At 70.6% G+C, this 55369-nt stretch carries 58 protein-coding genes (1 of these 58 cut by a window edge); 27 read left to right on the forward strand and 31 right to left on the reverse strand.

Features of this window, described 5'->3' with window-relative positions:
• Positions 1-134 precede the first annotated feature (134 nt).
• The 3 genes from AB0B96_RS08105 to AB0B96_RS08115 all read left to right on the forward strand — a co-directional run bounded on the left by AB0B96_RS08105 (position 135) and on the right by AB0B96_RS08115 (position 2970).
• Positions 135-1913 carry a DNRLRE domain-containing protein gene (locus tag AB0B96_RS08105; RefSeq protein ID WP_362897165.1) on the forward strand — a complete coding sequence of 593 codons (1779 nt, stop codon included), beginning with the start codon at positions 135-137 and terminating at the stop codon, positions 1911-1913.
• A 158-nt stretch (positions 1914-2071) separates the two neighbouring features.
• Entirely contained in the window at positions 2072-2350 is a 279-nt protein-coding gene (locus AB0B96_RS08110; RefSeq protein WP_362897166.1) for a hypothetical protein, read from the forward strand.
• Positions 2351-2445: 95 nt separating this feature from the next.
• Positions 2446-2970 carry a hypothetical protein gene (locus AB0B96_RS08115; RefSeq protein ID WP_362897167.1) on the forward strand — a complete coding sequence of 175 codons (525 nt, stop codon included), beginning with the start codon at positions 2446-2448 and terminating at the stop codon, positions 2968-2970.
• A 16-nt stretch (positions 2971-2986) separates the two neighbouring features.
• Here the strand turns inward: AB0B96_RS08115 and AB0B96_RS08120 are convergent, their stop codons facing one another.
• From AB0B96_RS08120 to AB0B96_RS08190, 15 genes are all read right to left on the reverse strand, one after another.
• Positions 2987-3424 (reverse strand): DUF1540 domain-containing protein, encoded by a 438-nt coding sequence (locus AB0B96_RS08120; RefSeq protein ID WP_362897168.1) that lies wholly within the window; start codon positions 3422-3424, stop codon positions 2987-2989.
• Positions 3425-3639: 215 nt separating this feature from the next.
• Positions 3640-4440, reverse strand: coding sequence for a TetR/AcrR family transcriptional regulator (locus AB0B96_RS08125; protein ID WP_362897169.1), 801 nt, complete (start codon positions 4438-4440; stop codon positions 3640-3642).
• A gap of 12 nt (positions 4441-4452) precedes the next feature.
• Positions 4453-5883, reverse strand: coding sequence for an MmgE/PrpD family protein (locus tag AB0B96_RS08130; protein ID WP_362897170.1), 1431 nt, complete (start codon positions 5881-5883; stop codon positions 4453-4455).
• Complete coding sequence (locus AB0B96_RS08135) at positions 5880-6920, reverse strand: LLM class flavin-dependent oxidoreductase (RefSeq protein ID WP_362897171.1); 1041 nt, start codon at positions 6918-6920, stop codon at positions 5880-5882. Before AB0B96_RS08135 ends, AB0B96_RS08130 begins: the two co-directional genes overlap by 4 nt.
• On the reverse strand, positions 6917-7780 hold the full coding sequence (locus tag AB0B96_RS08140; protein WP_362897172.1) for an alpha/beta fold hydrolase: 864 nt from the start codon (positions 7778-7780) through the stop codon (positions 6917-6919). Before AB0B96_RS08140 ends, AB0B96_RS08135 begins: the two co-directional genes overlap by 4 nt.
• Positions 7781-7856: 76 nt before the next feature.
• Entirely contained in the window at positions 7857-8798 is a 942-nt protein-coding gene (amrB, locus tag AB0B96_RS08145; RefSeq protein WP_362897173.1) for an AmmeMemoRadiSam system protein B, read from the reverse strand.
• Positions 8795-10153 carry a hypothetical protein gene (locus AB0B96_RS08150; RefSeq protein WP_362897174.1) on the reverse strand — a complete coding sequence of 453 codons (1359 nt, stop codon included), beginning with the start codon at positions 10151-10153 and terminating at the stop codon, positions 8795-8797. Before AB0B96_RS08150 ends, amrB begins: the two co-directional genes overlap by 4 nt.
• Before the next feature lie 79 nt (positions 10154-10232).
• Entirely contained in the window at positions 10233-13658 is a 3426-nt protein-coding gene (locus AB0B96_RS08155; RefSeq protein WP_362897176.1) for a molybdopterin cofactor-binding domain-containing protein, read from the reverse strand.
• Positions 13655-14185: a (2Fe-2S)-binding protein gene (locus AB0B96_RS08160; RefSeq protein ID WP_362897177.1), complete on the reverse strand. Its 531-nt coding sequence runs from the start codon at positions 14183-14185 to the stop codon at positions 13655-13657. Before AB0B96_RS08160 ends, AB0B96_RS08155 begins: the two co-directional genes overlap by 4 nt.
• Before the next feature lie 63 nt (positions 14186-14248).
• Positions 14249-15223 carry a substrate-binding domain-containing protein gene (locus AB0B96_RS08165; protein WP_362897178.1) on the reverse strand — a complete coding sequence of 325 codons (975 nt, stop codon included), beginning with the start codon at positions 15221-15223 and terminating at the stop codon, positions 14249-14251.
• A gap of 110 nt (positions 15224-15333) precedes the next feature.
• Positions 15334-16383: an ABC transporter permease gene (locus AB0B96_RS08170; protein ID WP_362897179.1), complete on the reverse strand. Its 1050-nt coding sequence runs from the start codon at positions 16381-16383 to the stop codon at positions 15334-15336.
• Positions 16380-17900, reverse strand: coding sequence for a sugar ABC transporter ATP-binding protein (locus AB0B96_RS08175; RefSeq protein WP_362897180.1), 1521 nt, complete (start codon positions 17898-17900; stop codon positions 16380-16382). The genes AB0B96_RS08170 and AB0B96_RS08175 overlap by 4 nt, the downstream gene beginning before the upstream one ends.
• A gap of 43 nt (positions 17901-17943) precedes the next feature.
• A complete protein-coding gene (locus AB0B96_RS08180) occupies positions 17944-18075 on the reverse strand; it encodes a hypothetical protein (protein WP_362897181.1) in 132 nt (43 codons plus the stop codon).
• A complete protein-coding gene (locus AB0B96_RS08185; protein ID WP_362897182.1) occupies positions 18076-19050 on the reverse strand; it encodes an alpha/beta hydrolase in 975 nt (324 codons plus the stop codon).
• A gap of 229 nt (positions 19051-19279) precedes the next feature.
• Positions 19280-20236: a PDR/VanB family oxidoreductase gene (locus tag AB0B96_RS08190; protein WP_362897183.1), complete on the reverse strand. Its 957-nt coding sequence runs from the start codon at positions 20234-20236 to the stop codon at positions 19280-19282.
• Positions 20237-20427: 191 nt separating this feature from the next.
• On the opposite strand from AB0B96_RS08190, the gene AB0B96_RS08195 reads away from it, so the two are divergent.
• Both AB0B96_RS08195 and AB0B96_RS08200 read left to right on the forward strand, forming a co-directional pair.
• Positions 20428-21600: a Rieske 2Fe-2S domain-containing protein gene (locus tag AB0B96_RS08195; protein ID WP_362897184.1), complete on the forward strand. Its 1173-nt coding sequence runs from the start codon at positions 20428-20430 to the stop codon at positions 21598-21600.
• A 74-nt stretch (positions 21601-21674) separates the two neighbouring features.
• Entirely contained in the window at positions 21675-22370 is a 696-nt protein-coding gene (locus AB0B96_RS08200; RefSeq protein ID WP_362897185.1) for a TetR/AcrR family transcriptional regulator C-terminal domain-containing protein, read from the forward strand.
• A gap of 104 nt (positions 22371-22474) precedes the next feature.
• Here AB0B96_RS08200 and AB0B96_RS08205 read toward each other — a convergent pair whose 3' ends face one another.
• Positions 22475-24193: a right-handed parallel beta-helix repeat-containing protein gene (locus tag AB0B96_RS08205; protein ID WP_362897186.1), complete on the reverse strand. Its 1719-nt coding sequence runs from the start codon at positions 24191-24193 to the stop codon at positions 22475-22477.
• An 85-nt stretch (positions 24194-24278) separates the two neighbouring features.
• Here AB0B96_RS08205 and AB0B96_RS08210 point away from each other — a divergent pair, with 85 nt between their 5' ends.
• Positions 24279-25274, forward strand: a complete 996-nt coding sequence (locus tag AB0B96_RS08210; protein ID WP_362897187.1) for a TetR/AcrR family transcriptional regulator — start codon at positions 24279-24281, stop codon at positions 25272-25274.
• A 203-nt stretch (positions 25275-25477) separates the two neighbouring features.
• Here AB0B96_RS08210 and AB0B96_RS08215 read toward each other — a convergent pair whose 3' ends face one another.
• The 4 genes from AB0B96_RS08215 to AB0B96_RS08230 form a co-directional block, all read right to left on the reverse strand.
• Positions 25478-26587 carry an LLM class flavin-dependent oxidoreductase gene (locus tag AB0B96_RS08215; protein ID WP_362897188.1) on the reverse strand — a complete coding sequence of 370 codons (1110 nt, stop codon included), beginning with the start codon at positions 26585-26587 and terminating at the stop codon, positions 25478-25480.
• A gap of 28 nt (positions 26588-26615) precedes the next feature.
• Positions 26616-27614, reverse strand: a complete 999-nt coding sequence (locus AB0B96_RS08220; RefSeq protein ID WP_362897189.1) for an ABC transporter substrate-binding protein — start codon at positions 27612-27614, stop codon at positions 26616-26618.
• Complete coding sequence (locus tag AB0B96_RS08225; protein ID WP_362897190.1) at positions 27611-28309, reverse strand: ABC transporter ATP-binding protein; 699 nt, start codon at positions 28307-28309, stop codon at positions 27611-27613. Before AB0B96_RS08225 ends, AB0B96_RS08220 begins: the two co-directional genes overlap by 4 nt.
• Before the next feature lie 131 nt (positions 28310-28440).
• The gene (locus AB0B96_RS08230) at positions 28441-29229 is read right to left on the reverse strand and encodes an ABC transporter permease subunit (RefSeq protein WP_350948387.1); all 789 of its coding nucleotides are present in this window, start codon (positions 29227-29229) and stop codon (positions 28441-28443) included.
• Positions 29230-29464: 235 nt separating this feature from the next.
• Between AB0B96_RS08230 and AB0B96_RS08235 the strand changes: the two genes are divergently transcribed.
• Together AB0B96_RS08235 and AB0B96_RS08240 are read left to right on the forward strand one after the other, a co-directional pair.
• A complete protein-coding gene (locus AB0B96_RS08235) occupies positions 29465-29947 on the forward strand; it encodes a cation:proton antiporter regulatory subunit (RefSeq protein ID WP_350948386.1) in 483 nt (160 codons plus the stop codon).
• A gap of 8 nt (positions 29948-29955) precedes the next feature.
• Positions 29956-31113, forward strand: a complete 1158-nt coding sequence (locus AB0B96_RS08240) for a cation:proton antiporter (RefSeq protein ID WP_350948385.1) — start codon at positions 29956-29958, stop codon at positions 31111-31113.
• A 145-nt stretch (positions 31114-31258) separates the two neighbouring features.
• Here the strand turns inward: AB0B96_RS08240 and AB0B96_RS08245 are convergent, their stop codons facing one another.
• From AB0B96_RS08245 to AB0B96_RS08260, 4 genes are read right to left on the reverse strand one after another with little or no spacing between them, the layout of a single operon-like run.
• Positions 31259-32407, reverse strand: a complete 1149-nt coding sequence (locus AB0B96_RS08245) for an LLM class flavin-dependent oxidoreductase (RefSeq protein WP_362897191.1) — start codon at positions 32405-32407, stop codon at positions 31259-31261.
• Positions 32404-33555 (reverse strand): LLM class flavin-dependent oxidoreductase, encoded by a 1152-nt coding sequence (locus AB0B96_RS08250; RefSeq protein WP_362897192.1) that lies wholly within the window; start codon positions 33553-33555, stop codon positions 32404-32406. Before AB0B96_RS08250 ends, AB0B96_RS08245 begins: the two co-directional genes overlap by 4 nt.
• The gene (locus AB0B96_RS08255; protein WP_362897193.1) at positions 33552-34877 is read right to left on the reverse strand and encodes an NtaA/DmoA family FMN-dependent monooxygenase; all 1326 of its coding nucleotides are present in this window, start codon (positions 34875-34877) and stop codon (positions 33552-33554) included. Before AB0B96_RS08255 ends, AB0B96_RS08250 begins: the two co-directional genes overlap by 4 nt.
• Positions 34874-36082 (reverse strand): LLM class flavin-dependent oxidoreductase, encoded by a 1209-nt coding sequence (locus AB0B96_RS08260; RefSeq protein ID WP_362897194.1) that lies wholly within the window; start codon positions 36080-36082, stop codon positions 34874-34876. Before AB0B96_RS08260 ends, AB0B96_RS08255 begins: the two co-directional genes overlap by 4 nt.
• A gap of 120 nt (positions 36083-36202) precedes the next feature.
• On the opposite strand from AB0B96_RS08260, the gene AB0B96_RS08265 reads away from it, so the two are divergent.
• A complete protein-coding gene (locus AB0B96_RS08265; RefSeq protein WP_362897195.1) occupies positions 36203-37132 on the forward strand; it encodes a hypothetical protein in 930 nt (309 codons plus the stop codon).
• On the opposite strand, the gene AB0B96_RS08270 is transcribed toward AB0B96_RS08265, so the two are convergent.
• Positions 37116-37478: an MmcQ/YjbR family DNA-binding protein gene (locus tag AB0B96_RS08270; protein ID WP_362897196.1), complete on the reverse strand. Its 363-nt coding sequence runs from the start codon at positions 37476-37478 to the stop codon at positions 37116-37118. The two genes, AB0B96_RS08265 and AB0B96_RS08270, sit on opposite strands and share 17 nt — an antisense overlap.
• Positions 37475-37906 (reverse strand): MarR family transcriptional regulator, encoded by a 432-nt coding sequence (locus tag AB0B96_RS08275; protein ID WP_350948378.1) that lies wholly within the window; start codon positions 37904-37906, stop codon positions 37475-37477. Before AB0B96_RS08275 ends, AB0B96_RS08270 begins: the two co-directional genes overlap by 4 nt.
• Before the next feature lie 78 nt (positions 37907-37984).
• On the opposite strand from AB0B96_RS08275, the gene AB0B96_RS08280 reads away from it, so the two are divergent.
• Complete coding sequence (locus AB0B96_RS08280; RefSeq protein WP_350948377.1) at positions 37985-38395, forward strand: organic hydroperoxide resistance protein; 411 nt, start codon at positions 37985-37987, stop codon at positions 38393-38395.
• 29 nt (positions 38396-38424) lie between these two features.
• Here AB0B96_RS08280 and AB0B96_RS08285 read toward each other — a convergent pair whose 3' ends face one another.
• Positions 38425-38787, reverse strand: coding sequence for a DUF2203 domain-containing protein (locus tag AB0B96_RS08285; protein ID WP_350948376.1), 363 nt, complete (start codon positions 38785-38787; stop codon positions 38425-38427).
• A gap of 99 nt (positions 38788-38886) precedes the next feature.
• Here AB0B96_RS08285 and AB0B96_RS08290 point away from each other — a divergent pair, with 99 nt between their 5' ends.
• The gene (locus tag AB0B96_RS08290; RefSeq protein ID WP_350948375.1) at positions 38887-39114 is read left to right on the forward strand and encodes a helix-turn-helix domain-containing protein; all 228 of its coding nucleotides are present in this window, start codon (positions 38887-38889) and stop codon (positions 39112-39114) included.
• A 2-nt stretch (positions 39115-39116) separates the two neighbouring features.
• The gene (locus AB0B96_RS08295; RefSeq protein ID WP_362897197.1) at positions 39117-39668 is read left to right on the forward strand and encodes a Clp protease N-terminal domain-containing protein; all 552 of its coding nucleotides are present in this window, start codon (positions 39117-39119) and stop codon (positions 39666-39668) included.
• Between the two features lie 121 nt (positions 39669-39789).
• Here the strand turns inward: AB0B96_RS08295 and AB0B96_RS08300 are convergent, their stop codons facing one another.
• Positions 39790-40632: an amidohydrolase family protein gene (locus AB0B96_RS08300; protein WP_362897198.1), complete on the reverse strand. Its 843-nt coding sequence runs from the start codon at positions 40630-40632 to the stop codon at positions 39790-39792.
• A gap of 221 nt (positions 40633-40853) precedes the next feature.
• Positions 40854-42218 (reverse strand): cation:dicarboxylase symporter family transporter, encoded by a 1365-nt coding sequence (locus AB0B96_RS08305; RefSeq protein ID WP_362897199.1) that lies wholly within the window; start codon positions 42216-42218, stop codon positions 40854-40856.
• An 88-nt stretch (positions 42219-42306) separates the two neighbouring features.
• Between AB0B96_RS08305 and AB0B96_RS08310 the strand changes: the two genes are divergently transcribed.
• Together AB0B96_RS08310 and AB0B96_RS08315 are read left to right on the forward strand one after the other, a co-directional pair.
• Positions 42307-43980, forward strand: coding sequence for a sensor histidine kinase (locus AB0B96_RS08310; protein ID WP_362897200.1), 1674 nt, complete (start codon positions 42307-42309; stop codon positions 43978-43980).
• Positions 43977-44648, forward strand: coding sequence for a response regulator (locus AB0B96_RS08315; protein WP_350948370.1), 672 nt, complete (start codon positions 43977-43979; stop codon positions 44646-44648). Before AB0B96_RS08310 ends, AB0B96_RS08315 begins: the two co-directional genes overlap by 4 nt.
• 37 nt (positions 44649-44685) lie before the next feature.
• Here AB0B96_RS08315 and AB0B96_RS08320 read toward each other — a convergent pair whose 3' ends face one another.
• Entirely contained in the window at positions 44686-44913 is a 228-nt protein-coding gene (locus AB0B96_RS08320; RefSeq protein ID WP_362897201.1) for an HGxxPAAW family protein, read from the reverse strand.
• The gene (locus tag AB0B96_RS08325) at positions 44868-45389 is read right to left on the reverse strand and encodes a MarR family winged helix-turn-helix transcriptional regulator (RefSeq protein ID WP_350948458.1); all 522 of its coding nucleotides are present in this window, start codon (positions 45387-45389) and stop codon (positions 44868-44870) included. The genes AB0B96_RS08320 and AB0B96_RS08325 overlap by 46 nt, the downstream gene beginning before the upstream one ends.
• A gap of 88 nt (positions 45390-45477) precedes the next feature.
• Here AB0B96_RS08325 and AB0B96_RS08330 point away from each other — a divergent pair, with 88 nt between their 5' ends.
• From AB0B96_RS08330 to AB0B96_RS08390, 13 genes are all read left to right on the forward strand, one after another.
• Complete coding sequence (locus tag AB0B96_RS08330; protein WP_350948368.1) at positions 45478-45660, forward strand: hypothetical protein; 183 nt, start codon at positions 45478-45480, stop codon at positions 45658-45660.
• 142 nt (positions 45661-45802) lie between these two features.
• Positions 45803-46006: a DUF5302 domain-containing protein gene (locus AB0B96_RS08335; protein WP_350967627.1), complete on the forward strand. Its 204-nt coding sequence runs from the start codon at positions 45803-45805 to the stop codon at positions 46004-46006.
• A 151-nt stretch (positions 46007-46157) separates the two neighbouring features.
• Complete coding sequence (locus AB0B96_RS08340; RefSeq protein WP_350948366.1) at positions 46158-46598, forward strand: type II toxin-antitoxin system PemK/MazF family toxin; 441 nt, start codon at positions 46158-46160, stop codon at positions 46596-46598.
• Positions 46599-46626: 28 nt separating this feature from the next.
• On the forward strand, positions 46627-47169 hold the full coding sequence (locus AB0B96_RS08345; RefSeq protein ID WP_362897202.1) for an RNA 2'-phosphotransferase: 543 nt from the start codon (positions 46627-46629) through the stop codon (positions 47167-47169).
• Positions 47170-47575: 406 nt separating this feature from the next.
• Positions 47576-48337 (forward strand): DeoR/GlpR family DNA-binding transcription regulator, encoded by a 762-nt coding sequence (locus AB0B96_RS08350; protein ID WP_350948364.1) that lies wholly within the window; start codon positions 47576-47578, stop codon positions 48335-48337.
• A 97-nt stretch (positions 48338-48434) separates the two neighbouring features.
• On the forward strand, positions 48435-49376 hold the full coding sequence (gene pfkB, locus AB0B96_RS08355) for a 1-phosphofructokinase (RefSeq protein ID WP_350948363.1): 942 nt from the start codon (positions 48435-48437) through the stop codon (positions 49374-49376).
• 65 nt (positions 49377-49441) lie between these two features.
• Positions 49442-50554 carry a PTS mannitol transporter subunit IICB gene (locus AB0B96_RS08360; protein WP_362897203.1) on the forward strand — a complete coding sequence of 371 codons (1113 nt, stop codon included), beginning with the start codon at positions 49442-49444 and terminating at the stop codon, positions 50552-50554.
• 3 nt (positions 50555-50557) lie between these two features.
• On the forward strand, positions 50558-50866 hold the full coding sequence (locus AB0B96_RS08365; RefSeq protein WP_350948361.1) for a PTS lactose transporter subunit IIB: 309 nt from the start codon (positions 50558-50560) through the stop codon (positions 50864-50866).
• A complete protein-coding gene (locus AB0B96_RS08370; protein WP_362897204.1) occupies positions 50859-51317 on the forward strand; it encodes a PTS sugar transporter subunit IIA in 459 nt (152 codons plus the stop codon). Before AB0B96_RS08365 ends, AB0B96_RS08370 begins: the two co-directional genes overlap by 8 nt.
• Positions 51314-52345: a zinc-dependent dehydrogenase gene (locus AB0B96_RS08375; protein ID WP_350948359.1), complete on the forward strand. Its 1032-nt coding sequence runs from the start codon at positions 51314-51316 to the stop codon at positions 52343-52345. Before AB0B96_RS08370 ends, AB0B96_RS08375 begins: the two co-directional genes overlap by 4 nt.
• A 126-nt stretch (positions 52346-52471) precedes the next feature.
• On the forward strand, positions 52472-52756 hold the full coding sequence (locus AB0B96_RS08380; protein WP_350948358.1) for an HPr family phosphocarrier protein: 285 nt from the start codon (positions 52472-52474) through the stop codon (positions 52754-52756).
• Positions 52749-54431: a phosphoenolpyruvate--protein phosphotransferase gene (ptsP, locus tag AB0B96_RS08385; RefSeq protein WP_362897205.1), complete on the forward strand. Its 1683-nt coding sequence runs from the start codon at positions 52749-52751 to the stop codon at positions 54429-54431. Before AB0B96_RS08380 ends, ptsP begins: the two co-directional genes overlap by 8 nt.
• A 259-nt stretch (positions 54432-54690) precedes the next feature.
• A protein-coding gene (locus AB0B96_RS08390) for a DUF3152 domain-containing protein (protein ID WP_362897206.1) crosses the window boundary here: on the forward strand, positions 54691-55369 show its 5' portion. The gene runs 89 nt beyond the window's last position; only the first 679 of its 768 coding nucleotides appear in the window; the start codon lies at positions 54691-54693; its stop codon lies beyond the right edge, outside the window.

Consider the following 55369-nt stretch of genomic DNA (forward strand, 5'->3'; position numbering starts at 1 on the left):
CCACCACCCCCCGCACACCATCGCTGGAACACGCCGCGCAATGGTCCATCTGGCGACGCCGTCATCAAGCCCGCGCCCGATGGTTCCACCGCCGTGCCCGACTGGCCACCGAATACACCCAGCTCAACTAACGAATGGCGGCTGCCGTACTAGGAGCGGGCACACACTCGGACGGCAGTAAGGCCCGCGCCTACCTGAAGTTTGACATGTCGTCCCTGGTTGGGCAGCAGATCAGCAACGTGACCCTGTCCCTGCTCAACATCGACGGCCCCAGCTGTGGCACCACGGTGGGCGACGGGATCCAGGTACGCCGAGTCACCAGCGCATGGAGCCCTTCTACCGTCACCTGGTCCATGCAGCCGACCAACACCACCGAAAACGCCGTCACCAACACCAGCAGCATCCGCTCGGGATCTTGTAATCCCGCTCCGATGAACTGGGATATCACCGCCATGGCTCGCCAATGGGCTGGCGACGTCGGGAACTACGGCCTGGTCCTCATGTCCCCAACCGAGCGCGCAAGCAACAACTACCGAGTCTTCCCCGCGTCCGAAGACACCGACTTCAACAACCCTCCCAAGATCACCGCGATATTCGACCCCATCGGCGGACCAACCGTCCTGTACCCGGCCGGCCCGGACGGCGTGGAGGTCATCCAGACCCCCGCGAACTGGCGCAGCGACGCCCTGCAGATGGCTGAACCTCTCGCGCATGCGCTGAGCGGAGCGCATGATCGCGTTGAAGCCAATTCCGGCGCACTCGCCACCCCGTACGCCGACATGGTAACCGGCCAGGTCATCGTGCCCGCAGCCACCACCGACGGCCGAGCCATCGGCTCCGCCGCTCTCACCGGTACTGCCTACCTCGACCTCAGGGGTACGGACTGGACCGTCCCCGGCACATACGAGGGGGATGACACCAACGAGGACAGCGAAGTCCCAGTGGGCGAGGCCGAGGACTACACCTTCGCCCCGCAAGTCCCTGATGTCACCAGGAGTTCGGCCCAACTGTCGACGATCGTAAGCGAAATATTGGAGGCGGATACCAGCCAGGTGCCCGGCGCAGACCGCATCGTGTCCGCCAGTGTCTGGCCTGAGCACAACCAGGTTCTCCTCACCGCCAACACTGTATCGACCGAGATGCGACTGGCTCTCGCCCAACGTTATGGCACCAACACCGTCGTGATCCGGCTCGATCCCAACGCTGTCCACGCACAACGTCAAGACAGTCGGCTAAACGACAACGACGGGTACATCAATGGCGCGGGAGCGTATCTCACCGATCAGAGCAGACCCTGCACCATGGGCTTCGCATGGTCGCTTCCCGCTGGCAAGCGGCTGATAACCGCCGGGCACTGCCTGGACAATTACACTGCGGGCATATTTTCCTATGGGCGCCGTGTACTGGGCACACATCTCTATGGCGAGGGTACCGTGCCCATACCGGGCCAGAGCGCGCTTCTCGGCGACAGCGCACTCATAGAGGTAACGAAGCCAGGCATCCAGCCGACAGCCTCCATCTTCGTCGGAAGTGTCAACTCCACGAGCAAGCGTTCCGTCAAGGGCAGTTTCCATCGCCGCTCCGGGCTGGGCGACCTGTACTGTGTCGGAGGCATGAAGACCGGACAAACTTGCAACTGGAAGGTTACCGACCCCAACACCGGCATTCGTGTCAACGACGGCAGGATCGAGAATGTTATAAAGGGTACGCATCCTTCAGCCTGCACTGACAGCGGCGACTCTGGAGGGGCTGTCTACATCATCGACCGGACCAGCGGCTATGTGGTAGCGAAGGGAATCCACTCCTCAGCCAACACGCCTCTCATCGGTGACTGCGACGAGTTCTTCACTGACATCAACTCCGTCCGCCAGGCGTATGGTGGCGATGTGATGAAGCGTAAACTGCCGTCGTAAGAGCAACAGAGAGACCTGACCCATAAACCATGCCTCTTCCGCGATTCCGTACCTTCTCCAGGGCACTTGTCATCGCCTCCGCGATACCGATCTTGGCGGCATGCACACCCAAATGGGAGCAGGTTCACCTCGCATCCTTGTCCACGGACGAGCGAACCTTGACCGTCAACCTGACCTTCCGCCCACCCGACGCGGAAGGCGAATTCTGCCAGCAGGTGAAGGACACGGAAGTATCCGAGACTCCGTCCCAAGTGATCCTCGGTATTCAAGTGGATGACAACTGCGGGTCATGGCCCTGGGAGAATGGATACCACCCGGACATTGGATACCGGTACCCCGTGGAGCTGAAGCTGAGAGCTCCGCTGGCTGGACGGGCTGTGATCGACAAAGAAACCCGTCAACGGGTCGACATCATTCCTTCGGAGGATAAGCCTTGACCAGCCAGCTCCCCTTCTAGCGGTCGTCGCAACACCCAAGCTCGGGGAGCGCGATGGACTCCGAGATCCGCGAAATCCGGTCACCTCAAGGGCGCATGAAGCTGACCCGTGAGCGGGAGGAATACTTCCGGCTCACGGGTCAAGGTTTCAGCAGCCAAGAGGCATGCCGGATCGTCGGGATCAACTATCGCACCGGCAAGCGGTGGCGAAACGGCTGGGCGCCGAACAAGGCCAACAAGGAGGGGGGCGCCACCAGCCGCCGGACCCTGGAACCTGATGGCACACCGCCGGTGTCCGGACTACTGGGGGAAGCTCACGGGCCATGGTCTCGGACGACCGCCTTCCTGCTCAGGAAGGCGCTGGAGTCGTGCATGCACGACTTCTGGCACCGCGCCCAACCCGGGGTGGAGCGGTGCCGCATGCGGACCCAGGTGCTCTGCCTGACGCGGTACGTCGATGAGAGCATCGCCCGGCGTGTCTCCGGAGCGTGGGCCGCGCTCAGCGCCGCCTGCCATTACCACGGCTACGAGCTCAACCCGACGGCCGGTGAACTGCGCGCCCTCCACGACGAGGTGCGTCTCATCGCCGAACGGCTCGGCCCGGCCCTGCCGTCGTTCTGATCCGGGCCGCCCGGTGTCAGGCGGGCGCGTAGGTGAGGCAGTCGATGTCCTGCTGCGCGTAGCCGACGACGATGCCCGACGCCTGGCACTCGTACTGGATGTTGTGCTGGCAGTCGGCCATCTTGCAGGCGCCGACGCGGCCGGTGTGGGTCGGGTCGCCCCCCTTCGAAGGGACCTTGAAGAAGGTCTCGCACTCGGCGTGGCTGCTGTTGCCGACCGTGATGGCGAGGGCGTGGCAGCTGTGCGCGGTGTTGTACGCGCACGCCTCGACCTGGCACTCGTTGACCGCGGGCATTTCCATGGTTGAAGCCTCCTGAGGCTCGGGCCGGCCCCGGGCTCGGCGAGCCGTCGCCGGGGCCTGTCGCCCGGTGGTCTGCTGGGTCGCCGCGCGGCGGTACGGTGCGTCCGACCGGCGGCGGGCCGCCAGGTCCTCGTCACGATCTTCTGTGCTCATGAGTCGGACATGACGCGGTCCCCGTTCCCGTACGCGGGATCGGGGACTATCCGGTTTAGTACCGCGCCCGGGTCGCCTTCACGCCCATCCCGCTCCCAAGGCTTCCCCAAGGGCGCTCGCGCGCATGCCCGTGCCGACCCGCGCCACCCGGACATGTCTCGGGTACGCGGACGCCCAACGGGGGCCGGGGCAGGCGGTCAGGCGGTCAGCTGCGGTTACCGTTTCTGCCGGTCGGCCGCCACGGAGCCGTCGTCGCCCGCCTCAGGTGCGGAGGCGCCGCCGTTGTGCGCGGCCAGTATGCCGCCGAGCATGAACTCCAGCCCGACCTGGAACTGCGAGTTGTGCGGCAGGTCGACGAGCAGCCCGGACAGCTCCACCATGTGGGGGAACTCGTCCGCCGGCAGCGAGGCGTAGAAGTGGCCGCGCTGGCGTCTGAGTTCGCGGGCGTCCTCGCCGCTCCCGCCCCAGGGGCGTGGCAGCTGGTAGGAGGCGAAGCCGATGGTGTAGGTCATGAGCGCCCCGTAGACCCGCACCGACAGGTCGGCCGACAGCCCGGTGGCGCGCAGGCGTTCGAGCACGCGCTCGAACGCTCCGCTCAGCGAGGTCCGGCTGGTCGTCGCGCGGGTCGACAGCAGGTGGATCACGCTCGGGTGGGAGCGCATCATCCCGAGCAGTGCGTCGGCCAGGTCGCGTATAACGGTCTCGGGGTCGCGGCCGACCTCCTCGGGCAGGCTGAGGTTGCCCAGGACGAGGTCGGCCATGCCGTCCAGGATCTCGTCCTTGTTCTTGAAGTGCCGGTACAGCGCCATCGTGCTGAAGCCCAGCTTGGCGGCGAGCCTGCGCATGGTGAGGGCGTGCAGGCCCTCGTGGTCGCCGATCTCGATGGCGGCGCGCAGGATGTGGTCGGCGGTGAGCGCCCGCTCGCTCTTACGGACGCCTCCCTCGGACGCCTCCTCCCCGTTGCGCGTCCCCGCACCGGTGTCGCGTGCCGTCAAACCGTCTTCCAAGGCTCTCACTCTCAGATCGTTTCACAGTCCCGCGGGCAGCAGACGCAGTCGCGCCACGTCCGTCGCCCGCTCCAGTGCCAGGCAGTCGGCGATGTGCCGCGCGGCTCCCTCACGCCCTCGCAGCAGCCGCTCCGCCTTGGCCGTCAGCTGGTCGCGCGTCATCGGCAGCGCCGGGTCACCCGGCGGATCCAGCACCACCCGCCGGTACGACCCGCCGGTGGACGTCGTCACCGTGACCTCGGCGCCCCAGTGACGCGGATAGGCGGCTCCCACGACCTCTCCCGCCTCGATCGCGACGTGAAGTCCCGCTCCGGAGTCGTCCACCGTATCGGAGATCACAGGTGCGGTCTCTCCCGTTCCGGACACGGCACCAGCACTCCTGAATATGGCGATATTTCGGATATCTCCGCTCAAGGTGGCGGCCACCACGAACGGAGCGCTCGCCGCCGCGGCGGCCGGGTCGGCGGGGCGCGGGTCGACGGTGACGAACCGGAGCGCGGCGGGGGGCAGCCCGATCCTGACCCCGGTCACCGTCTCGGGACGCAGCCCCTCGGCGAGCAGGTCCTCCAGCGCGCTCACCGCGGCGTGCAGCGGTCGGGCGCAGGGATAGGCCTTCAGCGAGCACCCCAGCAGATGCGGCGTCCGTGAACCCGCCTCGGCCGGTCGCCTGCGCAGCGTGGCGGCGACGGCGCCCTCCAGCAGGCGAGGATCGACCTCCATGCCCGCCGCGGCGAACCGTACCGCGTCCAGACCCGCGCAGGCCGACCTGCCGAGGGCGACGTAGTGCGCGTCGCCCAGACGGTCCGGCGGCAGCAGACCGGCCATACCGCCCGCCGCCAGGCCGATCGCGGCGAGCGTACGCTCTCTCGACAGCCGGTACAGCCGGGCGAGCGCGACGGCGGTGCCGACGGGACCGAACAGCGCGCCGGGCCACCACCGGTCGGCGTACAGGGCCGGGCCGCCGAACCTCGTGCCGACCTCGGCCACCGCCTCGTACCCGGCGATCACGGCGCGGAGCAGTTCGTCACCGCCGCGGCGCAGGGCCGTCGCGACGAGCACGGCCGGGGGGATCACCACGGCCGCGGGCAGGGTCGCCGAGGCGGTGTGGATGGCGTCGAACTCGTCCACGTGCGCCCGGGTGACCCCCGCCAGCATCGCCTCACGCAGGGTCGCCTCGCAGGAGACCGTCTCACGGAGCCCCCGGGCCTTGGCACCGCCGGCCGGGCGATCCGCCTCCCCCTCCTCGCGTCCCTCCCGTTCCCACCGGAGACCGCCCGCCGCGCGGAGCCGCCGCGCGGTGGGGTGGTCGGCTCCGGCGACGACGCAGGCCGTGGTGTCGAGCACGTGCTCGGCCGCCCGGCCGAGCAGCGTCGCGTCCGCGTCCACGGCGACGGCCTCCGCCCGGTCGAGTATCGCCTCGGCCAGCGGCACCTCCCGCGTCCCGTCGTTCACGCGCGGCTTCCGGATGCGGCGAGCACGTCGCCCAGGGCGTCCATCAGCTCGTACGGCAGCGAGTAGGAGCCGACGTGCTGCACCAGCAGGCCGGTGACGCCGAGCTCGCCGAGCTCGGCGAGCCGGGCGCCGATCTCGCCGGTCGTGCCGAACAGGCAGAACGCCTGCGCGAACCGCACGGCCGCCTCGTCGCTGACCCAGCGGCCCGCCACCTCCACGGCCAGGTCCCAGTCCTCGGCGTGGATCAGGTCCGGGTAGACCTCCCCCTCGTCGAACCGCTCGGGCACGTCCACCTCGATCCCGGCGAGCGCGAGCGAGGTACGGCCTCCGTAGCGGGCGATGGTCGCGCACACGGGCTTGAGGATCCGGGCGTCCCGCTCGACGTCGTCGGTGACATGGCAGTAGGCGGAGGCGGTGACCTGGATGTCCGCCGGGTCGCGGCCCGCCAAGCGTGCCCCCTCCCAGACCCGGTCGAGGCTGTCGGCCAGGTTGGCCGGGGCGATCCCGCTGAGCAGGATCACCCCGTCCGCGGCCTCACCCGCGTACCGCAGGTTCTTCGGGCCGCTGGCGGCCAGATGGATGGGCACGGCGGGGCCCGGATCGCGCAGGCGTGAGCGCGCGGAGCCGTAGTCCCACTCCTCGCCGCGCAGCAACGCGCGGACCTGCGCCAGGTGTTCGGTCAGCTCGGCCCTGGTGCTGGAGCGCAGGCCGACCGGTCCCACCGAGCTGTTGCCCACGCCCACGCCCAGGTGGAAGCGGCCGGGGGCCAGTTCGGCGATGCTGCGGGCGGCCGAGGCCACCACCGCGGGGTGCCGGGTGACCAGGTTGGTGACCGCGCTGCCGAGGCCGACGCGCTCGGTGCGAAGGGCCACCGCCGTGAGCGCGGTGAAGACGTCGCGCCACAGCAGCTGGGAGTCGGGCAGCCACACGTTGTCGAACCCGAGCCGCTCGGCGTGGGCGGCCGCGTCGGCGATCCGGTCGACCCGGTCGCAGGGCGGAAGCCGGATGCCCAGGCGCGGCACCGTACCGGCGCTCACGCGTTCTCCCCGAGGAAGGCCAGGTTGAGTTCGTTGAACCGCTCCGAGTGCTCGTGCTGGGGCCAGTGGCCGCACTCACCGAAGATCTCCAGCCGGGAGCCGGGGATGCTCGCGTTCATGCGATGCGCCTCGGGGATGTCACCGAACGGGTTCTGCGCACCCCACACGATCAGGGTCGGGGCGGTGATGCGCGCCATCTGCTCGGGACTGAGCAGGTCCTCGCGGCGGTTGTCCATCTCCTGCAGGCACAGCAGGTTGTCGACCCGCTTGACGAAGTCGGGGCGGTGGTAGATGTCATGCCTGACCTGGACGAGCTCCTCGGAGACGTCCTTGGCCGGGTTGTGCATCAGCAGGTGGAGCCGCTTGCGGGTCAGGTCGATGTCGTCGGTCTCCACGGCCAGGCGGGTGCTGGTCTTGATCCGTGCCATCACCTCGGGGTTGGCCACCGTACCGCCGGGGGCGACCAGGGTGAGCCTGCCGACCCGCTCGGGGTGGTCGGCGGCGAGGCGCCCCGCCACCCAGCCGCCCAGCGACTCCCCCACGAAGTGGGCCCGCTCGGCGCCGATGGCGTCCAGGTAGGCGAGCACGTGCTCCACGTAGCGGGGGATGCGGTAGGGCTCGTCGATGCCGTCGGTGTAGCCGTGGCCGACCATGTCGATGGCGTGGCAGGCGTAACCACCGGCCACGTGTGCCGGGAGGTTGCGGATGAACGCTTCCAGGTGGCCGCTGGTGCCGTGCAGGAAAACCACGGGCTCGCCCGTACCTGCCTGGAGCGCCCGGGTCCTGAGACCTCCGGCGTCCACGTATCGAAGGGTGTGCTCCACACCGGTCAGATCGGTCCAGATACTCATCTGCTTCATGCCTTTCTTCGGAACACGGTTCTGGTGTGCCGGTACGACGTGCTCGGACGTCGTCCGGGCCGGGACAGGAGGGAGGTCAGGCTTCGGGGAGCGGATCGAGCACCGCGACCGCCATACCGGTGATCCAGGTGTCGATCGGCTCGTAGGCGAGGACGCGCCCCTTGGCGGCCCCGACGGCCCTGGACATCGCCACCCAGCTGCGGATCTCCTGTGCCCCGTTCCCCGCCTCCTCCTCGATCTCCGCGCTGTCCTTGGCGACGATCTCCGACAGGTCGCCCGCCATGAGGAGTTCGAGGAAGCGGCGGTCGAACTCGGGGTTGATGTCCGCCTCTGCGGCTCTGATGATCTGCCTGCGCCGCACCTCGTAGTCCTTCCAGGAGTCGCGGCCGTTCAGCCACGCCTCGACGAGGAAGCGGTCGTCGTCCGACATCGCCGAGAACCACTTGGGCCACGGCAGGCGGTGCGAGAGCCCGCCGGAGGCGACCACGAGGACCCGCTTGTCCTGTCCGTCGGACTCGATCGCCCGGCGCAGCACGGCGCCGAAGGCGTCGCAGCGCGCGAGCGAGGGCAGCGGCGGGGCGAACATGTTCATGACGACCGGCACCATGGGCACGTCGAGGTCGGGCAGCAGGTACTGCAGGGCGTGGGTGATGCCGTGGTCGACCTGAAGCCGCAGTGAGAACGCGGCGTCGAAGTCCGCGGCCGACAGCGACCACATCAGCTTCCTGGCGAGGTCGGTGTCGACGGGGAGCGGGCCGCCGGGGGTGCCGGACTCGCCGCTGCCGACGCACTCGGCGACCCCCACGGTGAAGGCCGGCATCAGGTCGAGGAAGAAGCCCCGGAAGTGGTTCGACCCGATGACCACCACCGCGTCGGGCCTGGCCGCCTCGACGAGCTCGCGCGCCTCGTTCAGGCCGGCCCGGAAACGGCGGGCGTCGTCGCGGTGGGCGACCTCGTCCCAGTTGGTGTTCATGAGCGTGCTGTGTGAGGCGCCGACGCCCAGGACGATGCGACTCATGCGGTGATACCCACTTCTTCTCGGGTGCGCGTGCAGGTGTTGACGACGGTGCGGATCACGTGGCGGGTCAGCCTGCGCATCTCGCGCAGGTCGGCCACGTTCATTCCCGAGGGGAAGTCCACCGGCAGCGGTCCCTCGGGCCCGACCCTGGTCATGCCGATGCGCGCGGTCGGCAGTCCCCGGCCCCGCAGGATGTTGGCGTCGGTGGCCCCGCTGTTGGCCAGGATCGGCTCGTGCGGCCGGCCCTCCTCCGCCTCCCACGCCTCCACCGCCGAGCGGACGATCCAGTCGTCGGCGGGTGTCGCGGTACCGGGGATGGACAGGACCATGTCCCACTCCACCTCCAGCTCGGGAAAGGCGGCTCTGATCCGCTCCACGGCCGCGCCGAACTCGCGCCTGACGCTCGCGGGCGTGCTGCGAGGGCTGGTACGGAGGTCGACCATGAACCGGCACAGGGCGGGCGCCACGGCCGGCATCCGCATCCAGCCGCCCTCGATGGCGCCGATGTTGCCCTGCGGCGCGACCGTGTCATGCGTGTGGCGGGCCGTGTACTCGGCGAACCACGACTCCAGCTCGGCGGCGACGACGCCGGCCCCGAGGATCGCGTTGCGGTAGTCGATGCGGTGGCGGCTGCCGACGTAGGCGTAGCTGCCGCGCACCCGCACCTCGAACCAGCACAGGCCGACCTCCTCCCAGGCCACGGCCCAGCCGGGCTTGGCCAGCAGCGCGAAGTCGGCCCAGACGCCCTGTTCGAGCATGAAGGAGCAGCCGTTGCCCTGACCCGCGTTGTAGCGGCGGGTGTGGGGGGCGGTGCGCTTGTTGGTGGGCATGCCCCCCGCTCCGAGCCCGACGATCACGTCACCGCGCAGCGGCACGCCCGCCCGCCTCAGCGCCTCGGCCGCGGCGACGAGGCAGGCACCGTGCCCCTTGGGGTTGCTGGCGCCCAGACCGATGACGTACGGGCCCTGCCGCACAGCCTCGGGACGCAGGTCGTGGCGGAGGGTGTCACCCACCCACGGGACGTCCTCGGACTCCTCGCCCACGGTCAGCGTGTCGATGGGAGCGTAGAGCAGCAGGTCCGGCCCGCTGCCGTCGCCGCGCAGCCGTCCCACGGCGTTTCCCTGCGTGTCGTCGACGGGCTGGTAGGCGGCCTCCAGGCCGGAGCCGGCCATCGTCGTGGTGAGCCACCGGGCCAGTTCGGCCTCCTCGCCGGTCGGGCTGGCGATGTCGGTCATGCCCATGACGATCTCGGCGAGCCTGTCGGTGTCGAGGACGGCCTCGGCGGCCCTCACCCACTCCAGCCGCCGCTCGTCGAGGGCGGTGTCTGGCGGGGGTCCGCCTCGTGGATCACTCACGATCATCGAATCTCCTTGGGGGAGGTCAACGGCCTCGCCCTCTCTCGGGCGGGATGTCCCGCCGCGTCCGAACCGGTCGTCATCGGGGGGTGTCCAGCAGCCGCTCGGCCGCCTTCTCGGCGAGCCCGGCTGCGGCGTCGAGCTTCCAGCCGTTGTTCGGGAGCGGGTGCGCGTGGCGGGTGAGCCGGTCGTCCACGATCTCGCGCAGGCGCACCGCGGCATCGGCTCCCGCCTCCGTGCCGTCCAGCGCGCGCTCGACGTCGCGCGGACGCCACGGGGTGGGGGCGAGCGCGCCGAACACGACCCGGGTGTCCCGCCAGCGGGTGATCGGCTCCCCGGGCACGGCCCTGGTGGAGATCGCGACCGAGGCGACCGCGAAGTCCCCCTCCCACAGGGAGAGCTTCTCGAACACGCAGGCGCGTCCGGCCTCCTCGGGGACGGTGACCGAGACCAGGAGCTCGCCCTCCTTCAGGCTCGTCTCCCCCGGTCCCGTGTACAGCTTCGCCAGCGGCACCGTCCGGGTGCTCCCGCCGCCGGCGATCTCGGCCACGGCGTCGAGCGCGATCAGCACCGTCGCCAGGTCGGACGGGGTGACCGCCTGGCAGCGGTGCCCGTCCACGGCGGCGTGCTGGAAGCGGTGGTCGCCGAGGATCGCGTAGCACGGGCTGCTCGCGCCGTTGCGCTTGTAGCAGGGGAAGTCGTTGCGGAAGAACCAGCAGCGCTTGGCCTGCAGCAGGTTTCCCGCAACGGTCGCCGCGGCGCGGAGCTGGGGGGAGGCGATGGTCTCGATCGCCTCTTTCAGCGCGGGCAGCCGCTCTCCCAGCTTCTCGGCCACCTCGGCGAGGGTGACGGCGCCGCCGATGACGACGCCGCCGCCGACACCGCCGGTGATGCCGCGCATGGCGGGAATCCTGGCCGTCGACACCAGAACGGCGGGGGCGATCAGCCGCTGGCGGCGGCTCGGCAGCACGTCGCTGCCGCCGCCGTACGCGAGGGCGCCCTCGCTCAGCGCGGCGCACGCCTCGGCCACCGACTCGGGCCTGCGCACCTCGCCGATCTCCGGGGCCGGGCCCACCTTGTCGTCGAGCCTGCCGTAGGGCCCGAACCTGGTGCCCCAGAGGTCCAGCAGGGTGTGGACGCCCCTGGGGTACAGGGCCCGCAGCAACGCGATCCACCAGCGGCCCGGCCGCCGCCACAGCCGGTGGTCACGCCGGCGGCCCTCCTTGGCGGCGAGTGCCGTCAGGATCTTGTCCGGGGTGATCGGCAGTTCCCTGACGCGGACGCCGACCGCGTCGTAGACCGCGTTGGCGATGGCCGCGCCGGGCGGGATGATCGGGATCTCGCCGACGCTCTTGGCGCCGTAGGGGCCCGCGTCGTCGTGGCCCTCGACGATGACGGGCCTGATCGGCGGGACGTCGGCCGCCCGGGGCAGCGCGTAGTTGACGAAGGCGGGGTTGGCCACCCTGCCGTCCGTGCGGACGACCTCCTCGCCCAGTGCCCCGCCGATGCCGTGCACCGCGCCACCGATGATCTGGCCTTCGACCATGGTCGGGTTGATCGCCCGCCCGACGTCGTGGGCGGCGACGTAGTCGACGACGGTCACCTTTCCCGTCCGCCGGTCGACCTCGACCTCGGCGCCGTGCGCCGCGAAGGAGTAGGTGGGAGACAGGTTCGCTCGGTCCTCGCCGGGGGCGATCATCTCCGTGCCGTCCACCCGGTAGTGGCTCTGACGGGTCAGGACGTCACCGTCGAGCCGTACCAGGTCGGCGATCGTGACCTCCTCGCCGCCCGCGTGCGCGGAGCCGTCGCGCAGCTCGACCTCATCGGGGGCGCGTCCCAGCTTCTCCGCGGCCAGCTCACGCAGCCGTTCGGCGACGGCCGCGGCCGCCTCGCCGGTCGCCATCCCGGACATGTGGGTGGCGCGCGAGGACCACGCTCCGAGGTCGAGCGGGGTCAGCTCGCCGTCCATGGACAGCACGTCCACCCGGTCCAGCGGCAGGCCGAGCTCCTGCGCGGTGATCTGCGCCAGGATCGTGTTCTGGCCGGTACCGGCGTCGGACCCGCCGAACCGTACCCGGGCGCGTCCGTTCTCGAAGACGTCGACGGCGGCCTCGCTCAGGTTGGCGAACTCGTAGGCGTAGGCGCCCGAGCCGTGGGCGGCGCACGAGACGCCGAGTCCGCGTCCCGGTGTCCTGCGCGCGCGTTTGGCGTCCCAGTCGAGTTCGGCGCGGACCGCGTCCAGGCACTCCACCAGCGCGCTCGTGGTGAGCCGGTATCCGCACAGCGTCTCGGTGTACGGCTCGACCGCGTTGAGCCTGCGGATGTCGATGGGATCCATGCCGAGCTTCTCGGCGATCTCGTCGATCTGGCTCTCCATGGCCAGGGCCACCTGCGGCGTGCCGTACCCGCGGTACTGGCCGCCGGGCTGGGTCGCGGTGTCCACCAGCCGCGCGTCGAAGCGGACGCCCTCCACCCGGTAGACGGAGCCGAGCGTGATCACCCCGACGCGCATCACCGAGGAGCCCATGTGCGAGTACGCGCCGTTGTCGACGTTGACCTCGGTCTCGAAGGCGCGCAGCCTTCCCTCGGCGTCGGCGTAGGTGCGCAGCCGCGTCTCGAAGCGGTGCCGCGGCTTGTTGGCTGCGAACTCCTCCTCGCGGGTCAGTGCCAGCAGCACCGGCCGTCCGCTCTTGCGGGCCAGGGCGGCGGCCAGCACCTCGTGTTCGGAGGCCTTGGACTTCGAGCCGAAGCTGCCGCCGGTGGCCACCTCGCGGCAGATCACCTGCTCACGCTCCAGGCCGAGCAGGTGGGCGACCTCCTTGACGACGAAGTACGGCGCGTGGGTGGAGGTCCACAGTTCCATGACCTCGCGTTCGGAGTCCCAGCGGGCGAGCGTGGTGTTGGGTTCCATGCAGGCGTGCACGACGCTCGGGTAGACGAAGTCTCCTTCGGTCATGACCGTCGCCGCGGCGATGCCCGCCGCCGGATCTCCCCAGGTGCTGTTCCACCGGGTGGCCACGTTCGGCTCGACCGGTCGCTCGTGCAGGGTGCGGGCACCCGGCCGCAGCGCCTCGGCCACGGTGAGCGGCGCGCGCAGCGGTCGCAGCCGCAGACGGATCGCCGCGACCGCCCGGCGTGCCTGGTCCGGGGTGTCGGCCGCCACCGCGGCGATCTCCTGCCCGACGAACCTGACCACCCCGTCCGCCAGCGGAGGCCGGTCGGACATGTGGCCGCCGCGGTGTATGTAGGTGATGCCCGGCGCGAAGTCGGCGGCGGTGACGACGGCCCGCACGCCGGGCATCCCGAGCGCGTCGGTGACGTCGAGGCCGGTGACCCGCGCGTACGGCACGGGCGAGCGCAGAACCGCGGCGTGCAGGTGCGCGGGTTCTTTCAGGTCGGCGGTGTAGCGGGTCCTGCCGAGCGTCCGCTCCTGCCAGTCCAGCGGCCGGGCGCGGCGGCCGACCTGGGTGTCCTCGGGGCCGGCGGGGCCGTGGGGGCCACTCATGCCCGCTCCTGTTCCACGGCGTCTTCCGCGACGTCTTTTACGGCGCCTTCCACGGTTTCTTTTACGGCGGCGCGACGCCGGGCCGTCTCGCACACGGCCTCGACGATCGCGGTGTAGCCGGTGCACCTGCAGATGTTGCCCGACAGCTCTCGGCGGACGTGTCGCGCCGCCCGCTCGGGTGCGGCGGGCAGGCCGCCCCTGAGCAGGGCCGTGGCGTGCACGACGTGGCCGGGGGTGCAGAAGCCGCACTGGAAGGCGCCCCGGTCGGCGAAGGCCGCGCGCAGGTCGGCGCTCTCCTCCGCGAGCCCCTCGGCGGTGGTCACCTCCTCGTCCACGAGAGCGGCCAGGGTGACGCACGACAGGCGCGGCCGGCCGCCCACCAGCACCGTGCACGTACCGCACTCACCCCGCTCGCAGGCGAGCTTGACCGAGGTCAGCCCGAACTGGTCGCGGAGAAGCGAGGCCAGTGTCGTCCCCGGCGCCGTACGCACGGTCCGGGCCGCGCCGTTGACTGTGAAGCTGTCCATCGAAACTCCTTTCGCGCCTTTCGTGGGGTCTTCGTGAGGAGGCCGCGCCGTCATGGGCCGCCGCTACTCCAGGTCGGCCTCGGTGAGCTGGTCGGCGTTGGTCTTGTCGAACGGCAGGGTCTCGATGGTCACCATGTCGGGGACCTCCTTGCCGTCGAGCTTGTCGACCATGCTCTGCAGGGACTTGGCCCCCCACTTCTGCGGCTGCAGGCCGATCTCGAACCCGAGCTGTCCCTTGCGGACCATCTCCAGCGTGGACGGGATGCCGTCGAAGCCGGTCACGGTGACCTTGCCGGTCAGTCCCGCCTCGTTGACGGCCTGGATCACACCGCCGACGAAGTCGTCGAGGTTGGCGTACACGACGGCGGCGTCGGGCACGGCCGACAGGGAGGCCTTCGTCGCCTCCAGCCCCTTCTCCGTGGTCATCTCGTTCAGGTTGACCTCGTGCGCGACGCTCATGTCCGGGCAGGCGGCCGATCCGACGACCTCCTTGTACGCCTTGGTCATCTCCTGCACGTACGGCGCGGCCGAGGGGCCCTTGATCATGATGATCTTGCCCTTGCCGACGTTCTTGCACGTCCACTCGGCGATCTCGGTGCCGGACTTGCCCCAGTCGTTGCCGATGAAGGCCGCCCGGCTGGAGGGGTCCGCGACGTCGCGGGCGACGGTCATCACCGGGATGCTCGCGGCCTTGGCGTCGGCGAGGGGCGTCACGACCGCCTTGGCGTCGATCGCCGAGACGAGGATGCCGTCGACACCCTTGGCGATCAGGTCGTTGATGTCGTTCGCCTGCTTGAGCGGGTCGCCGTTCGCGTCGGTGAAGATCACCTTGACGCCGAGCTTCTCGGCCTCGGCCTCGATGCCCTTCTGGATTCCGGCGTACAGGGCGATGCGGGGAGCGGCGAAGCTGACGCCGATGGTCCTGGCGTCGGCCTTGGTCGCCCCTTCGGTGGCCGGGTCGGACGCCGAGGCGGAACAGGCGGTGGCGAGGCCCGCGCAGAGCGCGAGGGCCACAACGGGTGTCTTCCGGAATTTCATGGTCCCCTCCAGGGGGTTCGGTCGGCCGGCGAGGTCTCAGCCGTGAGGATCGGCCGGCGTGGTACGGGGGTGAGGAGGGCGGGACGTCTGGTCAGAGGGTGGGCGAAGGATCAGACGGCGGCGGGGGTGCCCCTCGCCGCGTCGGGCTTTCCTGCGGAGGGCGGCTCGGCCGGGCGTGACCTCCTGACCGGTGAGAGGCGGCGCAGCAGCTCCGCCGACATGGCGAGGATGAAGACGAGCCCGACGGCGACCGCCTGCCAGGCGTCACCGACTCCGAGCAGGTTGAGCCCGTTCTGGATGACCGAGATGACGAGCACGCCGAGCAGCGTGCGCCACATCGAGGCCTTTCCGCCGTGCAGTGCGCTGCCCCCCAGCACCACCGCGGCGACCGAGAAGAGCTCCAGTTCGCCACCGACGGTCGGCTGGGCCGACTGCAGGCGGGCGGTGATGGCCGCACCTGCGACGGCCGCGAACACCCCGGCGATGACGAAGGTCATCACGGTGGTGCGGTCGACCCGCAGCCCGGCCAGCCTGGCCGCCTCACGGTTACCGCCGGTCGACAGCACCCGCAGGCCGAAAGGGCTCACGCTGAGCAGGAACAGGGAGATCGCGAAACAGGCCACCATCAGCCAGACGATCCAGGGGACGCCCAGCGGACGGCCGACGCCGAAGCCCGCGATCGAGGGGGGCAGACCGCCGACGGACTCCGAGTTCGAGGCGATCAGCGTCACGCCGGTGGCCACCACCGAGGTGCCCAGCGTGATCATGAACGGATGGACCCTGAGCCAGATCACCAGGAGACCGTTGAGCAGGCCGAACAGCACCCCGGTGACGGCCGCGGCGAGCAGCCCCAGCAGGATGTTCTGGGTCGCGGCCATCACCAGCGCGGCCACCACCCCGTGCAGCGCCACCTGCGCGCCGATGGACAGGTCGAAACCGCCTCCAGCGATCACGAACGTCTGGCCGAACGAGACGATCGCGAGGATCGCCATCGCGGTCAGGACGTTGAGGATGTTCCCCTTGCTGAGAAAGGAGCTCGTGGACATCGTCAGTACGACGACGAGAGCCACGAGCAGCAGCGGGATGAACGCGTCCTCCAGCGCCGGGCGGGGACGGCCGCGTCGCGCGGCCCGCGTGGCGGATACCGGGTTCCCGGTCACGATTCACGACCTTCCGAGTTTGTGCCCAGACACGCCGCCATCAGGTCGGCGTGGGGGGCGTTTCCCGCCAGTTCCGCGACCAGCCGGCCGCGCCGGAACGCCACGAACCGATCGGTGATGGAACGGAACTCGTCGCTCTCCAGAGCCACGACGACGACGCAGCCGCGCTCGTCCGCGAAGCGGCGGAGCTGGTGCATCACGTTCTGCTTGGCACCGATGTCGATGCCGTGGGTCGGCTCCTCGACGATGAGCACCCGTGCCCCCGCCGCCAGCCAGCGGGCGATGAGGACCTTCTGCTGGTTGCCGCCCGACATCAGGCCCGCCTGGAAGGCCGGGTCGGCCGGGCGGACGTCCAGGTCCTCGATGAGCCGCTCGGCCGTGCGGCGGATCTTCCGCCGGTCGAGCATCCCGAACCGGCTGAACCTGCGGATGTCTCCGAGCGCGATGTTGCGCTCCACGCTCAGCATCGGCTGGATGCCGTCCCGTTTGCGCTCCTCGGGGACGAAGCCGACCGCGGCGGCCACCGCCTGCCTGCGGTTGTGCGGGCGCAGGAGCCTGCCGGCGATCCGCACGCCGCCGCTGTCCGGCCGCGTCGCGCCGGAGAGCATCCGCGCGTACCGCCCGGCACCGGAGCCGAGCAGGCCGGTCAGCGTCACGACCTCGCGATGGCGCAGCGTGATCGCGGCCGGGGCGATGTCCGCACCGCCCAGCTCGGCCTCGACCAGCGGGTCGCCCGCCTCGTGGGGAGCGCGGTCGGGGGCGTTGGCGAGCTGCTGTCCCGCGACCAGCTCGGCGAGAAGGTGCGGGGTGGCCTCACCCCCGGCGAGCCGGGCGACGATCCGGCCGTCGCGCAGGGCCGTGATCCGGTCGCAGCTTTCGAGGACCTCGTCCAGGTTGTGACTGACGAACAGGATGGCGAGGCCGTCGGCGGCCAGGCCGCGGATCAGCGTGGTGATCCTTCGGGCCTGCCTGGCCTCCAGGGCCGCGGTGGGTTCGTCCAGGATGAGCAGCCTGGGCTCCGAGCGCAGCGCGCGGGCCACCTGCAGCAGCTTCTTCTCGGCCAGGTCGAGGGTGCCCGCGAGACGGCCGGGATCGATCGTGAGGCCGAGGGACTCCAGCAGACGCGCCGCCTCGGCGCGGTCGGCGCGACGGTCCCGCAGGCTCAGTCCCGCCGCTCCCCTCAGGTTGGGGCGGGAGATCACCACGTTGTCGGCCACCGACAGATCGGGAAAGAGCTGCGTCTCCTGGTGGATGACGGTGATGCCCGCCCGCTCGGCCTGGGCGGGCAGGGTGAAGGAGACGGGGTCGCCCGCGACGGCCAGCGTTCCCTCGTCGGGCGTGATCGCACCGCACAACACCTTGATCAGGGTCGACTTGCCCGCCCCGTTGGAACCGATCAGGCCGTGGACCTCACCGGCGGCCAGGCCGAGATCGACCTCGCTCAGCGCGGTGAACGCGCCGAACCTCTTGGTGATCCCGATCGCGCGCACCGCCGGGGTGGTGGAGGGGGAGGTCACCGCCCACCTCCCACGTCCGTGAGGGCTGGCTGGATCGGCGGGATCATCGCCCGCGCTCCGTGTACAGGGCCGTACCGGTCGCCCGGATCAGCCAGGCTCTCAGGGCACGGCGCACCCGCGGGATTCCCAGTACCGCGGTGAGCAGCATCACGGTGATCAGGACAGGGCGTCGCATTCAGTTACCTCCAGGAATCGGCACGGCGGGTGCGGGGGGCAGCACGGGGGGCACGGTCGAAGAGCGCGGGTGAGACTCACGGTCGGGAAGGGAGGTCAGGAACGCCGCGGCCCGCTCCGCGTACTCGGCGGGGCGCTCCTCCTGCGGGTGGTGCGCGGTCCCGGGTACGACCTCCAGCCGGGCGTCGGCGAGCAGCCCCAGAAGGTGTCGCGCGTAGTCCAGACCGGCGAAGGCGTCGTGTTCCCCCCACAGCAGCAGGACGGGCGAGGTCACCCGTGCCAGGTCGGGGCCCAGGTCCTCGGCGGCACCGCGGGCCTCGGTCGCGGTGCCGAGGGCGAGCGCGCCGGGATCGACGCTGTTGCGGTAGCGCTCCGCCACCGTCTCCTCCGGCACCCCGGATGGATCGGTCCACTCGTAGCGGGCGATGAGCTCGCGCATCTTCGCGCGGGTCGGGCCCACACCGCCGTAGTAGTCCTCGCGCAGGCGGGGGCCTCGCGCGTCTCCCGCCCCGGGAGCGGGCCGGGCCGTCGGCCGGCTGCCGGTGACGACGAGACGGCCGACCGACTCGGGATGGTCGGCGGCCAGGCGCAGGGCCACTCCGCCGCCGAGCGACTGGCACACGAAGTCGGCGCGCGTCACGCCGAGCGTGTCGAGCAGCCCGCGCACGTGGGCGGCGTGGAAACCGAACAGGGGAGCCGTGATCGGTGGTTTGTCCGAGTCGCCGTACTGCGGAAGGTCGACGAGGATCAACCTGCGACCGGGGGTGAGCGCGTCCACGACCGGGGCGAAGTCGGTCCACGCCGAACAGCCGGGTCCGCCTCCGTGCAGGAACACCGTCGGCGTGCCGGTCCCGGCCGAGCGCACGTGCAGACCGAGCCCACCGACCGAGTACCGCCGACGCTCCCACACCGTCGCGGGGGCGTCGGAGGGCGGTGGCTGCGGCTCGGCGGCCGGCGCTGAATCTTCTTCGGACATCACAGAACTCCGTAGCGAGTGGACTCGAACCGGCTCGTTGACCCGGAGGAGGGACACCGGGCCGGGACCGTACGGTTCCGGACCAGGCATCTGCCGACAGAATCACAGGCAAGCAGTTTGCGTACTATGTACACTACTTTGCACTCCGGTCAATGACATTCTTCTTTTTGGTCATGTCCGAAACGCAATGTTTACCTGGCGGGGGCGCCGGAGACCCGGCACGAAGTGATCAGAGATCGAGCACGAGACGGCCGGAGAACGCGCGCGAGACGCAGGGCATCATCGTGGTGCCCGAGGCCCGCTCCTGGGCGGTGAGCAGCGAGTCGCGATGGTCGGGCTCACCCTCGACGACCTTGGTCTCGCAGCTGCCGCAGATGCCCTCACGGCAGGCACTCGCCACCCAGACACCCGCCGCCTCCAGCGCGTCGATGATGGGCTCGTCCCGCGGCACCGTCACCACGACACCCGACTGCCGGCACTCCACCTCGAACTCCCGCTCCGCACCGGCGTCGGTCTCCGCGCGCGGCGCGGCGGCGAAGCGCTCGACGTGCAGGCTGCCCTCCGGCCAGGCCGCGCACGCCTCCTCGACCGCCGCCAGCAGCCCTTCGGGGCCGCAGCAGTACACGGCGGTGGCCGCGTCCGGCGTCCCGAGCAGCGCCTTGAGGTCCATCCGGCCCAGCTCGTCCTCGGGAAGCAGCGTGACGGCGTCCCCGTAGGCGGCCAGCTCCGCCTGGAACGCCATCGACGCGCGCCGCCGCCCTCCGTAGGCGAGCCGCCACGGAACACCGGCGGCCTCGACGGCGGCGATCATGGGAAGCAGGGGGGTGATGCCGATCCCCCCGGCGACGAACAGGTACCGCTCGGCGGTCACCAGCGGGAAGCGGTTGCGGGGGCCGCGTACCGTGACCAGATCACCGGGCCGCAGCCTCTCGTGCACGTGGGCGGACCCGCCCCGGCTGTCCGGGTCGCGCAGCACCGCGATCCGGTACCTCAGGGAGTCTTCCGGCGTTCCGCAGAGCGAGTAGTGCCGCGGCAGGCCGCCGAGCTCCAACTCCAGGTGGGCGCCCTGCTCCCACCCCGGCAGCGGGCCGCCGCCCGGGTCTTCGAGGATCACCGAGAGCACCCCCTCGGACTCCAGGGTCATCGTCCGCACCAGCAGGTCCATCGTGGTCCCGCCCTCGTCCATCGACCGTCTCCCATCGTGTCCCCAGCGGCGTGCTTGCGTGCTCGTACTATGTACGGTGCTAAGCACGAGGTCAAGGAGAAGCGGGTATTGACAATGGTCAGCGCTTCGTACAATGTACGAGACATTGTCCACATGAGCCGTCACCGTCAGGCGGGGACATCGTCAGCCGACACCTGAGCACGGAGGCCAGATTGACCACGCGCAGCAACCCGGCGGAATCCACCGGCGCCAGGCCGGAGCGGCAGCCCCCGGGCCAGGACTGGTCGTCCTGGCCGATCTACGAGAGCGCCTCCCTCGGGTTCCGCGACCACTGGTACCCGGTCCTGTGGGAGGAACAGATCGGCCGCAAGCCGGTCCCCGTCACGCTCCTGGGCGAGCGGGTCGTGCTCGTCCGGCAGGACGGCAAAATCCACGCCCTGCACGACCGCTGTCCGCACCGCGGCGTTCCGCTCTCGCTCGGCCGCCGGCAGTTTCCCGGCACGATCAGCTGCCCGTACCACGGCTGGACCTACGACCTCTCCGACGGCAAGCTCTGCGGGGTCCTCACCGACGGCCCCGAGTCCCCCATCCGCGGGCGCGTCTCGGTGCGCACCTACCCCGTCGAGCAGCGCTTCGGCCTCGTCTGGGTCTACATCGGCGACGGCGAGCCGCATCCCCTCGACGACGACCTGCCCGAGGAACTGCGCGACAACTCCTTCGTCCTCGGTGGCCGCACCGAGGTGCGCAAGGGCAACTGGCGCTTCGCCGCCGAGAACGGCTTCGACGAGGGGCACGCGAAATACCTGCACAACACCGCGCTGTGGCGACTGTTCAAGGTGATGCCCGCCTGGAACAAGACCAAGGTCGTCAACCGCGACAAGTGGATCGTCCGGGTGCAGGAGGAGGTGCACTGGGAGGCCGAGATGCCCGGCCTCGGCCTGTGGACCAACAAGCGCTGGTGGAAGCGGATGCCGCTGCCCGACGCCCCCGGCAAGGCGAAGGACGTCAACCCGGTCATCGCGTCACTGGACCTGCCGGGCTTCGTCTCGATCAGGTTGCCCGGCATCCTGCGCGTGGCCTACCCGAACTTCATCCACTACGAGTGGTACGTGCCCGTCGACGAGGACCACGTGCGGTACGTGCAGCTCATGGTGCGCTTCGAGACCGGCCTGAAGGCGCAGGCGTTCAAGCTCAAGTATCTGGCCGCGGTCCGCTGGCTGTTCCACGGCCAGTTCACCGCCCAGGACGCCTGGATGGTCGACGTGATGGACGCCCCCCCGGAGAAGCTCTACCGGCCTGACCTGTCGATCACCGCCTGGCGCCGCCTGGTCGAGCGGAGTTCCCCGAAGGTCCAGCCGACGGAGGCCCTGGACAACAAACGGTGATCCCGGTGATTCTCGATCGGGTATGTCGTGCGCGGTAATGTGCCGCGTACCGAGGCAACGACGGAGGGACACCGATGATCGCACGAGGGGGTACGCGCGGCCGGGAGGCCGGCCGCGCGCTGACCCGTCAGCAGATCGTCGACGCCGCGGTCCGCATCGGTGACATCGAAAGCCTCGACACGCTGACCATACGACGGCTCGCCACCGAGCTCGGCGTCGGCACCATGACGTTGTACAGCTATTTCCGCAGCAAGGACGAAATCCTCGACGCGATGGCGGACGACGTCCTCGGCCGTATCCGGCTCCCGCAGGTCGATCCGGGCGACCCCGAGGCCCTGCTGGTCGCCTGCGGCATGGCCTTCCGCGACATGATGCGGACCCATCCGTGCGTGGTGCGCCTGCTGTCGACACGGGTCAACACGAGCCACGCCTCACTCGCGGGGTCGATGGAGGGAGTGCTCGCCCTGCTGCGCGCGGCGGGGCTGTCCGACCGGCTCACCGTCCAGGCGTACGGGTTGCTCATCACCTACGCGCTCGGCTTCTCCAGCTACCAGGCTCCCCGGGTGTGGGGGCACTCGGGCGGGGAGGACGCCGAGGAGCTACGCCGCCGGCGCCGTCACTTCTACGCCGGCCTGCCCGCCGACCGGTTTCCCACCGTGGTCGACCTGTCGGAAGAGCTGACGACGCTGCCGTCGGACGACCAGTTCGCCCGCGGCCTGCGACTCCTGGCCCACTCCCTCGTCGCCGAGATGTCCACCGCCTCGCCCTGAGGAACCCCTCGGCGGCCTCAGGAGAACGAGGCCGGTCCTCCCGAACCTGTCCGGCCGACCCCCGCGCCTCGCACGCCGCCTGTCCCCTCACGGTCTCCCGGCGGTCACCGGCCCAGCAGGTGGGCGTAGCCGGGCTCCAGGCCGGCCCGCGCGGCGATCTCCGCCGTACGGACCTCGAAGTCCTTCTCGTCGGTGAGTGTCGCGTTGTCCTCCAGTGTGACGCCCTGCGGTGGGTCGTCCCAGCCCACGGGGTCGGCGTCCCAGACGTTGCCCCGGAAGACGACATTCTCCAGCGGTGGCCATGCCTGCAGGGTGGCGGTGTTGTCGGCGCGCTGGACGGCGTTGTCCTCGACGGTGACCCAGGCGGCGCCGTAGTCGGTGTAGAGCGCGAAGTTGTAAGGCGTGAGCGTGTCGCGCACGATGTTGCCTCGGATCACCGCGCCGTTGTCGTGGGAGTCGCCCTGCGGGCCCGACAGGTAAATGCCGCCGCCGTCGGCCAGCACCTTCAGCGTGTTGAAGGTGAGGTTGCGCAGGATCCGGGTGCTCTTGCCGACGCCGGCCACGATGCCGCAGTGCGGGACGTCGTTCACCTGGTTGTGCGCGATCGTGGAGTCCTCGCTCGCGGTCACCGCGATGCCGGGCGAGCCGGAGTACTCCAGGCCGACGTCGTGGATCCAGTTGTTCTCGACCGTGACGTCACGGCTCCCGCTGATCGAGATCCCGCCGCCGCAGATGCCCTCGAACACGTTGCCCCGCACCAGGATGCCGGTGCTGTCGCCGGAGAACCGCAGGGCCGTGGCGCCCAGCCTGGTGAAGCGGCAGCCTTCGACCGAGACACCTCCCGCACCCTCGAACACGACGTTCGCCGGGATCTCCAGCGACTCCCCGGGGACCATCACCCACGCTCCCTCGCCGAACGACACCTTCTCGATCGGTCCGCCGTCGTAGTAGCCGGTGCCGTGGTAGTGCAGGAACCCCTCGGGGCGGCTCGGTCGCATCCAGGTGGCGTCGGCGAAGGTGATGCCCAGGAAGGCGACGTCACGGGCGCGGGTGACGTTGACCAACTCCTCCAGCACGGGCGCGACGACCTCCGTCCGCCCGGGGTCCTCGCCGGGGCGCGGCCGGTAGCGCAGGACGTGGCGGCCGGGGCGGGACCTGTCGAGGGCGAAGGTGCCTGGCTCGGTCAGGAAGCCCACGCCGTTCTCCACCCGGGTCGGCAGGCCGGGGCCGTGGAATTCGATGCCCGCCCACGGGACGACCGAGTTGTAGAGGTCGATCGCCCAGCCGAAGGCGGGCTGGGCCATGGTGATGACGGTCGAGTGCTCGTCACCCTCGACGGCGGCGACACCGAGGCGGGCCTCGGTCCACGGGTAGACACCGCGCAGGACGAACTCGACGTCGCCGGGGTTTTCCCAGCCCTGTGGGGCCGTGCTGTCGGTGACGTAACCCGTGTCGGTTCTGGTGACGTTCCCGGGAATCGCGTCGATCGCGGCCCGTTCGGCCCTGCGTCCGTCGACGTGGATCTGCCGGGTGTCGAGGTCGCCGACCTCGGCCAGCCACACGCCGTCCCGCTCCTGCCAGCCGGTGATCACCCTGCCCCCGCTGATGACGGCCTCGCCTGCGGCCCGGTAGGTCACGCCCGAGTCGGCCTCGGTGAGCCGGAAGGTTTCGGTGAGCCTGTGGGTGCCCGCCAGCAGGTTGACCACGGTGCCGGCGCCGGTGCCGCGTGCCAGGTCACGGGCGCGGGCGAGGCTCGCGAGGGGTTGTCTTTGGGTGCCGGGCCAGGCGTCGTCGCCGGACGGGGAGACGTAGAGCTCACTCAAGGAACACTCCTCGTTTATAATGTAAACAGCGTTATACAGCATAAACAGATATTGGGTCCAAGCGTCAAGCCGGAAGGAGAACGGGGTGGCCGTCGAGGAGGGTCCCGACCGGACGGTCGAACTGCTGTGGCGAAAGCCGCGGGACGCCGCGCCGAGACAGGGGCTGAGCGTCGACGCGATCGTGCGCGCGGCCGTCGAGATCGCCGACGCCGACGGGATCGAGGCGCTGTCCATGCGCCGGGTCGGCGAACGGCTCGGCTTCACCAGCATGTCGCTCTACCGGCATGTGCCGGGCAAGGCGCAGCTCGTCGAGTTGATGTGCGACGCGGTGCTGGCCGACACCACGCCGGATGCCGCGCCGGGCACGGGTGACGCGGGGAGCACGTCAGGCGGGGCGGACACGACGGAAGCAGCGGAGACGACGGAGGCGGCGACGGGCGAGGACGTCGCGACGGCGGGAACCTCGGCGAGCGCGACGTACGGGTGGCGCGAGGCGCTCGAGGGATGGGCGCGGCGCGGCTGGGCTCTGCGCCTGCGCCACCCCTGGCTGGCCGGGGCGCGCGACAGCCGGCACATCCCGGGACCGAACTCCGTCGCCAACTTCGAGTACGCGCTCAGCACCGTGGCGAAGAGCGGCCTGAAGCCCGCCGAGATGGTCGCCGTGGTGGGCCTCGTCGGCCGGTTCGTGGACAGCGAGGCGGCGAGGGCCGCGGAGATCGCCAGGGTCGAGCGGCACACCGGGGTCTCCGAGGAGGAGTGGTGGGGAGCCAGGCAGTCCCTGTACGAGAACCTCCACCGCTATCCCACGCTGACCCACATCTGGGAGGCGGGCGGTTACGACGAGCCGGAGGACTCCTTCGAGTTCGGCCTGCGGCGCGTGCTGGACGGCGTCGAGGCCCTGATTCGTGAGCGTGATGCAATGCGTGACGAAAGAGCCCTGTGCGTGATGTGCGGAACGACCCTGGACCGGGCCGAGGCGGGCCGCCCGCGCGCCTACTGCTCGCGGGCCTGCCAGCAACGCGCCTACCGCAGGCGCCACCGCTCCACACAGCGACCTGGCGACCCGCCGGACCGCACCTGACCCGCTCGAACGGGTCCTCACCGAACGGGGCCCTGCCGGTCACCTCCCGAGGTCCGGCCGGGCCGGGGTCCAGCCGAGCGGGTTTCAGCCGGGGTCCGGCCCGGGCCGGTTTCAGACCGGCCACCTCCAGCCGGTCGCGTTCCGGCGGAGCGGCCCCGGTCGGCGAACCCGGTCGGCGAACCCGGCCTCGACCGCCCTCGCGCTCACCTCGGCGCGGATGCGGCGGCGAACCGGGAAAGCACGTTCTCACCGAACCAGTACGACTCCTCCAGATGGGGGTAGCCGGACAGGACGAACTCCTCGATGCCGAGCGAGGCGTACTCCTCGATCCGCTCGGCGACCTGGGAGTGGCTGCCCACCAGCGCGGTCCCGGCGCCGCCCCTGACGAGACCGACCCCGGCCCAGAGGTTCGGATGGATCTCCAGGTCGCGGGCACTGCCACCGGTGAAGCCCTCGTGCAGTTCCAGCATGCGCTTCTGGCCAACCGACTCGCTACGGCCCAGCAGCTTCCTGGCCGAGACGATGTCTGCCGGGTCGATGGCGGCCAGCAGTCGTTCCGCCTCAGCCCAGGCGTCGCGCTCGGTGTCGCGGGTGATCACGTGCAGCCGGATCCCGAAACGGAGCTCGCGGCCCTGCTCCTCGGCCAGCCCGCGGATCCACTCGATCTTCCTCGCGACCTGTTCCGGTGGCTCGCCCCAGGTGAGGTAGACGTCCACGTGCCTGGCCGCGACCGGTCCCGCCGCCGTCGAGGAGCCGCCGAAGTAGATCTCCGGGACGGGGTCGGGCGTCTCGGAGACCATCGCACCCTCGACGCGGTAGTGCGTGCCGTCGAAGTCGTACGGGGTGCCGCTCCACGCGCCGCGCACGATCGAGAGGAACTCGTCGGTGCGCTCGTAGCGTTCGTCCTTGGACAGGTGGTCGCCGAACCTGGCCTGCTCGACGGTCTCCCCGCCGGTCACCACGTTGAGCAGGAGCCTGCCGCGCGAGAGCCGCTGGTAGGTGGCGGCCATCTGCGCGGCCAGCGTCGGGGACATGAAGCCCGGCCGGAACGCGACGAGAAATTTCAGCCGCTCGGTTTCGCGGGTCAGCGCGGCGGTGACCAGCCAGGCGTCCTCGCACCAGGTGCCGGTCGGGGTGAGGACGGCCTCGAAGCCGAGTTGCTCGGCGGAGCGGGCGACCTGCGCCAGGTATTCGATGTCCGGCGCGCGGAACGCCACCGCCTCGGAGCGTCCGTGCCCCCTGGCGAGGCCGTGGCCGCCCCCGGTGAGGACCCGGCTGTCACCGGCGGTGGGCAGGAACCAGTGGAACTTCATCGAGTGCCTCCGGGCCTCGGATGGGATGTCACGAGGGGTTCTCCAGGGTGGCGTCGAAGCGGGTGTCGACGACGTCGGCGAACGTGATGGACACCGGGATGAGCTTCTCCTCGCTGAAGGCGTCGGCCACGAGCTGCTCGCGTTCGACGACGTCCCCGGCGAGTTTGAGGTCCCGGTACGAACTGCGCTTGATCGCCGTGCCGACGATCCCCTGGTCCAGGCCGGTGAGCTCGGAGAAGACCTTGCTCCACTCGTCCTGGTGTTCGTTGGCCCACTGGTGCGCCTTGCGGATTCGCGCCACCCAGTCTCCCAGCGCCGCCGTGCGGGCCGGGTCGGCGAGGACGTCCTTGCCCGTGATCTGGAACTCGAAGCCGTTGGCGTAGCCCTCGCCGTCGACCAGGATGCGCGCCTTCGTCTGCGCCTCGGCCTGGGCGGTGTAGGGATCCCAGATGGCCCAGGCGTCGATCTTGCCGGAGGAGAGCGCGGCCAGGGCGTCCGGTGGCTGGAGATACTGGGGCTGGATGTCGCCGAAGCTCAGCCCTTCCTTCTTCAGCACGGCGAGCAGGTGGAAGTTCGCGGAACTGCCCTTGGCCACGGCGACGCGCTTACCGCGCAGGTCGGCCGGGGTCTTGATGGGCGAGTCCGCGGGGACGACGACGGCCTGGCCGCCGAGCCCCTTCTCGGCGACCGCGACGACGGAGATCTTCGCCCCCGCGGCGGCGGCGAAGACCGGCGGGGCGTTGCCCACCGCGCCGAAGTCCAGGGAACCGGCGTTGATGGCCTCCAGGATCGGCGGCCCCGAGGTGAACTGGGACCAGGTCACCTTGTACTTGACGTCGTCGAGCTGGCCGGCCGCGGTCAGCAGCGCCTGCAGACCCGTGCCCTTCTGGTCGCCGACGCGCAGCGTCACCTGGGACAGGTCGATCGAGCCGTCGGCCCGGACGCTCTGTTCCTCCCCCGCCCCGCAGGCCGCGGTGACGGTGAGGAGCAGCGCCGCGGCGATCAGGGCGGTGACACGACGTTTCATGCGGTTCCTTCCGGGGTGACGCCCAGCCGGTCGAGCAGGGTGGAGCGCAGTGCGATGAGGTCGGGGTGGTCGCGGTGGCGGGGCCGGGGCAGTTCGATCCGGGACTCGTGGGCGATGACGCCCCCGTCCAGCACCAGGACGCGGTCGGCCAGCAGCATGGCCTCGTCCACGTCGTGGGTGACGAGCAGGATGCCGGGGCGGTGCCTCTCCCACAGGTCGAGTACGAGGCGGTGGATGGTGATGCGGGTCAGCGCGTCCAGGGCGCTGAACGGCTCGTCGAGCAGGAGCAGACCGGGCTCGCGGACCAGTGCCCTGGCCAGGGAGGCCCGCTGGGCCTCCCCGCCCGACAGGGTGAGCGGCCAGGCGTCGCTCAGCCGGCCGAGACCGACCTCCTCCAGCGCGGCCCGCGCGGCGGCGTCCGGGTCGGGGGCGCGAAGACCGAGGGCGACGTTGGCCAGGACCCGCTTCCACGGCACGAGCCGGGGTTCCTGGAAGGCCACGGCGACGGTGCCTCCGACCTCGACCTCGCCCTCGGCACCGGGGTCGAGCCCCGCGAGCACCCGCAGGAGAGTCGACTTGCCGGAACCGCTGCGGCCGAGCAGGGCGACGAACTCGCCCCGGCCGATCTCCAGGTCGACCCCGTCGAGGACCCTTCGCCGCCCGAAGTCCCTGGTGAGACCCCTGACAGCCGCCACCGGAGCCGCCGTGGCGGGCCGGCTCTCGGTGCGGGACGACGCTTTCACGAAGGTCTGCGGCTCGGTCCGCAAAGGCGTCCTCGCCGGCGGCCGAGGATCAGTGCGCGAAGGCGTCTCCGTACGGAACAAGGTCAGCGTGACAGGAAATTCTGCCGCCATGACAGGGCCCTCCTCTCCAGCAGGCGCACCAGCGCGTCCGTCAGCAGGCCGAGGACCGCGTAGACGATCAGACCGACGACGACCACGTCGGTGCGCAGGAACTCCCGGGCGTTGTTGATCATGTATCCCAGTCCGGCGTCCGCGTTGATCTGCTCGGCCACGATCAGCGCCAGCCAGGCCACGCCCAGGCTCTGCCGCAGACCGACTAGCGTCTGGGCGAGCGCGCCCGGCAGGACGATGTGGGCGATCGTCTCGGTACGGCTCAGCCGCAGCACCCGGGCCACCTCGGCGAGTTTGCCGTCGACGCCGCGGATCCCGGAGAAGGTGTTGAGGTAGAGCGGGAAGAGCACACCGAGGGCGACCAGGGCCACCTTGGGGGTCTCCCCGATGCCGAACCACAGGATGAAGAGCGGGATCAGGCCGAACAGCGGAAGCGCTCGCAGCATCTGCAGCGGCGGGTCGACGGCGTTCTCACCGACGCGGCTGAGCCCGGCGACCAGGGCGAGGCCGACTCCGGCGACCGCGCCGAGGGTGAAGCCGATCGCGGCCCGCTGGAGCGAGACGGCGATCGCCTCGGGCAGGACCCCTTCCTGGACGAGCCCGGCGGCGGTGGTGAGGATCTTGGCGGGTGAGGCGAGGAGCCGTTCCTCGAGGAGTCCGGCGGTACTGGCGACCTGCCAGACGACGACGATGACCAGAGGACTGGCGAGACGCTGCCAGGCGGTGGCGGAGAGAAGGGGGACGCGTGACCGTGTTCGCACGGCCCGTTGTCGTATCCCCGCGTCGACGGCGGGAGCGGACACGGAAGACCTCACTCACGGCTGGGGGCTGGGTTCCCGCCCATCGTCCGGCAAATAACCCACAAAGTCAATCGGTAATACATGTTATTGCCGCCGGTGCGTCGCCGACCCCGAGGCCGCCGGTACGTCGAGGGCCCCCGAATTGGTAGGTTTTCCGTAAAGGAAGAACGCATGCGCACGCGGAGGAGCTGGCACGGTGGAGGTCGAGCAGACGGCACTGCCTGGGATAGGACTGCGACACGAGTTCACCACGCGCTCAGGCAGGCGCATCGGGATCGTCACTCACCGCACCGGCCGCCGTGACCTGGTGATATACGACCCCGACGATCCTGATCGCGCGTGCGAGACCATCAAGCTGAACGACGAGGAGGCCGACGCGCTCGCCGAGTTGCTCGGCGCCCCGCGCATCGTGCAGCGCCTCAACGATCTGCACCGCGAGGTCGAGGGTCTGGTCAGCATGCAGCTGCCGATCCCGCCCGCCTCCCCGTACGCGGGCCGGCCGATGGGTGACGCGCGCGTGCGCACCCGCACCGGCGCCTCCATCGTGGCCGTGGTGCGCGAAGGTCAGGTCTTCGCCAGCCCCGCCCCCGACTTCATGCTGTCCCGGGGCGACGTGGTGGTCGTGGTGGGCAGCCCGGAGAGCACCTCCGCCGTCTCCGATATCCTTTCCGGCGGGTAGGACGCCGGGTGCACACAGCGATCCTTTTCCTTGAGCTCGGCGCTGTCCTTCTCGGGCTCGGCATCCTCGGAGCACTAGCCCTAAAAGCAGGCATATCCCCCATCCCCCTCTATCTCATCGCGGGCCTCGCCTTCGGCACCGGCGGCATCCTGCCCCTCGCCACCAGCGAGGAGTTCATCGCGGTCGGTGCCGAGCTCGGCGTGATCCTGCTGTTGCTCACCCTCGGCCTGGAGTACAACGCCGACGAGCTCGTGACGAGCCTGAAGGGCAACGCGCGGGCGGGCGTCGTCGACCTGGTGCTCAACGCGGCTCCGGGCGCGATCGCCGCGCTGCTGCTCGGCTGGGGTCCGGTGGCCGCCATCGCCATGGCCGGCGTCACGTACGCGACCTCCTCGGGCATCACCGCGAAGGTGCTGTCCGACCTGGGGTGGATCGGTAACCGCGAGACACCGGTGGTGCTGTCGCTGCTGGTCTTCGAAGACCTGACGATGGCCATCTATCTGCCGATCCTCACCGCGGTGCTGGCCGGGGTGAGCTTCGCCGGTGGCGCTATCACCGTGGCGATCGCGCTCGCCACGGTGAGCGTCGTGCTGCTGGTCGCGCTCCGCTACGGCAGGTTCATCGAGGCCTTCGTCTCCAGCCCCAACTCCGAGGTGCTGCTGCTGAAGGTCGTCGGCCTCGCGCTGCTGGTCGCCGGAGTGGCGCAGCAGCTGCAGGTCTCGGCCGCGGTCGGCGCCTTCCTCGTCGGGATCGCGCTCTCGGGTGAGCTGGCCGAGGACGCGCAGGCGCTGCTCACCCCGCTCCGCGACCTGTTCGCCGCGGTGTTCTTCGTCTTCTTCGGCCTGCAGACCGACCCGACCAAGATCCTGCCGGTCGCCGGGCTCGCCGCGTTGCTCGCCCTGATCAGCATGATCACGAAACTGCTCACCGGCGCCTACGCCGCCCGCCGGGCGGGCATCGCCAACGCCGGGCAGGCGCGGGCCGGTATCGCGCTCATCCCCCGGGGTGAGTTCAACATCGTGATCGCCGGACTCGCGGTGGCCGCCGGGGTCCATCCCGACCTGGGACCGCTCGCCGCCACGTACGTTCTCATCCTCGCCGCGTTCGGCCCACTCGCCGCGCGGCTCGTCCAGCCCTTCATCACCGCCATCGCCAAGCGCGCCTGAGATCGCGTCCGGCCCGCCGTCCCGGCGGGCCGGACGCGATTCCCAGAGCCGCTCAGCCGGTCATCCTTCCTGGAGTACGGACCGGAAAAGCTCCGGCACCCGGCGGTGACCGCCGAGTGCCGGGGAGGGTGTGGACGACGCGAGCTCAGCCTGTGACGACGCCTCCCTCCCATTCCGCGGCGAGCAACTCATAAGAGCGGACCCGGTCGGCGTGGTCGTGGGTCATGGTGGTGACGAGCAACTCGTCGGCGCCGGTGACGTCGCGCAGCACGCGCAGCTTCTCCACGACGGTCCGCGGGGAGCCGACGAACTGGGTGGCGAGCCGGTCGGCGACCAGTGCGAGGTCCTCCCGCGTCCACTCGTGGGCGGCGGCCTCGGCCGGAGTCGGGAACGGGATCGCCCCGGCGCCGGTGCGGATGCTGCGGACCCAGAGCCCGTACGGGGAGGCGAGCTCCCTCGCCGTCTCGTCGTCCTCCGCCACGACGACGTCGGCCGAGACGATCAGGTAGGGCTCGCCGAGCACCTTCGAGGGCTTGAACGCCTCCCGATACGCCTGCGCGGCGTCCAGCACCCCGGACGGGCTGACGTGGTAGTTCGCCGCGAACGGCAGCCCCCGCTCCCCCGCCACCTGGGCGCTCTGCCCGCCGCTGCTGCCCAGGATCCACAGGCTCAGGTCCGCGCCCTCGCCCGGCACGGCGTGCGCGGCCACCCCCTCGGGGGAACGGTACGTCCCGGCCAGCAGAGCCGCGATCTCGTCGACCTGGTCGGCGAAGTCGGGGCTTCGCGCACCCGGCTGCTGCAGCAACGCGCCGTACAGCGAGAACAGCGGCGACTTCACCAGCGCCGTGAAGGAGAAGGGCTCGGGGATGAGCAGCCCGTCCACGACCCTGGCGGGCGTCGGCGGAGGCGGGGTCTTCTCCGATTCCGAGAACTCGACGCTCGCGCGAAGTTCGGCCCCGCGCTGACCCGACCGGCCCAGGCCGAGGTCGATACGGCCCGGGTAGAGCGCGTCGACGAGACCGAACTGCTCGACCACCGACAGCGCGGTCTGGTGACCGACCTGGACGGCTCCCGAGCCGACCCTGATCGTGCTGGTCGCGGCGGCCACCAGGCCGATGAGCACGGCGGGGGCGGCACTGGCGACACCGGGCGCGAGGTGGTGCTCGGCCACCCAGTAGCGGAGGTAGCCGAACTCCTCGGCCCGCCGGGCCAGGTCCAGGGTGTTGCGCAGCGCCTCGCCGGCGGTGCCACCGGAGGGGATGGGAGCGAGGTCGAGGATCGACAGGGCGGTCATGACCGCACCTCCTCACGCTGTGAGTTCCCGGAGGCCGGGCTCTCGTGTCGTGGGCTTTCCGTGCCCGGACTCCCGGGCCCCGGACTCCCCGGCTCGGAGCCCACCTGGCCGGGGAACGGCCTGCTGGGGATCTCCGCGCGCAGCACGGGGGCGATGTCGCTCTGGAAGAGTTCCAGGGCCGTCCGATGCTGCTTGTCGGTGAGGCCGTCCGCGTCGGCGTGCAGGTGCATGACCTCGTGCCCGAGCCGCTCGTGGTAGCGGTGGACCTTGTCGATGATCTGCTGCGGGCTGCCGACCAGGATCGAGCTGCGCTCGATCGCGTCCTCCAGGGTGTGGAAGACCGGGTCCACCCCGACCTTCCTGAACAGCTCCAGCCTCGCGTTGAAGATCGGCCGGTAGGTGTCGATCGCGTCCTGGGACCTCCTGGTCGCGTAGTAGCCCGCGGTGCCCGCGCCCACCAGGGCGTCGGCGGGGTCGTGACCGTGGAACTCCCAGCGTTCCCGGTAGTGGCGGACCAACTCGGCGTACGGCTCGACCGGGTTGCTGACGTTGGCGGAGAAGAGCGGGTCGCCGTACAGGGCGGCGAGCTCCACCGACTCCTTGCTGGTGGCGCTGCCGTGCCAGACGCGGACGGGGCGCTGCAGCGGGCGCGGCCAGGTCTCCGCGTCGGTCAGGGACGGCCGGAACCTCCCCGACCAGGTGACCTTGTCCTCCCGCCACAGGCGGCGGAACAGCTCGTAGCCCTCCCGGTTGCGCTCCCACTGGTCTTCGCCGGTCACGTGGAACAGCTGGGCCTGCGCGGCGCCGTTGCCCTTGCCGATGATGAGTTCCAGGCGGCCGTCGGAGAGGTGGTCGAGGGTGGCGTAGTCCTCGTAGGCCCGTACGGGGTCCAGCAGGCTCAGCGTGGTGACCGCGGTGAACAGCCTGATCGTCGACGTCCTGGCCGCGATGTGGCTGAGCACGACCGGCGGGGACGAGGAGATGAACGGGCGCTCGTGCCGCTCCCCGACGCCGAAACCGTCGAAGCCGAGCTCCTCGGCCAGCACAGCGTTCTCGACGACCTCGCGCAGGCGCGCGTTGGTCGACTTGAGCTCACCGGTGATGGGGTCGGGGCCATGGACAATCAGGGTGATCGCCAGAAATTTCATCGTTCGTTCTCCAGGCCCAGGTGACCGCGCAGCGTGGTGGTCTCGTACTCGGCGCGGAAGACCCCGCGCTCCTGCAGCAGGGGGACGACCGTGTCGACGAAGGCGTCCAGGCCGCCGGGGGTGAGGTGCGGCACCAGGATGAACCCGTCGGAGGCGTCGTTCTGCACGAACTTGTTGATCTCCTCGGCGACGCGCGAGGGCGAGCCGATGAAGGACTGCCTGCCGGTCACCTCGATGATCAGGTCGCGGATACCGAGCTTCTTGGACTCGGCCAGGGCCCGCCACTCCGCCGCCGTCTTGAGCGGATCGCGGGACAACCGGGTCCGGCCCTTGATGATCGAGTCCTCGGAGACGTCAGGGTTGATCTCGGGCAGCGGCCCCTCGGGGTCGTAGGCCGACAGGTCACGGTTCCACAGTTGCTCCAGCAGCAGGATCGCGGTCTGCGGGCTGACCTGCTGGCGGCGGATGTGGTCGGCGTTCTCCTGTGCCTCGGCGTCGGTGTCGCCGAGCGCGAACGTGGCACCGGGAAGGATCTTCAGGGAGTCGGGCGACCGGCCGTGCGCGGCCAGCCTTGACTTGATGTCCCGGTAGAACGCCTGCCCCTCCTGGAGCCGGCTGTGCCGGGAGAAGATCGCGTCGGCGGTGGCCGCCGCGAAGGCCCTGCCGCCCTCGGAGTCGCCCGCCTGGATGGTCAGCGGACGGCCCTGCGGGCTGCGCGGCACGGTGAAGTGGCCGCCGATGTCGAAGTGGGTGCCCCGGTGGGCGAACTCCCCCGCGTCCGGCCTGGCGAACGTGCCGGCCACCGGGTCGGCGACGAGGTCGTCGGCCGCCCAGGAGTCCCAGAGTTCGTTGACGGTCCGCACGAACTCCTCGGCTCGCTCGTAGCGCCGCGCGTACTCCAGGAAACCCCCCCGGCGGAAGTTCTCCCCGGTGAAGGCGTCGGAGGAGGTGACGACGTTCCACCCGGCCCGGCCTCCGGACAGGTGGTCGAGGGTGGCGAGCTTGCGGGCGAGCTCGTACGGCTCGTTGAAGGTGGCGTTGATCGTCCCGGCCAGGCCGAGGTGGTCGGTGACCGCGGCCAGACCGGAGAGCACGGTGAGCGAGTCGGGGCGGCCGACCACGTCGAGGTCGTGGATCTTCCCGCGCTGTTCGCGGAGCCGCTGCCCGTCGGCGAGGAAGAAGAAGTCGAACTTCCCGCGCTCGGCGGTCCGCGCCAGGTGGGCGAAGGAGGCGAAGTCGATCTGGCTGCCCGAGGCGGGATCGCTCCAGACCGTGTGGTTGTTCACGCCCGGGAAGTGGGCGGCGAGGATGACCTGCTTCATCGTCGGCTCCCTGCGTAGCGGCCGGCGGGTCGGGGCAGGTGGAGATGACCGCGGAGGGTGTCGGCCTCGTACGCGCGGCGGAAGGCGCCGCGTCCCTGGAGCTCGGGCACCAGGCCGCGCGTGATCGCGTTCAGGTCGGTCGGCAGCACGGCGGGCCGCAGCCTGAAACCCTCCAGGCCGGCCGCGCGCCATTCCAGCAGGAGGTCGGCGAGCTCGCCGGGCGTGCCGGTGAAGATCGCGGCGTCGGAGGTGTAGGCGGCACCGTCTAGCTCGTCGAGCCGGGCACCGCGCTCGCGGGCGTCGCTCCCGTCCTCTCCCAGGAACACGACGAGGTCCGCGAAGATCTTCAGTCTCTCGGTGTCCGGGTCGCGCACCTCTTCCGCGACCTCGCGCACCTCCGCCACGATGGCCCGCGCCTGCTCGGTGTCGTGCGGCGTGACGTGGACGATGTCGGCGCCGCGCGCGGCGAACTCGTACGGCAGCCGGGAGTGTGCCAGTGCGGTGACGAGCGGCTGCCCCTGGGGCGGTCGCGGCACGATGGAGGGCCCCTTCACGGTGAAGTGCTCGCCCTCGAAGTCGACGTAGTGGAGTCTGTCGCGGTCGACGAATCGGCCGGTGGCCACGTCGCGGATGACCGCGTCGTCCTCCCAGCTGTCCCACAGACGCCGCACCGCCTCGACGGCTTCGGCGGCGTCACCGAACAGTTCCCGCACCAGGGGTGCCCTGTCGATGTCGCCGAGGCTCTCCTTCGTCAGCACGGGAACCTCCCGGCGGCCGAAGTGGGCGGCCTCGGTGTGGCGCCCGGAGATCTGTGCGCGCCATCCGGCCCGCCCGGAGCTGACGTAGTCGAGGGTGGCGATGGAGCTCGCGACATGGAAGGGCTCGGTGTGCGTGGTGGTGACCGTGGGCACCAGCCCGATCCTGCTCGTCAGCGGGGCGATCCTGGAGGCGACGAGGGCGGCGTCGAGACGCCCGCGCACCTGGTCGGTGCGGCCGTCGTGCCCGTCCAGGAGCGTGGTCTGCAGGGCGAAGGAGTCCTCGATGGTGACGAAGTCGAGGAGGCCGTGCTCGGCCTCGGCCACCAGGGCGGCCCAGTAGGCGGCGGTGAACAGGGCTTTCGGGGAGGCGGCGGGGTCACGCCAGGCCGCGGGGTGCCATCCGGCGCCGTCGAATGCGACGGCGAGATGCAGGGGAACTGCCGACATGCGACGACAATAACACCAAACCCCTTAATCTCTACATGTTTAGTTGGTTATATCTCGGGAGTCAGCCCATCGCGGACGTCTTCCTGACGTCGGCATCGGGATCTGGTAGGCATTTGTCCCGTGACGCGTTTTCTGGCAGCTCTCGCGATGGCCCTCCCGCTCATCGCCACCACCACTCCGGCCTCGGCCGCCGCCCCCGGCAAGCCGAACATCCCACCGGGGGTGACGGCCGGGTACGTGGTCTTCGACCGGCAGACGGCGAAGGTGACCGAGTACCGCAACGCGCACCGGAGGTTCCGATCGGCGTCGGTGGTGAAGATCCTCATCGCGATCGACTACCTGGAGTCGCGCAAGAGCGTTCCCCAGCGGGACCTCGCGCTGCTGAAGGCCATGCTGCGAGTGAGCGACGACGGCGCCGCGACGTCCTTCTGGACCCGGGGCGGTCAGGGAAAGATCGTCCAGCGGATGGCGCGCAAGCTGCGGCTCACCGACACCGCTCCCCCGCCGGCCGACAAACCGGGCTTCTGGGGCTACACCTCACTCAGCGCGATGGACGTCGCCACGACCTACCGCTACCTGCTCGACCAGGCCGACCCCAAGGTCGGCGGCCTGATCCTGGGCCACCTGCGCAGGTCGGGGCAGTGCGGCTCCGACGGTTTCGACCAGTACTTCGGCATCCCCCGCGCGGTGCGCGGGCCGTGGGCGGTCAAACAGGGCTGGTCGGGGTACGGCTCCACGCCCCCGATCCGCTGCCGCCCGGCGACCGCTCCCACCCCCCTGCCTTCGGCCTCGGCGGCCCCCGCGTCCGCCACCCACCCCGCGACCTCCACCTCCACCGAGTCCATGGTCACCGCACGGGTCGTCCCCGCCCGCTCAGGGCCGGTCCCCGACCTGGGACGCCCGGTCCTGCACACCACAGGGCTCGTCGGCCCCAAGGAGCGCTGGATCGTGGTCCTGCTGACCGCCCACCCCGCGGGAAGCACCTGGCAGCGCTCCACCGCCCAGACGACGAAGCTGGCCCGGGAGGTCCACCTCAGCGGGACTTCCTGATCACCGGCTCTCCGAGATGAGCGGCCGCGAGCCTTTTGGGGGCGACCATCCGCCACGCCTCCTCGACGATCTCGCGCGTCTCGGCTTCGTCGATCGCCGCGAGCCACACCCGCACCCAGTGGTAACGCTCGTCGGAGGGCCGGGGCATGTGGAACTTCTCCGGCTCGGCCGCCACCAGCGCGGCCCGCTCCTCCTTGGGGAAGGCGAAACCCATCGAGGTCTCGTCCGGCGAGATCGCGGCGTAGACGATCCGGCCCACCCGGAAGGTCGCCCGGTCCCTGACGATTCTCTCCTCGGTCCTGGGCAGCGCCAGGGCGACGCGGCGTACGTCGTCGGCCGTGGTCATCGCGCCGACTCGTCGAGGGAGGCGACGAGACGGCGCAGGGTCCGCTGCAGGTCCAGGACCTCGACGGGGGCGAGACCGGCGGCCTCGAAGATCCGGGCGGGGACGTCGCACGCCCGCTCCCCCAGCCTGCCACCCTCGTCGGTGAGCCGCACCAGCACCGATCGTTCGTCCTCCGTGCTGCGCTCGCGACGCACCAGGCCGGCCGCCTCCAGCCTCTTCAGCAGCGGGGACAGGGTGCCCGAGTCGAGCCGCAGCCTCACGCCGAGCTCCTTGACCGTCACCGGCTCGCGCTCCCAGAGCACCATCATGACCAGGTACTGCGGGTAGGTCAGGCCGAGCTCGCCCAGCACCCTGCGGTAGACGGCGTCCAGGGCGCGAGAGGCGGCGTGCACGTCGAAGCAGACCAGATTCTCGACGGTGATCTTCACGTCTCGATTATACCGACCTTGACTGTTATCAACTTAATTGTGCACAATTAAGTTGTCCGAAACCGAGAAGGGATCACGATGAGTACGATCTACACGGCCATCGCCACCGCCAACGGCAGAGAGGGACGGGCGGTCTCGTCCGACAAGCGCCTCGACGTGACCCTCGCACCACCGAAGGAGCTGGGCGGTTCCGGCGAGGGCACCAATCCCGAGCAGTTGTTCGCGGCCGGATACGCCGCCTGCTTCGCCAGCGCGCTCCAGCTGATCGGCAGGAGGCGGAAGGCCGACGTGTCCGAGGCCTCGGTGACCGCCGAGGTGGGCCTCGTCCCCGAGGGCGAGGGCTTCGCGCTCGCCGTGACGCTGCGCGTCGAGCTGCCCGACGAGTTGCACGGGGAGGCCGGCACCGCCCTCGTGGAGGCCGCCCACCAGGTCTGCCCCTACTCCAACGCCACCCGGGGCAACATCCCGGTCAACCTGGTGGTCGAGTAGTCAGACCCCCGACCCTCCGGGGAACGTGGTCAGGGAAGGGGTCTGCGACCGGCGAAGCCGAGTTCTTCTCGGTGGTACCACACCAGCTCGCGGTCCCCTTCCAGCCAGCACAGCCGCACCCGCACCCCGTCGAGCACCGAGGGGAAGTCGACCAGCAGGGGCGCGACGCCCTTGACCTCGATACCCCGCTCCTCGAACCAGCCGAGGATCTCCTCCAGCCTGGCCTCGAATGCCTTCGCCTCCGCCAGGCCACCGGCCTGCGACGTCCCGGTGCTGCGGAGCTCGTGCGCGAGCTCCGCCAACTCCCCCCGCATCGCCACGAACGCGGCGGCCCGCTCCAGCAGCACGGGCATGAGCGCCCGCGCCTCCTCAACGGTGAAGATCTTGTCCACCCTCGCACGCTAGCGCGTCCGCTGCCGGAACGCGGCGAGGCTCCGGAATGTTGTCAGCAAATGCTGACAACAACGAATATGTCAGCTTATGCTGACAGCATGGGATCGTTGAACGAGTTCGCCGAGGCCGTCGACGGCAAGGATCCGGTGGTGGCACTGGCGGCCGTGGCGGCGCTGCGCAGGCTTCTGGAGGAGCTTGAGGCCGCGCACGTCATCGAGGCCAGGAACCAGGGTTCCTCCTGGGAGGTCATCGCCGCCGCGCTCGGCGTCAGGCGGCAGACGGCACACCGCAAGCACGCACACCGAATCACCGAGGGCGGGAGCTGACGATGTTCGCGAGATTCACCCCCGAGGCCCGGCGGACCACGGTCCGCGCCGGACTACTGGCGCTCGACCACGGCCGCACCACGCTCGACGAGGACATGTTCCTGCTCGCTCTGGCCAAGTCCTGGCCGGTGACGGGTCTCACGGTCACCCCCGAGACGGTCGGGGCGGAGATCCGGAACCGTGAGACCGCGAGGGGCCTGGCGGGCGACCGCGCGCTGCTCGCCGCCATCGGCGTCGACCTGGACGAGGTCAGGCGGCGCCTCCCGCCCCGGAGAGAGGATCCCCTGGCGTGGCGGCTGACGCGCTCCAGGCTCCGCCCGCTGAACGTGACACTCAGCGGCCCGGCCGGTGACCTGCTCCTCACGGCCAGGGCACGGAAGGTCGTCGAGGTCGCCCTGCACACCCGAGGCACCGACTCCGAGGTGGGCGGCGAGGAACTACTGAAGGGCCTGCTGGCCGACGGCTCGAACGCCTCCGTCTCCATCCTGCGCGGCCTCGGCGTCGACATTCGCGGCCTCGCGGCAAGCATCGGCTTCCTGCGCGCGTCGGCCTGAGTCCGAGGGCGCGCGTCAACCCGCGCTCGCGGCGCCGCCGAGGACCCTCCGTCAGAAAGGGGCCGGGAGGAACGCGGGGCGCGAAGCGGGCAGAAGGGGGTCAGGAAAGAGCGAGGGCCGATCAGGGCTCGATGCCGTAGAAGCGCGCCGCGGTACCGCCGAGGATCGCCTGCCTGGCGGCCTCGTCGAGCCCCGAGAGCAGCACGCCGGTCTCCTGCCAGACCTTGGCGTAGTCGCCCGCGAGGACGGCCACCGGCCAGTCGCTGCCGAACATCAGCCGCTCGGGGCCGAACACCTCAAGCGCGTGGTCGACGTAGGGGCGGAGGTCCTCGGCGGTCCAGGTCTCCGGATCGGCGGCGGTGTTGAGACCGGACACCTTGCCGTACACGTTGGGGTGCTCGGCGGCGCGGGCGATCAGCGACGCCCACGGCTCCCACCCCTTCTCCCTGATCGGCGGCTTGGACAGGTGGTCGATGACCAGCCGCAGCCCGGGGACGCGCTCGGCGAGGAACGGCACGTGCTCCAGGTGCCTGGGCAGCACGGCGACCACGTCGAACGGCAGCCCCGCCGCGGCGAGCAGGCCCAGACTCTCGATCACCGTGTCCTGGACGACCCAGTCGGGGTCGGGGTCGTCGTGGATGAGGTGCCTCACCCCGGCGAACCTCGGATGCCTGCCGTAACGCTCCAGCGCCTCCGCCGCCTCGTCCGGCCGGTTCAGCGGCACCCACCCCACCACGGCGGCGATGAAGTCGTGGGCGTCCGCCTGCGCCAGCATCGCGTCGGTGTCGGCGTAGGTGTCGGCGGCCTGGACCAGCACGGTCCGCTGCACACCGGCGGCGGCGAGCTGCGGGACGAGTTCCTCGGGGGCGAAGGTGCGGTAGAGCGGCCCCGCCTCCGGCGTCAGCCAGGGGTAGGAGCCCGTCTCCAGATTCCAGAAGTGCTGGTGGGCATCGATGACGGCCATCCACCGCTCCCCTTCGATTTCGTGATCAGTCGTCTGAGCCTGCTCAAACTAGGACGACGTGACAAGGGTGTCAACGCCGCCGGATCCGCGGGAACCGGCCGACGGCGATCACTTCGACAGGCGCGTCCTCACACGTACGGGCCGGTGGCGGTCGCTCCCCCGAGCAGAGCGTCCACCACCGGCCCGTGCGCCCTTCGGAGGGTCGCCCGTCGTTACGCCGGCTACGCCGGGGTCAGGGCCTGGTCGTCCGGGCGCGCGGAGGACGGCGAGGGCGGCGAGGCGTCCTCACCCTCGTTGTCGTCGTCGAGGAGGGTCGTCTCGTCGAACGGCGCCCTGCCCGCCAGGACCTCGGCCGCGCGCTGCCGGTCGAACTCTCCCGTCCAGGTGCCGATCAGGACGGTGGCGACCGCGTTGCCCGCGAAGTTGGTCAGCGCCCGCGCCTCGGACATGAAGCGGTCGATGCCGACGATGAGGCCGACGCCGTCGACCAGGTCGGGGCGGTGGGACTGCAGGCCGCCCGCGAGGGTGGCCAGACCCGCACCGGTGACCCCGGCCGCGCCCTTCGACGCGATGATCATGAACACCAGCAGGGAGACCTGCTCACCGAAGGCGAGCGGGGCACCGGTGGCGCTCGCGACGAACAGCGTGGCCATGGTGAGGTAGATGGCGGTGCCGTCCAGGTTGAAGGAGTACCCGGTCGGCACGGTGATGCCGACGACGGGCTTGCTCACGCCGAGGTGCTCCATCTTGGCGATCAGGCGGGGCAGGGCCGACTCCGACGACGAGGTCGACAGGATCAGCAGGAACTCCCTGCCGAGATAGCGCAGCAGCGGGAACAGCCCGACGCGCGCCACGAGCCAGAGCATCGGCCCGAGGATGACGAACACGAAGAGCACGCAGGTCAGGTAGAAGGCGAGCATGATGACGCCGAGGCTCCTGAGCGCGTCCATGCCGGTGGCTCCGACGACCGCGGCTATCGCGCCGAAGGCGCCGACCGGGGCGGCCCACATGATCATGGCGAGGATACGGAAGACGAGCCGCTGGATGTGCGTGATGCCGTTCAGGATGGGCTTGGCGCGCTCGCCCATCGCCTGCAGGGCGAACCCGGCGAGCAGCGCGACGAGGAGGGTCTGCAGCACCTGCCCCCCGGTGAACGCCGACACCAGCGTGGTGGGGATGATCCCGAGCAGGAACGTGGTCGTGTCGGTCTCACCGCCCTTGACCGCCTCCGCCTCGGCGGCCTTGCGCAGTTCGTCGGTGAGCTGCAGGCCGTGGCCGGGGTCGACCAGGTTGCCCACGAGCAGGCCGATGCCCAGCGCGACGGTCGACATCGCGACGAAGTAGCCGAGCGCGAGGCCTCCGACCCTGCCGACCTTGGCGGCCTTGGTGACCGATCCGACGCCGAGGACGATGGTGCAGAAGATGATCGGGCTGATCATCATCTTGATCAGGGCGACGAAGGCGGCGCCGAGCGGCTTCAGTGCGATGCCGGCGTCGGGAGCCGCGAAGCCGATCGCGATGCCGGCGATCACAGCGAGGATGACGGCTATGTACAGGTAGTGTGTTCTATCTCGGGCCGCGCTCATGCGTGCTCCACCGCGCTAGAAGGAAAGTCCGGTCGAGCGACTATGGTCCGGGCCTGTGATCTGAGTCACCCTTGCGTACATTTCGTTCGTGAACTTGCGGAAATTTCCCAGACGCATGCGCGACTGGAGCCTCGCCCGGCAGATGCTGGTGCTCCAGATCGTCGTGGTAGGCGTCACCGTGGCCGGTGGCGCTCTGCTGGCGTTCCTGCAGGTGCGTGACCTGCTCGTCGAGGAGGCCGTCGGCACCGCCAGGGCGGTGACCATCAGCGTGGCCGACTCCCCCTCCGTCCTCACCCACCTGGGCGACTCCGCGGCCCTGCAGCCGTACGCGGAACGGGTGAGACGGGAGACGGGGGTCGACTTCGTCACGATCATGAGTCTCGACGGCGTGCGCTACACGCATCCCGACCCGGCCAGGATCGGCCACCGCTTCCTCGGCCACACCGCGCCCGCCCTCGCGGGACAGGTGTTCACCGAGACCTACACCGGCACGCTCGGCCCCTCGGTCCGTGCCGTCGCCCCGGTCCGCGACGCCCGCGGCGAGGTGAAGGCCCTGGTCAGCGCGGGCATCACCATCAGCAAGATCAGCGTCAGGCTCCGCGGGCAGATCGCCGGCGCCGCGCTGACCGGTCTGCTCGGCCTGTCCGTCGGCGGAGCGGGCACCTACCTGGTCGGTGCCCGGCTGCGCCGCCAGACCCACGGGATGGGCCCCGCCGAGCTGAGCCGGATGTACGAGTACCACGACGCGATCCTGCACGCCGTACGGGAAGGGCTGCTGCTCGTCGACGAGGCGGGCACGGTGACGCTCTGCAACGACGGCGCCAGGGAACTCCTGGGCCTGACGGGCGAGGTGAGCGGCAGGCACATCGGCCGGCTGGGCCTTCCCCTCTCGCTGAGCGAGCGCCTCTCGGCGGGTGAGAACCGTAGCGATGAGATCCACATGACCGGAGAGCGGACGCTGGTGGTGAACGTCGCGGTGGTCCGCTCCGGCAACCGCTCGCTCGGCACCGTGGTCACCCTTCGCGACCACACGGAGCTGCAGTCCCTGACCGGGCAACTCGACGCCGAGCGCGGCTTCGCCGACTCCCTGCGGGCCGCCGCGCACGAGTCGGCGAACCGGCTGCACACGGTCATCACCCTCGTCGAGCTGGGCCGCGCCGAGCAGGCGGTGGCGTTCGCGACCGAGGAGATCAAGGCCGCGCAGCAGCTCACCGACCGGGTGGTGGGCGCCGTGCGCGAACCCGTACTCGCCGCGCTGTTGCTGGGCAAGAGCGCCGAGGCCGGGGAACGGGGAGTGGAGCTGGCGATCACGCCGGACAGCGAGCTCGACGACCTCGGCCTGGACACCCGCGACCTGGTGACGATCGTCGGCAACCTGATAGACAATGCGGCGGACGCGGCCATGTCGAGCACCGGGCCCGCGCGGGTGGAGGTGCGGCTGCGCGCCGACGAGACGACCTTCGTGATCAGCGTGGCGGACAGCGGCCAGGGCCTCGACCCGGCGACGGCTCGGGATGCCTTCCGTCGGGGCTGGACCACCAAGGGCGACGGCCGCGGCCTCGGCCTGGCCATGGTCGGTCAGGCGGTCCGCCGCATGGGCGGGACGATCGAGGTCGGCGGGACCGGCGAGCCGGACCCGGCCGCGAAAACCGTCCGCGCGCTCGCGGGCGAGAACGAGCGGGACGCCGGAAGGACGGCGGAGAGCGGGACGGGCGCGGTGTTCACCGTGCGGCTGCCACTGCGAGGGAAGGGCGTCTCATGATCTCGGTACTGGTCGTCGAGGACGAGGAGATCACCGCCGAGGCGAACCGGGTCTTCGTGGAGCGGGTGCCCGGATTCAGGGTGGAGGCGGTGGTCAGGTCCGGTGGCGACGCGTTGCGCTTCCTGCGGCGACATCCCGTCGATCTCATCCTGCTCGACCTCTACCTGCCGGACATGCACGGGCTGGAGGTGTGCCGGGCACTGCGGGCTGCGGGCGTGATGTCGGACGTCATCGCGGTCACCTCGGCGCGGGACCTGTCGGTGGTCAGGTCGGCGGTCTCCGTCGGCGTGGCCCAGTATCTGCTCAAGCCGTTCACCTTCGCCTCGCTGAACGAGAAGCTCGTCCGCTACGCGGAGTTCCGGTCCTCGGTGGAGGGCGTGGGAGAGGCGAACGGTCAGGGCGAGGTGGACCGCGCGCTGGCGGCACTGCGGGGTCCGACGCAGAGCCTCCTTCCCAAGGGGATGACGCAGGCCACGCTCGACGCCGTGCTGGCGGAGCTGCGCAAGGCGCCCGGCGGCCTGTCGGCTCAGACCGCCGGGGCGGCGATCGGCGTCTCCCGGGTGACCGCCCGCCGCTACCTGGAGCATCTGACGGAGAACGGGATCACGCACCGGGTCCCCCAGTACGGCGGACTCGGACGACCCGAGCTGCTCTACCGGATCACTTGAGATCCCGCCGGGTGGGGAGGCGCCGCAGGAGGCCCGATCAGCCGTTGCTCTGGTCCATCGGCACGCGGGGCGCGTCGATGATGACGTCGGAGAAGATGTCGACCACCAGGGCGATCACACCGCCCACCGCGACGATCCCGGCCCCCACCCAGAAGAACGTCCAGTTGGGGCCGAGGCACAGGGCGACGCCCCCCACGGTGAACCCCAGCAGGATGACGATCACCGCGAACCACGACTTGGGGCTTCCCCCGTGACTTCCGGCCATGAGCCTTTCCTCTCCCTGTCCTGTGACTCTTCGTGAGTCGGTGATGCCGCGCCGTCCGCCGCGGCGATCAGCCGTGTCAGCGACCGGTGGAGCTCCTGGAGCTCCTCCACGGTCATCCCCAGACGCTTGACGATCGCCGGCGGAACCTTCTCCGCCTCGCCCCGTAGCCCGCTGCCCTCCGGTGTGAGCGAGACGGCCAGGACACGCTGGTCCTGGCTGTCACGCCGCCTCCGGATGTAACCGACGGCCTCGAGACGCTTCAGCAGCGGGGACAGCGTACCGGGGTCGAGTCTCAGTAGCTCGCTCAGCTCCTTGACCGAGAGCGGTGCCCGCTCCCAGAGGGCGAGCATGACCAGATACTGGGGATGGGTGAGCCCCATCGGCTCCAGCAGGGGCCGGTAGAGACCGATGACGTTGCGCGAGGCGATCGCCAGGGCGAAGCACACCTGACGGTCCAGGCTCAGGGGATCGGCCATGTCACTCACGTGCGCCTCCAAGCGACATAGTACGATAATTGGTACACAAACGATTATCGCCCCAACCATCGGTGAGCAAAGGACCCCCATGTTTCACAGCAGGCCGATCGAGGAGCGGATCGCCGAGCGCCAGGCCAAGCGTCCCACCCTCAAGGAGGGCCGGCACTTCGAGCACGGCCCGGCCAAGTTCGTCTTCGTCTTCGTGATCGTCTTCGTGGTCGTCGGCCACCTCGCCGGCCTGCTGCTGATGATGGCGCTGGGAATGCACTGACCCGTGCGCCGGCGGAGCTCGCGGCACAATGCCCTTCCTCTCAGAGCCGAAGCCAGGGGCCTGCACGCCGAAGGGGTCCGGATGAGAGGATGATGATCCTGTTGGTCGGGGTTGGACCGCCCGATAGATCAGGAGGTCTGTAATGTCTGACGTCACGCCGGAACCCGAAGGTTCCGAGAGTTCCGACGACGAGCTGAAGCGCAAGTTCCGCGAGGCACTGGAGCGCAAGAAGCTCGCCCAGGCGGACGCGGGCTCCGGGGGCAAGGGGAAGAACTCCTCGAAGATCCACGGTGCTCACGGCCCGGCTGCGGCCAAGCGCTCCTTCCGGCGCAAGAGCGGCGGCTGAGCCGTCTTCGCACCAGGTCCAGGACGAGGGCACCCGCCCACCGGGACCTCGGCCGCCCGCCGGCATCGCGGCCGGCGGGCGGCGCGCTTTCCCGCCACCGGCTCCGGGTGCCCCCTTGGAAGCGGCCGGAGTCTGCCGTTAAGCTGTGTGCGTGCGTGATCTTGGCGAGGACCCCCGACCGGCCCGAGGCGCGGTCAGCGAGGTCCACCGCGTCGACCGAACCGCGACCCTGCACTACTCCCCCGACCTCGACGGGCTCGCCGACCCCGGCGAGATCGTCTGGGCATGGGTCCCCTACGAGGAGGATCCGAACCGGGGCAAGGACCGGCCCCTGCTGGTCGTCGGCCGCCACGGGCGCAAGCTGCTCGCACTGATGCTGACCAGCCGGGCCGGCGGCGACCCCGACGACTACCTGGAGCTCGGCCCCGGCCAGTGGGACCGGGAGAACCGGGTCTCCTACCTGCGCCTGGATCGGATCTTCAGTCTCGCCGAGGGCGACATCCGGCGCGAGGGCTCCATCCTCGACGGCGCGCGCTTCGCCCGCGTGGCCGCCGTCCTCAAGCGCACCCACGGCTGGGCCGCCGACGGCTGAGCCCACCCCACCCGGAGACCCGTATCCCATGGACGACAAGCGGCTGGTTCGAGTCTCCAAATATCTCTCCCAGCACCTCAGGCACCAGCCAGAGCGCATCGGGCTCGTCCTCGGCCCGCAGGGCTGGGTGGACATCGAAGCCCTGCTGGCCGCCGCCGCGCGGCACGGTTTCGCGATCACCCGTGAGGAGCTCGCACGGGTGGTCGCGGGCAACGACAAGCGGCGCTTCAGCATCGAGGGCGACCGGATCCGCGCCAACCAGGGCCACACGGTCGACGTCGATCTGGACCTTCCCGTGGTCGAACCGCCCGAGATCCTCTTTCACGGCACGGTGGACGCGCACGTGGGCGCCATCCGGCGGGAGGGCCTGCGTCCGATGAACCGGCACGCCGTGCACCTGTCCCCCAACCGGGAGACCGCGACCCGGGTGGGCGCGCGCCGGGGCAGGCCGGTCGTGCTGGTCGTCCGCGCGGGAGAGATGCACCGGGCGGGTCACGAGTTCCGGGTGAGCGCCAACGGCGTCTGGCTGGCCGCCCACGTGCCGCCCGCCCACATCTCGTTTCCCGGCTGAGGCACTTCCCGCGACAGAACCCCCGTGATGGCCCCGGACTCCCATCCGCCGGGAAGTCCGGGGCGTTCCCCGTCCTTCCCGAAGATCCCCGGAGCTCCTCGAACCTCCCCGGATCCCTCCTGAGACGCGTCTTTCGCACGGGAAGAGCCCGCGGCGCTCCTCACTTCGCCGCCGGGCGGAGCCCGGATCGGCCTCACTTCACACCAAGAGCCACAGTGATTCCAACGTGTTCCCAAATATGGGCCAAACCGTGACCCCACCCCCGCCCGACCCCTCGGTTTACCGGTAAATACCTGGGTTTTTTTATGGTCATGCTGTGTTAGCCGGGAGGTAGCCCATTGACGTTCCAACACATTCGGGTGTAAATAAAGCTGAAACAACACGGAAACGGTGGTGAATCAACAGCATGTACGCCGAGGAGCGGCAACAGGAGATTCTGCGCCGGGCGCGGGCCGTCGGACGGGTGGACGTGGTGACGCTGGCGGAGGAGTTCGCCGTCACCACGGAGACCATCCGGCGCGACCTGACCGCGCTGGAGCGCTCCGGGATGCTGCGACGCGTGCACGGCGGAGCGATCCTGGTCGAGCGGCTGGGGTTCGAGCCCGAGCTGGCCGCCCGCGACGAGGTGATGATCGCGGAGAAGGAACGCATCGCGAAGGCGGCGCTCGCCGAGCTCCCCGACGACGGCGCGATCATCATCGACGCCGGTTCGACCACCGGCAGGCTGGTGCAGGCACTTCCGGTCGATCGGGAGCTGACCGTGATCGTGAACTCACCGCCGCTGGCGACGGCGATGGCCACCCGCCCCAACCTGACGGTGATCATGCTGGGCGGCCGGGTCCGCGGGCGGACCCTGGCCACCGTCGACGACTGGGCACTGCGCCCTCTCGCCGACCTGCACGTGGACGTGGCGTTCATGGCCGCCAACGGCTGCTCGGTGGCCAAGGGGCTGACGACACCCGACCCGGCCGAGGCCGCCATCAAGCGGGCGATGATCGACGCGGCGCAGCGGTGCGTGTTGCTCGCCGACCACACCAAGTTCCCCAACACCTACCTGGCGCGTTTCGCCTCGATCCAGGAGATCGACGTGGTGATCAGTGACACCGGGCTCGATTCCGGGGTCGCGGCCGAGATGGCCGCAGCGGGCCCGGAGGTGATCCGGGCGTGATCCTCCCCTCCCCCTCGCTCACCGCCAGGACCTCGCAGGTGACCGTCCCCGCCCCCCTCGGCACCCGCCGGAACCGTACGACCAAGGTGGTCCCGGCATGATCGTCACTTTGACCCTCAACCCCAGCCTGGACCGCACGATCGAGGTCGGGTCGATGACCCGCGGGGCCGTCATCCGCGCCGCCGCCACCCACCTCGACCCCGGCGGCAAGGGCGTCAACGTCTCCCGCGCGCTGCTGGCCAACCAGGTCCGCTCGTGCGCGGTCGTCCCCTTCGGCGGCGACGAGGGCCGCCGACTGGTGAGCCTGCTCTCGGCCGAGGGCATCGAGATGATCACCGTCCCCGTCGGCGGGGCCACCCGGTCCAATGTCGCACTGGCCGAGCCCGACGGCACGGTCACCAAGATCAACGAACCGGGAACGGCCCTGTCGCCGACCGAACTCGACACCATCGCCGAGGCGGTGCTCGGCGCGGCCAGCTCCGCGGACTGGGTGGTCGCCTCGGGCAGCCTCCCGCCCGAGGTGCCCGCCGACGTCTACGCCCGCCTGTGCGAGCGGTTCAGCGGCGCGGGCATCAACGTCGCGGTCGACACCAGCGGACCCGCGTTCGTCTCGGCGCTCGCCGAGGCTCCCGCCCTGGTCAAACCCAACCGGGAGGAGCTTGCCGAGGCCACAGGGATCGTCATCTCGTCCCTGGGCGACGCCATCAAGGCCGCGGAGAACCTGCGGGCGCGAGGCGCGGGCACCGTCCTGGCCAGTCTGGGCGCCGACGGCGCGATCCTGCTGCAGGACGACCAGATCTGGCACGGCCAGTGCCCGGTGGCCGAACCACGCAGCACCGTCGGTGCCGGCGACGCCATGCTCGCGGGCTTCCTCGCGGGCGGGGCGCGAGGCGAGCGCGCGCTGGTGGAGGCGCTGGCCTGGGCGACCGCCGCGGTCGGGCTACCGGGAAGCCGGATGCCATCCCCACACCACATCCATCGTGACGACGTGAGCGTCACCGGAGCCGATCCCACCCTGCCGCTGCGGCCCGAGGGCTGACAGCGGCACAGATCCACCCCCCAGGTCGGCCTAACCGCCGACCGCCCCGGAAGGAGCAGAACCACATGAGTGAATACACCCCAACTGTCACAGGAACCGGGGCGCGAGCAGTTATTCAGCGTTTCGGCGGATACCTCGCCGGGATGATCATGCCGAACATCGGCGCGTTCATCGCCTGGGGCCTGATCACCGCCCTGTTCATCCCCACCGGCTGGCTGCCCAACGAGGACTTCGCCACCCTGGTCGGGCCGATCGTCACGACGCTGCTGCCGGTCCTGATCGGCTACACCGGCGGTCGGATGGTTCACGGCCAGCGCGGCGCCGTGGTCGGCGCCGTCGCCACCATGGGCATCGTCGCCGGTGCGGAAAGCCCGATGTTCCTCGGCGCGATGATCATCGGTCCGCTCACCGCGTACCTCCTGAAGCTGTTCGACGGACTCATCGCCGACCGCGTCAAGGCCGGCTTCGAGATGCTGGTGGACAACTTCAGCGCCGGCATCATCGGCGGCGCCATGGCCCTGGTCGGACTCAAGGCCATCGGCCCCGTCGTCGCCTCGATCACCGCGGTCGCGAGTGACGCGGTCGCCTGGCTGATCAACAACAACCTGCTGCCGATCGCCTCGATCGTCATCGAGCCCGCCAAGGTGCTCTTCCTCAACAACGCCATCAACCACGGCGTGATGGGCCCGCTGGGCATCGCCCAGGCGGCCGAGGACGGCAAGTCGATCCTGTTCATGCTGGAGTCGAACCCCGGCCCCGGCCTCGGCCTGCTGCTCGCCTTCATGTTCTTCGGCCCCCGCGCGCTGCGTCCCAGCACCCCCGCCGCGATCATCATCCACTTCTTCGGCGGCATCCACGAGATCTACTTCCCCTACGTGCTCATGAAGCCCCGGCTGATCCTCGCGGTCATCGCCGGTGGCGCCACGGGCGTCCTGGTCTTCCTCATGACCGGGGCCGGGCTGGTGGCCACGCCGTCGCCCGGCAGCATCTTCGCCTTCCTCGCGGTGACCCCCAGGGGTGGACTGTTCGGCACCATCGCCGGCGTCGCCGCCGCCACGCTCGTCTCCTTCGCCGTCGCGGCGGCGCTCCTCGGCTTCGGGCGCGGCAAGGACGACAGTGAGGAGAGTGGGGAGAGCGTCGAAGAGCCGCAGACCGCACCCACCGTCAAGGAGGCCTAATCGATGGCCAGCATCGAGAGCAAGGACATCCACAAGATCGTCGTCGCCTGCGACGCGGGAATGGGCAGCAGCGTCATGCTCGCCAGCCAGCTCCGTAAGCAGCTGAAGCCGCAGAACATCGCGGTGGAGCACACCCCGGTCAACACGATCCCCGCCGACGCCGACGTGGTGCTCTGCCACGCCGGACTGGCGAGCCGGGCCCGGGCCGGAGCCCCGGACAAGGTGCTGATCCCGTTCCAGGTCTTCATCGGAGACCCCGCGGTGACCAAGCTGGTCAGCACGATCAAGAGCGGCGGCACCGTCAATGCCTGAGACGGCACCGTTGCCGCTGGACCCACGCGCCATCCGGCTGGCGGCCTCGGCCGCCAGCCGGGACGACGCGATCCTGCAGTGCGGAGAGGCCCTGCTCGCCGTCGGCGCGGTGGAGAGCGAGTACATCGACACCATGCTCGAACGGGAGCGGTCGATCTCCACCTACGTCGGCGAGGGGGTCGCCATCCCGCACGGCACCCTGGCCGGCAAGGACGCGGTCCTGTACGACGCCATCAGCTTCGTGCGCTTCCCCGAGGGCGTCGACTGGGACGGCGAGCAGGTGACAGTGTGCATCGGCATCGCCGCCAAGGGTGACGGCCACGTGCGGCTGCTCGCCGAACTCGCCCAGATCCTGATGGATCCCGACCAGGCCCGGGCCCTTCGCGAGGCGACGGAAGTCGCCGAGGTGGTCCGGCTGCTGCAACCGAACGAAGAGGACGAAGCACAGTGAAGGTCGCCCGTTTCTACGCCCCCGGCGACATCCGCGTCGAGGAGGCGCCGGAACCCGTCACCGGACCAGGCGAGATCAAGATACGCGTGCGCAACTGCTCGACCTGCGGCACCGACGCGAAGATCCTCAAGCACGGCCACCACCACATCCATCCGCCCAGGGTGATGGGGCACGAGATCGCCGGCGAGGTGGTCGAGGCCGTCGACGCCGGCGAGTGGGCCCCGGGTGACCGGGTGCAGGTGATCGCCGCGATCCCCTGCGGTACGTGCCCGGAGTGCCGCCGGGGCCGGATGACCGTCTGCCCGAACCAGGAGTCGATGGGCTACCACTACGACGGTGGTTTCGCCGAGTACATGATCATCCCGGCGAAGGTCCTCGCGGTCAACGGCGTCAACCGCATTCCCGACGAGATCGGTTTCGCCGAGGCGTCGGTGGCCGAGCCGCTGGCCTGCGTGCTCAACGGCCAGGAGCTGGCCCGCGTGGGCGAGGGCGACGACGTGGTGATCATGGGCTCCGGCCCGATCGGCTGCCTGCACGTGCGGCTGGCCCGTGCGCGGGGCGCGGCACGCGTCTTCCTCGTCGACATCAACGCCGGGCGGCTGGAGATGGCCGCCAAGCTGGTCCACCCGGACGCGGTCGTCCACGGTGAGGACGTCGTCGAGCAGGTGCTCAAACTGACCGAGGGCAGGGGGGCCGACGTCGTCATCACCGCCGCCGCCGCTGGCGCGGCCCAGGAGCAGGCGCTGCAGATGGTCGCCCGCCAGGGGCGGATCAGCTTCTTCGGCGGCCTGCCCAAGGACAACCCGATCATCCGGTGCGACTCCAACCTGGTCCACTACCGGGAGCTGACCATCGTCGGCGCCAACGGGTCGAGCCCGGCGCACAACGCCCAGGCTCTGCGGCTGATCGCCGACGGCTCGGTGCCGGTCGCCGACCTGATCACGCATCGGCTGCCGCTCACGGAGGTCCTTGAGGGCATCGACATCGTCAGCAGGGGCGAGGCCATCAAGGTGACCATCGAACCCTGACCGGTGCCGGCCCGCCGGGCCCCTCCCACCGGACCAGGTGGGAGGGGCCCGGCACACAACCGGCACAGGCCCGTCAAGCTCGCACCACTCGCAGAACGCGCACAAAGCGCAGAAGGAGAACCGGAGATGCCGGAGAGGACAGTGGTCGTCGCCTCAAGCACGGGCCTTCACGCCCGGCCCGCGAAGATCTTCGTGCAGGCCGCGGGCAAGCAGGGGGTGCCCGTCCGCATCCGTGTCGGAGAGGGCAAACCCGTACCGGCCAACAGCATGCTCGCCGTACTGGCACTGGGCGCCACGCACGGCACGGAGGTCACGCTCGAGGCGGAGGGAGCGGGAGCCGACGAGGCGCTCGACTCCCTCGCCGAACTGCTCGCCCGTGACCTCGACGCCGAAGAGAACTCCCGTGGCTGAGACGCTCAACGGCCTGGGCGTGAGCCCGGGCCGGGCCGCCGGACGGGTCTGCCGGATGGCGGGTCCGCCGGAGTTGCCCGCACCCTCCCCCGTCACCGACGCCGACGCCGAGCTCGCTCTGGCGCTGGACGCGCTGCGGGCCACGGCCGCGGAGCTGGCGGCGCGCGCGGAGAAGGCGCCCGACGCCGACGCGAAGGCGATCCTGGAGGCGCAGTCCTTCATCGCCGACGACCCCGGCCTGCACGAGTCCGTGGAGACGAGCGTCAGGTCGGGCCGGAACGCCGCGCACGCCGTCGACGAGGCCTGCGCCCATCACCGGCGCGCACTGCTGGAGGCGGGCGGCTACTTCGCCGAACGCGCCGCGGACCTCGACGACATCCGCAACCGGGCCGTGGCGGCGGTGCTGGGCCTGCCCGTCCCCGGGGTGCCCGACCCCGGCCACCCGTTCGTCCTGGTCGCCGGGGATCTCTCCCCCGCCGACACGGTGAACCTGGATCCCGGGTCCGTTCTCGCCCTCGTCACCGAGAAGGGCGGCCCGACGAGCCACACCGCCATCCTCGCCCGCGCCCGCGGCCTGCCCGCCGTGGTCGCCTGCCGGGGAGCCGACGACATCGGCGAGGGAACGTGGATCTCGGTCGACGGCCAGCTGGGCGAGGTGGAGGTCGGCATCGGCGAGGAGGCCGCCACCGCGGTCCAGCGCCGGGCCGAGGAAGACCGCCTCAGGAAGGCCACCAGCCGTGGCCCCGGGCGGACCTCCGACGGCCACCCGGTCAAGCTGCTGCTCAACGTCGGCTCGGCGGCCGACCTCACCCCCTCGGGCCACACCCCTTCCGCGGAGGGGGCCGGGGGATTCGACGCCGAGGGGGTGGGGCTGTTCCGCACGGAGTTCCTCTTCCTGGACCGGCGCGAGGAGCCGACCTACGAGGAGCAGGTGGCCGCCTATGCCGCGGTCCTCCGTGCCGCACCCGGCGGCGGGCACGTCGTGGTCCGCACCCTCGACGCGGGCACGGACAAACCGCTGCCGTTCCTCGGACTGGCCGAGGAGACCAACCCCGCGCTGGGCATCCGGGGACTTCGGGTCTCCCGGGTCAGGCCGGAGGTGCTCGACACCCAGCTCGACGCCATCGCCGAGGCCGCCCGCGCGACCGGGGCCGAAGCGTGGGTGATGGCACCGATGGTGACGACGGTGGCCGAGGCCGCCGACTTCGCCGCGCGGGCACGCGCCCGGGGCATCGCGCGGGTCGGGGCGATGATCGAGGTTCCGGCCGCCGCGCTGCGCGCCGGACGCCTGCTGGAGGAGCTCGACTTCCTGAGCATCGGCACCAACGACCTGAGCCAGTACACCTTCGCCTCCGACCGTCAGCACGGGGAACTCGCCGACCTGCTCGACCCGTGGCAGGCCGCACTGCTCCAGCTGATCGCCGACTGCGCGGCGGCCGGACAGGCGGCTGGCAAGCCGGTCGGCGTGTGCGGCGAGGCTGCGGCCGACCCGCTCCTGGCGACGGTCCTGGTCGGGCTGGGGGTCACCAGCCTGTCGATGTCCGCGCCCGGCGTCCCCGCGGTACGGGAGAGTCTCGCCGCCCACTCCCTGGAGCGGTGCCGCGAGAACGCCCGGCTCGCCCTGGCCACCGACGATCCGGGAGAGGCCAGGAAGCTGATCGCCTCGGGCCGGTGAGATCCCGTCCCGTCCAGGGCCGGGCCGCGGTGCCGGCGGCGATCCGTCTGTCGAGTCCACGCGGACCCCGCTGAGTCCGCTCCCCTTTGATCCAACGGCGACCGCATGCGTGCGGTCGCCGTTGGCATGCCGCGAAATGCCCCTGCGCTGGCTGCATATGATGGATTTGCTCCTGATTTGATGAGTTACCTCCAAGGGGCAATAGGGTTTACGGTCTATGTCCAGGAACGAAAAGAGACGTGACCCTAAGACCGTTCTGTTGCTTCTCGCGCTGAGCATCGTGGTCACGTTCACAGCCGGTGGGGCCACGGTGCTGAGCGGTAGCCTCGACCCCGTTCCCGACAGGCCCGCACCTCCCCCCGACGCCGCCCCGCCCGGCATACCGGTGGTTCCCCAGACGCCGACCCCGCCGCCTCAGCCGCAGGACACGGCCGCGCCCCTGTCACCCGCCAAGGAGCCGCTCCTGCTCGCCAACGGCCGCCAGCAGCCGCTGAGGATGAAGGTGCCCCGGGCGGCCAAGGGCCGCTACGCCGTCGCCCCCGGCGAGGCCGCCCCTCCCAAGGGGAGGAAGGGCAAGGTGATCCGGTACATCGTGGAGGTCGAGCGCGGCCTGCCGTTCGAGGCGGAGGAGTTCGCCGCCGAGGTGCACCGGATCCTCAACGACCGGCGCGGCTGGGGATACCGGTTCAAGCGGGTGCCCCGCGGCCCGGCGAGCATCAGGGTCTCCCTGAGCAGCCCGCGGACGACCGACAGGCGATGCCTGCCGATGCGGACCAACGGCATACTCTCCTGCTGGAACGGCGAGCGCGCGGTCATCAACGCGGTCCGCTGGAACAGCGGGGCGCGCGGCTACGGCCGCGACGTGGCCTCCTACCGCGAGTACGTGATCAGCCACGAGGTCGGCCACGGTCTCGGCCACGGCCACGTGTCCTGCCCGG

Origin of the sequence: Streptosporangium sp. NPDC049046 (assembly GCF_040649155.1) — a bacterium.
In the GTDB taxonomy this organism is placed as follows: Bacteria; Actinomycetota; Actinomycetes; order Streptosporangiales; family Streptosporangiaceae; genus Streptosporangium.

Coding starts and splice junctions, on each gene's coding strand:
- AB0B96_RS08245 (WP_362897191.1), bottom strand. CDS start 32,407: ATGACCGCCCTGTCGATCCTCGACCTCGCTCCCATCCCCTCCGGTGGC.
- AB0B96_RS08105 (WP_362897165.1), top strand. CDS start 135: ATGGCGGCTGCCGTACTAGGAGCGGGCACACACTCGGACGGCAGTAAG.
- AB0B96_RS08305 (WP_362897199.1), bottom strand. CDS start 42,218: ATGAGCGCGGCCCGAGATAGAACACACTACCTGTACATAGCCGTCATC.
- AB0B96_RS08315 (WP_350948370.1), top strand. CDS start 43,977: ATGATCTCGGTACTGGTCGTCGAGGACGAGGAGATCACCGCCGAGGCG.
- amrB (WP_362897173.1), bottom strand. CDS start 8,798: ATGAGTCGCATCGTCCTGGGCGTCGGCGCCTCACACAGCACGCTCATG.
- AB0B96_RS08380 (WP_350948358.1), top strand. CDS start 52,472: ATGCCGGAGAGGACAGTGGTCGTCGCCTCAAGCACGGGCCTTCACGCC.
- AB0B96_RS08300 (WP_362897198.1), bottom strand. CDS start 40,632: ATGGCCGTCATCGATGCCCACCAGCACTTCTGGAATCTGGAGACGGGC.
- AB0B96_RS08360 (WP_362897203.1), top strand. CDS start 49,442: ATGAGTGAATACACCCCAACTGTCACAGGAACCGGGGCGCGAGCAGTT.
- AB0B96_RS08220 (WP_362897189.1), bottom strand. CDS start 27,614: ATGAAACGTCGTGTCACCGCCCTGATCGCCGCGGCGCTGCTCCTCACC.
- AB0B96_RS08280 (WP_350948377.1), top strand. CDS start 37,985: ATGAGTACGATCTACACGGCCATCGCCACCGCCAACGGCAGAGAGGGA.
- AB0B96_RS08320 (WP_362897201.1), bottom strand. CDS start 44,913: ATGGCCGGAAGTCACGGGGGAAGCCCCAAGTCGTGGTTCGCGGTGATC.
- AB0B96_RS08335 (WP_350967627.1), top strand. CDS start 45,803: ATGTCTGACGTCACGCCGGAACCCGAAGGTTCCGAGAGTTCCGACGAC.
- AB0B96_RS08190 (WP_362897183.1), bottom strand. CDS start 20,236: ATGGACGAGGGCGGGACCACGATGGACCTGCTGGTGCGGACGATGACC.
- AB0B96_RS08115 (WP_362897167.1), top strand. CDS start 2,446: ATGAAGCTGACCCGTGAGCGGGAGGAATACTTCCGGCTCACGGGTCAA.
- AB0B96_RS08365 (WP_350948361.1), top strand. CDS start 50,558: ATGGCCAGCATCGAGAGCAAGGACATCCACAAGATCGTCGTCGCCTGC.
- AB0B96_RS08350 (WP_350948364.1), top strand. CDS start 47,576: ATGTACGCCGAGGAGCGGCAACAGGAGATTCTGCGCCGGGCGCGGGCC.
- AB0B96_RS08165 (WP_362897178.1), bottom strand. CDS start 15,223: ATGAAATTCCGGAAGACACCCGTTGTGGCCCTCGCGCTCTGCGCGGGC.
- AB0B96_RS08155 (WP_362897176.1), bottom strand. CDS start 13,658: ATGAGTGGCCCCCACGGCCCCGCCGGCCCCGAGGACACCCAGGTCGGC.
- AB0B96_RS08185 (WP_362897182.1), bottom strand. CDS start 19,050: ATGTCCGAAGAAGATTCAGCGCCGGCCGCCGAGCCGCAGCCACCGCCC.
- AB0B96_RS08330 (WP_350948368.1), top strand. CDS start 45,478: ATGTTTCACAGCAGGCCGATCGAGGAGCGGATCGCCGAGCGCCAGGCC.
- AB0B96_RS08215 (WP_362897188.1), bottom strand. CDS start 26,587: ATGAAGTTCCACTGGTTCCTGCCCACCGCCGGTGACAGCCGGGTCCTC.
- AB0B96_RS08250 (WP_362897192.1), bottom strand. CDS start 33,555: ATGAAATTTCTGGCGATCACCCTGATTGTCCATGGCCCCGACCCCATC.
- AB0B96_RS08370 (WP_362897204.1), top strand. CDS start 50,859: ATGCCTGAGACGGCACCGTTGCCGCTGGACCCACGCGCCATCCGGCTG.
- AB0B96_RS08345 (WP_362897202.1), top strand. CDS start 46,627: ATGGACGACAAGCGGCTGGTTCGAGTCTCCAAATATCTCTCCCAGCAC.
- AB0B96_RS08120 (WP_362897168.1), bottom strand. CDS start 3,424: ATGAGCACAGAAGATCGTGACGAGGACCTGGCGGCCCGCCGCCGGTCG.
- AB0B96_RS08140 (WP_362897172.1), bottom strand. CDS start 7,780: ATGAAGCAGATGAGTATCTGGACCGATCTGACCGGTGTGGAGCACACC.
- AB0B96_RS08270 (WP_362897196.1), bottom strand. CDS start 37,478: ATGACCACGGCCGACGACGTACGCCGCGTCGCCCTGGCGCTGCCCAGG.
- AB0B96_RS08295 (WP_362897197.1), top strand. CDS start 39,117: ATGTTCGCGAGATTCACCCCCGAGGCCCGGCGGACCACGGTCCGCGCC.
- AB0B96_RS08325 (WP_350948458.1), bottom strand. CDS start 45,389: ATGGCCGATCCCCTGAGCCTGGACCGTCAGGTGTGCTTCGCCCTGGCG.
- AB0B96_RS08180 (WP_362897181.1), bottom strand. CDS start 18,075: ATGCGACGCCCTGTCCTGATCACCGTGATGCTGCTCACCGCGGTACTG.
- AB0B96_RS08260 (WP_362897194.1), bottom strand. CDS start 36,082: ATGTCGGCAGTTCCCCTGCATCTCGCCGTCGCATTCGACGGCGCCGGA.
- AB0B96_RS08255 (WP_362897193.1), bottom strand. CDS start 34,877: ATGAAGCAGGTCATCCTCGCCGCCCACTTCCCGGGCGTGAACAACCAC.
- AB0B96_RS08160 (WP_362897177.1), bottom strand. CDS start 14,185: ATGGACAGCTTCACAGTCAACGGCGCGGCCCGGACCGTGCGTACGGCG.
- AB0B96_RS08290 (WP_350948375.1), top strand. CDS start 38,887: ATGGGATCGTTGAACGAGTTCGCCGAGGCCGTCGACGGCAAGGATCCG.
- pfkB (WP_350948363.1), top strand. CDS start 48,435: ATGATCGTCACTTTGACCCTCAACCCCAGCCTGGACCGCACGATCGAG.
- AB0B96_RS08200 (WP_362897185.1), top strand. CDS start 21,675: ATGATCGCACGAGGGGGTACGCGCGGCCGGGAGGCCGGCCGCGCGCTG.